The sequence below is a fragment of the Levilactobacillus humaensis genome (genome assembly GCF_024345185.1).
Classification (GTDB): Bacteria; Bacillota; Bacilli; order Lactobacillales; family Lactobacillaceae; genus Levilactobacillus; species Levilactobacillus humaensis.
On the sequence record NZ_BROB01000006.1, the window covers coordinates 1 to 57,525 of the forward strand.

Annotated in this window: 57 protein-coding genes and 8 tRNA genes (1 of these 65 only partly in view); 56 read left to right on the forward strand and 9 right to left on the reverse strand. The window is 48.8% G+C overall.

Annotated elements, in window-relative coordinates; genetic code table 11:
- The 6 genes from OCU14_RS11265 to OCU14_RS02910 form a co-directional block, all read left to right on the forward strand.
- Positions 1–83, forward strand: an 83-nt coding sequence (locus OCU14_RS11265) for an IS3 family transposase (protein ID WP_373875067.1), incomplete at its 5' end; no start/stop codon positions are given.
- Between the two features lie 197 nt (positions 84–280).
- Positions 281–610: a hypothetical protein gene (locus OCU14_RS02890; protein ID WP_261809728.1), complete on the forward strand. Its 330-nt coding sequence runs from the start codon at positions 281–283 to the stop codon at positions 608–610.
- 23 nt (positions 611–633) lie between these two features.
- Positions 634–1,539: a hypothetical protein gene (locus OCU14_RS02895; RefSeq protein WP_261809729.1), complete on the forward strand. Its 906-nt coding sequence runs from the start codon at positions 634–636 to the stop codon at positions 1,537–1,539.
- Between the two features lie 159 nt (positions 1,540–1,698).
- Positions 1,699–4,233 carry a M1 family metallopeptidase gene (locus OCU14_RS02900; protein WP_261809730.1) on the forward strand — a complete coding sequence of 845 codons (2,535 nt, stop codon included), beginning with the start codon at positions 1,699–1,701 and terminating at the stop codon, positions 4,231–4,233.
- A gap of 191 nt (positions 4,234–4,424) precedes the next feature.
- Positions 4,425–5,501: a hypothetical protein gene (locus OCU14_RS02905; protein ID WP_261809731.1), complete on the forward strand. Its 1,077-nt coding sequence runs from the start codon at positions 4,425–4,427 to the stop codon at positions 5,499–5,501.
- Between the two features lie 168 nt (positions 5,502–5,669).
- On the forward strand, positions 5,670–5,822 hold the full coding sequence (locus OCU14_RS02910) for a hypothetical protein (protein ID WP_261809732.1): 153 nt from the start codon (positions 5,670–5,672) through the stop codon (positions 5,820–5,822).
- A gap of 47 nt (positions 5,823–5,869) precedes the next feature.
- Here OCU14_RS02910 and OCU14_RS02915 read toward each other — a convergent pair whose 3' ends face one another.
- Both OCU14_RS02915 and OCU14_RS02920 read right to left on the reverse strand, forming a co-directional pair.
- A complete protein-coding gene (locus OCU14_RS02915; protein WP_261809733.1) occupies positions 5,870–7,276 on the reverse strand; it encodes a C69 family dipeptidase in 1,407 nt (468 codons plus the stop codon).
- A gap of 63 nt (positions 7,277–7,339) precedes the next feature.
- Positions 7,340–7,804 (reverse strand): MarR family winged helix-turn-helix transcriptional regulator, encoded by a 465-nt coding sequence (locus tag OCU14_RS02920; protein WP_261809734.1) that lies wholly within the window; start codon positions 7,802–7,804, stop codon positions 7,340–7,342.
- A 170-nt stretch (positions 7,805–7,974) separates the two neighbouring features.
- Here OCU14_RS02920 and recQ point away from each other — a divergent pair, with 170 nt between their 5' ends.
- Positions 7,975–9,756 carry a DNA helicase RecQ gene (recQ, locus tag OCU14_RS02925; protein WP_261809735.1) on the forward strand — a complete coding sequence of 594 codons (1,782 nt, stop codon included), beginning with the start codon at positions 7,975–7,977 and terminating at the stop codon, positions 9,754–9,756.
- 178 nt (positions 9,757–9,934) lie between these two features.
- A complete protein-coding gene (locus tag OCU14_RS02930; RefSeq protein ID WP_261809736.1) occupies positions 9,935–12,181 on the forward strand; it encodes an ATP-binding cassette domain-containing protein in 2,247 nt (748 codons plus the stop codon).
- 71 nt (positions 12,182–12,252) lie between these two features.
- Here the strand turns inward: OCU14_RS02930 and OCU14_RS02935 are convergent, their stop codons facing one another.
- Entirely contained in the window at positions 12,253–12,438 is a 186-nt protein-coding gene (locus tag OCU14_RS02935; protein ID WP_261809737.1) for a hypothetical protein, read from the reverse strand.
- Positions 12,439–12,572: 134 nt separating this feature from the next.
- Here OCU14_RS02935 and OCU14_RS02940 point away from each other — a divergent pair, with 134 nt between their 5' ends.
- The 5 genes from OCU14_RS02940 (at position 12,573) to OCU14_RS02960 (ending at position 16,652) form a co-directional block, all read left to right on the forward strand.
- On the forward strand, positions 12,573–12,890 hold the full coding sequence (locus OCU14_RS02940; RefSeq protein ID WP_261809738.1) for a biotin/lipoyl attachment domain-containing protein: 318 nt from the start codon (positions 12,573–12,575) through the stop codon (positions 12,888–12,890).
- An 18-nt stretch (positions 12,891–12,908) separates the two neighbouring features.
- The gene (locus OCU14_RS02945) at positions 12,909–13,802 is read left to right on the forward strand and encodes an RluA family pseudouridine synthase (protein ID WP_261809739.1); all 894 of its coding nucleotides are present in this window, start codon (positions 12,909–12,911) and stop codon (positions 13,800–13,802) included.
- Positions 13,799–14,575: a DUF1003 domain-containing protein gene (locus OCU14_RS02950; protein ID WP_261809740.1), complete on the forward strand. Its 777-nt coding sequence runs from the start codon at positions 13,799–13,801 to the stop codon at positions 14,573–14,575. The genes OCU14_RS02945 and OCU14_RS02950 overlap by 4 nt, the downstream gene beginning before the upstream one ends.
- Before the next feature lie 191 nt (positions 14,576–14,766).
- Positions 14,767–15,165, forward strand: coding sequence for a hypothetical protein (locus OCU14_RS02955; protein WP_261809741.1), 399 nt, complete (start codon positions 14,767–14,769; stop codon positions 15,163–15,165).
- Between the two features lie 218 nt (positions 15,166–15,383).
- Entirely contained in the window at positions 15,384–16,652 is a 1,269-nt protein-coding gene (locus OCU14_RS02960) for a uracil-xanthine permease family protein (protein ID WP_261809742.1), read from the forward strand.
- 49 nt (positions 16,653–16,701) lie between these two features.
- Here OCU14_RS02960 and OCU14_RS02965 read toward each other — a convergent pair whose 3' ends face one another.
- Entirely contained in the window at positions 16,702–17,025 is a 324-nt protein-coding gene (locus OCU14_RS02965; protein WP_261809743.1) for an AzlD domain-containing protein, read from the reverse strand.
- Entirely contained in the window at positions 17,016–17,720 is a 705-nt protein-coding gene (locus OCU14_RS02970) for an AzlC family ABC transporter permease (RefSeq protein WP_261809744.1), read from the reverse strand. Before OCU14_RS02970 ends, OCU14_RS02965 begins: the two co-directional genes overlap by 10 nt.
- Before the next feature lie 178 nt (positions 17,721–17,898).
- Here OCU14_RS02970 and OCU14_RS02975 point away from each other — a divergent pair, with 178 nt between their 5' ends.
- Positions 17,899–18,138, forward strand: a complete 240-nt coding sequence (locus OCU14_RS02975; RefSeq protein ID WP_261809745.1) for a MerR family transcriptional regulator — start codon at positions 17,899–17,901, stop codon at positions 18,136–18,138.
- Positions 18,139–18,669: 531 nt separating this feature from the next.
- Here the strand turns inward: OCU14_RS02975 and OCU14_RS02980 are convergent.
- Both OCU14_RS02980 and OCU14_RS02985 read right to left on the reverse strand, forming a co-directional pair.
- Entirely contained in the window at positions 18,670–19,395 is a 726-nt protein-coding gene (locus OCU14_RS02980; RefSeq protein WP_261809746.1) for a DUF4811 domain-containing protein, read from the reverse strand.
- Positions 19,395–20,879: an MDR family MFS transporter gene (locus OCU14_RS02985; protein ID WP_261809747.1), complete on the reverse strand. Its 1,485-nt coding sequence runs from the start codon at positions 20,877–20,879 to the stop codon at positions 19,395–19,397. Before OCU14_RS02985 ends, OCU14_RS02980 begins: the two co-directional genes overlap by 1 nt.
- Before the next feature lie 220 nt (positions 20,880–21,099).
- Between OCU14_RS02985 and OCU14_RS02990 the strand changes: the two genes are divergently transcribed.
- The 7 genes from OCU14_RS02990 (at position 21,100) to OCU14_RS03020 (ending at position 26,469) form a co-directional block, all read left to right on the forward strand.
- Positions 21,100–21,543: a MerR family transcriptional regulator gene (locus OCU14_RS02990; RefSeq protein ID WP_261809748.1), complete on the forward strand. Its 444-nt coding sequence runs from the start codon at positions 21,100–21,102 to the stop codon at positions 21,541–21,543.
- A 529-nt stretch (positions 21,544–22,072) separates the two neighbouring features.
- Positions 22,073–22,636 (forward strand): GNAT family N-acetyltransferase, encoded by a 564-nt coding sequence (locus OCU14_RS02995; RefSeq protein WP_057879288.1) that lies wholly within the window; start codon positions 22,073–22,075, stop codon positions 22,634–22,636.
- A gap of 145 nt (positions 22,637–22,781) precedes the next feature.
- Positions 22,782–23,681, forward strand: coding sequence for a cation diffusion facilitator family transporter (locus OCU14_RS03000; protein ID WP_261809749.1), 900 nt, complete (start codon positions 22,782–22,784; stop codon positions 23,679–23,681).
- 42 nt (positions 23,682–23,723) lie between these two features.
- Entirely contained in the window at positions 23,724–24,371 is a 648-nt protein-coding gene (locus OCU14_RS03005; protein ID WP_261809750.1) for a metal-dependent transcriptional regulator, read from the forward strand.
- Positions 24,372–24,462: 91 nt separating this feature from the next.
- Positions 24,463–25,242 (forward strand): threonine/serine exporter family protein, encoded by a 780-nt coding sequence (locus OCU14_RS03010; protein WP_261809797.1) that lies wholly within the window; start codon positions 24,463–24,465, stop codon positions 25,240–25,242.
- Positions 25,243–25,254: 12 nt separating this feature from the next.
- Positions 25,255–25,704: a threonine/serine exporter family protein gene (locus tag OCU14_RS03015; RefSeq protein ID WP_057879285.1), complete on the forward strand. Its 450-nt coding sequence runs from the start codon at positions 25,255–25,257 to the stop codon at positions 25,702–25,704.
- A gap of 96 nt (positions 25,705–25,800) precedes the next feature.
- Complete coding sequence (locus tag OCU14_RS03020) at positions 25,801–26,469, forward strand: phosphatase PAP2 family protein (protein WP_261809751.1); 669 nt, start codon at positions 25,801–25,803, stop codon at positions 26,467–26,469.
- A gap of 660 nt (positions 26,470–27,129) precedes the next feature.
- On the opposite strand, the gene OCU14_RS03025 is transcribed toward OCU14_RS03020, so the two are convergent.
- Positions 27,130–27,924: a lp_1002 family arylesterase gene (locus OCU14_RS03025; protein WP_261809752.1), complete on the reverse strand. Its 795-nt coding sequence runs from the start codon at positions 27,922–27,924 to the stop codon at positions 27,130–27,132.
- Between the two features lie 128 nt (positions 27,925–28,052).
- On the opposite strand from OCU14_RS03025, the gene OCU14_RS03030 reads away from it, so the two are divergent.
- From OCU14_RS03030 to rpoC, 17 genes are all read left to right on the forward strand, one after another.
- Positions 28,053–28,583, forward strand: coding sequence for a GNAT family N-acetyltransferase (locus tag OCU14_RS03030; RefSeq protein WP_261809753.1), 531 nt, complete (start codon positions 28,053–28,055; stop codon positions 28,581–28,583).
- Between the two features lie 329 nt (positions 28,584–28,912).
- Positions 28,913–30,403 (forward strand): amino acid permease, encoded by a 1,491-nt coding sequence (locus OCU14_RS03035; RefSeq protein WP_261809754.1) that lies wholly within the window; start codon positions 28,913–28,915, stop codon positions 30,401–30,403.
- A 229-nt stretch (positions 30,404–30,632) separates the two neighbouring features.
- A complete protein-coding gene (locus OCU14_RS03040; protein ID WP_261809755.1) occupies positions 30,633–31,265 on the forward strand; it encodes a deoxynucleoside kinase in 633 nt (210 codons plus the stop codon).
- Between the two features lie 277 nt (positions 31,266–31,542).
- Positions 31,543–32,814, forward strand: a complete 1,272-nt coding sequence (gene serS, locus OCU14_RS03045) for a serine--tRNA ligase (RefSeq protein ID WP_057879315.1) — start codon at positions 31,543–31,545, stop codon at positions 32,812–32,814.
- 296 nt (positions 32,815–33,110) lie between these two features.
- Positions 33,111–33,183, forward strand: a tRNA-Val gene (locus OCU14_RS03050).
- 37 nt (positions 33,184–33,220) lie between these two features.
- A tRNA-Leu gene (locus OCU14_RS03055) sits at positions 33,221–33,302 on the forward strand.
- Positions 33,303–33,339: 37 nt separating this feature from the next.
- Positions 33,340–33,412 (forward strand) — tRNA-Thr (locus OCU14_RS03060).
- A gap of 27 nt (positions 33,413–33,439) precedes the next feature.
- Positions 33,440–33,511, forward strand: a tRNA-Gly gene (locus tag OCU14_RS03065).
- Positions 33,512–33,523: 12 nt separating this feature from the next.
- Positions 33,524–33,609 (forward strand) — tRNA-Leu (locus OCU14_RS03070).
- Between the two features lie 20 nt (positions 33,610–33,629).
- Positions 33,630–33,703: transfer RNA gene (locus tag OCU14_RS03075), tRNA-Arg, on the forward strand.
- A 31-nt stretch (positions 33,704–33,734) separates the two neighbouring features.
- Positions 33,735–33,808, forward strand: a tRNA-Pro gene (locus OCU14_RS03080).
- Between the two features lie 37 nt (positions 33,809–33,845).
- Positions 33,846–33,919 (forward strand) — tRNA-Pro (locus tag OCU14_RS03085).
- Between the two features lie 199 nt (positions 33,920–34,118).
- A complete protein-coding gene (locus OCU14_RS03090) occupies positions 34,119–34,586 on the forward strand; it encodes a CtsR family transcriptional regulator (RefSeq protein ID WP_261809756.1) in 468 nt (155 codons plus the stop codon).
- Between the two features lie 17 nt (positions 34,587–34,603).
- Positions 34,604–37,099, forward strand: a complete 2,496-nt coding sequence (locus tag OCU14_RS03095; protein ID WP_261809757.1) for an ATP-dependent Clp protease ATP-binding subunit — start codon at positions 34,604–34,606, stop codon at positions 37,097–37,099.
- Between the two features lie 145 nt (positions 37,100–37,244).
- A complete protein-coding gene (locus OCU14_RS03100; protein WP_261809758.1) occupies positions 37,245–37,844 on the forward strand; it encodes a TetR/AcrR family transcriptional regulator in 600 nt (199 codons plus the stop codon).
- A gap of 237 nt (positions 37,845–38,081) precedes the next feature.
- A complete protein-coding gene (gene rpoB / locus OCU14_RS03105; RefSeq protein ID WP_125573710.1) occupies positions 38,082–41,696 on the forward strand; it encodes a DNA-directed RNA polymerase subunit beta in 3,615 nt (1,204 codons plus the stop codon).
- A 21-nt stretch (positions 41,697–41,717) separates the two neighbouring features.
- A complete protein-coding gene (rpoC, locus tag OCU14_RS03110; protein WP_261809759.1) occupies positions 41,718–45,365 on the forward strand; it encodes a DNA-directed RNA polymerase subunit beta' in 3,648 nt (1,215 codons plus the stop codon).
- Between the two features lie 58 nt (positions 45,366–45,423).
- Here the strand turns inward: rpoC and OCU14_RS03115 are convergent, their stop codons facing one another.
- Positions 45,424–46,077, reverse strand: a complete 654-nt coding sequence (locus OCU14_RS03115; protein WP_261809760.1) for a prepilin peptidase — start codon at positions 46,075–46,077, stop codon at positions 45,424–45,426.
- A gap of 275 nt (positions 46,078–46,352) precedes the next feature.
- On the opposite strand from OCU14_RS03115, the gene rpsL reads away from it, so the two are divergent.
- The 18 genes from rpsL to rplE form a co-directional block, all read left to right on the forward strand.
- Entirely contained in the window at positions 46,353–46,766 is a 414-nt protein-coding gene (gene rpsL / locus OCU14_RS03120; RefSeq protein WP_125573707.1) for a 30S ribosomal protein S12, read from the forward strand.
- 73 nt (positions 46,767–46,839) lie between these two features.
- Positions 46,840–47,310 (forward strand): 30S ribosomal protein S7, encoded by a 471-nt coding sequence (rpsG, locus tag OCU14_RS03125; RefSeq protein WP_057879271.1) that lies wholly within the window; start codon positions 46,840–46,842, stop codon positions 47,308–47,310.
- Positions 47,311–47,499: 189 nt separating this feature from the next.
- Positions 47,500–49,599: an elongation factor G gene (gene fusA / locus OCU14_RS03130; protein WP_261809761.1), complete on the forward strand. Its 2,100-nt coding sequence runs from the start codon at positions 47,500–47,502 to the stop codon at positions 49,597–49,599.
- Between the two features lie 112 nt (positions 49,600–49,711).
- Positions 49,712–51,049 (forward strand): MATE family efflux transporter, encoded by a 1,338-nt coding sequence (locus OCU14_RS03135; RefSeq protein WP_261809762.1) that lies wholly within the window; start codon positions 49,712–49,714, stop codon positions 51,047–51,049.
- 443 nt (positions 51,050–51,492) lie between these two features.
- On the forward strand, positions 51,493–51,801 hold the full coding sequence (gene rpsJ / locus OCU14_RS03140; protein WP_057879268.1) for a 30S ribosomal protein S10: 309 nt from the start codon (positions 51,493–51,495) through the stop codon (positions 51,799–51,801).
- 39 nt (positions 51,802–51,840) lie between these two features.
- Complete coding sequence (gene rplC / locus OCU14_RS03145) at positions 51,841–52,491, forward strand: 50S ribosomal protein L3 (RefSeq protein ID WP_261809763.1); 651 nt, start codon at positions 51,841–51,843, stop codon at positions 52,489–52,491.
- 21 nt (positions 52,492–52,512) lie between these two features.
- Complete coding sequence (gene rplD / locus OCU14_RS03150; protein ID WP_261809764.1) at positions 52,513–53,136, forward strand: 50S ribosomal protein L4; 624 nt, start codon at positions 52,513–52,515, stop codon at positions 53,134–53,136.
- Positions 53,136–53,423 carry a 50S ribosomal protein L23 gene (gene rplW / locus OCU14_RS03155; protein WP_057879265.1) on the forward strand — a complete coding sequence of 96 codons (288 nt, stop codon included), beginning with the start codon at positions 53,136–53,138 and terminating at the stop codon, positions 53,421–53,423. The genes rplD and rplW overlap by 1 nt, the downstream gene beginning before the upstream one ends.
- A 26-nt stretch (positions 53,424–53,449) precedes the next feature.
- Entirely contained in the window at positions 53,450–54,298 is an 849-nt protein-coding gene (rplB, locus tag OCU14_RS03160; protein ID WP_261809765.1) for a 50S ribosomal protein L2, read from the forward strand.
- A gap of 78 nt (positions 54,299–54,376) precedes the next feature.
- A complete protein-coding gene (gene rpsS, locus OCU14_RS03165) occupies positions 54,377–54,658 on the forward strand; it encodes a 30S ribosomal protein S19 (protein ID WP_261809766.1) in 282 nt (93 codons plus the stop codon).
- A gap of 17 nt (positions 54,659–54,675) precedes the next feature.
- Positions 54,676–55,032: a 50S ribosomal protein L22 gene (gene rplV / locus OCU14_RS03170; RefSeq protein ID WP_057879262.1), complete on the forward strand. Its 357-nt coding sequence runs from the start codon at positions 54,676–54,678 to the stop codon at positions 55,030–55,032.
- Between the two features lie 3 nt (positions 55,033–55,035).
- Positions 55,036–55,695 carry a 30S ribosomal protein S3 gene (rpsC, locus tag OCU14_RS03175; protein ID WP_057879261.1) on the forward strand — a complete coding sequence of 220 codons (660 nt, stop codon included), beginning with the start codon at positions 55,036–55,038 and terminating at the stop codon, positions 55,693–55,695.
- Position 55,696: 1 nt separating this feature from the next.
- Positions 55,697–56,131 carry a 50S ribosomal protein L16 gene (rplP, locus tag OCU14_RS03180; protein WP_057879260.1) on the forward strand — a complete coding sequence of 145 codons (435 nt, stop codon included), beginning with the start codon at positions 55,697–55,699 and terminating at the stop codon, positions 56,129–56,131.
- Positions 56,121–56,315, forward strand: a complete 195-nt coding sequence (gene rpmC, locus OCU14_RS03185; RefSeq protein ID WP_261809767.1) for a 50S ribosomal protein L29 — start codon at positions 56,121–56,123, stop codon at positions 56,313–56,315. The genes rplP and rpmC overlap by 11 nt, the downstream gene beginning before the upstream one ends.
- A gap of 25 nt (positions 56,316–56,340) precedes the next feature.
- Positions 56,341–56,607: a 30S ribosomal protein S17 gene (gene rpsQ, locus OCU14_RS03190; protein ID WP_261809768.1), complete on the forward strand. Its 267-nt coding sequence runs from the start codon at positions 56,341–56,343 to the stop codon at positions 56,605–56,607.
- A 49-nt stretch (positions 56,608–56,656) separates the two neighbouring features.
- On the forward strand, positions 56,657–57,025 hold the full coding sequence (rplN, locus tag OCU14_RS03195; RefSeq protein ID WP_057879257.1) for a 50S ribosomal protein L14: 369 nt from the start codon (positions 56,657–56,659) through the stop codon (positions 57,023–57,025).
- Between the two features lie 34 nt (positions 57,026–57,059).
- A complete protein-coding gene (gene rplX / locus OCU14_RS03200) occupies positions 57,060–57,371 on the forward strand; it encodes a 50S ribosomal protein L24 (protein WP_125544914.1) in 312 nt (103 codons plus the stop codon).
- A gap of 25 nt (positions 57,372–57,396) precedes the next feature.
- Positions 57,397–57,525, forward strand: the beginning of a protein-coding gene (gene rplE, locus OCU14_RS03205) for a 50S ribosomal protein L5 (protein WP_057879255.1). It continues 414 nt past the right edge of the window; 129 of the gene's 543 nt are visible here — the first part of the coding sequence; its start codon is at positions 57,397–57,399; the stop codon falls past the right edge of the window.

The following is a 57,525-nucleotide window of genomic DNA, read 5'->3' on the forward strand; positions in this document are numbered from 1 at the left end:
ATTGGTTCAATAAAGATCGAATTTCGATGAAGACAAAAGGCTTGAGCCCTATAAATTATAGGAATCAAGCCTCAGTAGCATAAATTAAATTACTATTTGTCTAACTTTTCTATTGCACTTCATCTCTGGGTTCCTTTTTTTATTCGCATCTTTGTCAATTAATATTCTCCTTTAAGTTGACAAAATTGAAAATCGGCGTATATTAGAGAGTGAAAGACGAGGTGAGTGGGTGTTTCTTTTCTTTGATGGTTGTTGTGGTCAACGAATCGGAGGTTAAATAATGGCAGTTAATATCATTACCCTTGGTGAGATGCAGAAAACAACGTATGCGATGAAACTCTATGACACTTTGGGAGAGTACACCGTGGATTATCTTTTAAATGATGACCATGCTGTGGACGAGAAAGTCGAGGACAAAACAGTGGCCTTACTTCAGGAGTGTAATGCCTATGCCAAGGCCAACGGGTTACCCGCACTTTGCGATATCTATGATGTGTTCGGCCTTGAGCAGGACGCCGCAATTATTTACCACATGGTGGCGGATCACTTGATTCAGGAAAAGCAGCAAATCGAAGAATGTGAAATCACCATTAAGCGGCGGCACAACTAGAACACGCAAAGGGAGGAATTTAAATGAGTAGTGAGGAATGGGTCACAACTTGGTTGCGGCTTTGCGAGAAACACGCGGTTAAACCGTGGGAGTTTGATTTTAAACAGTTCTATCTACTAGCGTTGATGACGCCGGAAACCTCTCACTTGGATCTTTGGTTGGATTATAAAAGAGAAGTGTTGGAAGAACCGCGACCGAACGTCTTTACGACACCTTTGGCAGTAGTCGACCATGATCCGGATAAGGTCGCCGGTCCAATCTATGACGAGTTGGGGTGGCCCAACGATGAGAACGTTAAAGGAGATACGATGAACTCCTTTAAAACGACCTTTACCCAGACGATTAGGGCGATGTCGGAAGCTGATAGAAATGAAATTTACCAGAAAATCGGCATTGACGCCGATGAAAAACTTGACCGGCAATATGGCAGACTCCTAAGCGACAAAAATTTTGGCGAGTTTCCCATTATTGCGGAAAACTTTGACCAAATTGAACGGTTTGCTCAGCTGACCCAAGCCATTGGCAATTTTTGGACGCTGGACGCTGAGACCAATCAATTTAGAGGAACCAACGCTGGTATTCGAGATTACTTCGACATTACACTGAGTCAACTTAAAGGCAAGCGGCGTTCCGAGGAATGGTCTAAGTTTATTAAACAGTATTTTCTCCAGCCGTATGTTTATCAGGGAAGTGGTCAGGTTGGGGAACTTTGGCAAGACCACTTCAAACATGGCGTCTATCCCAAGACCAGTCAAGACTTCAAACAGTTTTACACGAATGCCAACCTGATGATTGAAGAGCGGGGAAAGTGGCTGACGAAGAGACTCTGTGAGGACCTCGGGTTGACTAACTTAGCATTCTATCAAGAAGATTTAGCCAATATGACTAAAATTAAGTACTTCGACCAAATTAAAGGAATTATGAGATAAGTCAATTCAGCAGTCGACTCTAAAAGCTGTTGTCATCAACCAAGCAGAAGTGGTTGTTGCCAACAGCTTTTCACATCCAAAAAAGATCCACCGTCTCACGTGGCACTAGGGGGTCAAAAGTGTATAATGAGATTATTCTAATAATTCAAGGAGGAAATCATGACAAAATCCACACACTTTTATCAGATGTTCCAACCCAACCATTACGATATCGCATTAAATATTAACCGCGAAACCAAAGAAATCTCCGGGACGTCCACCATCACCGGTGACGCCTTGGAAAATAAAATTTCTGTTCACCAGAAGTTTATGACCATTCAGTCGGTAACTGCCGACGGTCAAGCCGTTCCCTTTACCTTTGATGACCAGAGCGAAGGCATCCACATCGACCTGGGCAAGACCGGGGAAACGACCGTGGCCATTGCCTTTACGGCACCCCTGACCGACAGCATGATGGGGATTTACCCATCCTACTACGAATTAAACGGGGAGAAAAAGCAGATCATCGGGACGCAGTTTGAAACGACGGCTGCTCGTCAAGCCTTCCCATGTGTCGACGAACCCGAAGCCAAGGCCACTTTTGACCTGGCCATCAGTTTTGACGAACATGAAGGCGAAACGATTATCAGCAACATGCCGGAAGTGAAGACTGAAAATGGCGTCCACACCTTTGACACCACAGTTCGGATGTCGACCTACCTGATTGCGTTTGCCTTTGGGGATCTCCAAAGCAAATTGACTACTACCAAGAGTGGGGTTCAGGTTGGGGTCTTCGCTACGAAGGCGCACCAAGCCAACGAACTCGACTTCGCCTTAGACATTGCTAAGCGCTCAATCGAATTCTACGAAGATTTCTACCAGACACCATACCCACTACCACATTCATGGCAATTGGCCTTACCTGACTTCTCAGCCGGGGCCATGGAGAACTGGGGGCTGGTCACTTACCGGGAAGCTTACCTGGTCTTAGACCCTGACAACACGACGCCTGACATGAAGATGTTAGTTGCCACGGTGATCTCTCACGAACTGGCGCACCAATGGTTCGGGGACCTCGTCACCATGAAATGGTGGGACAACCTCTGGCTTAACGAGAGTTTTGCCAACATGATGGAATACGTGGCGATCGACGCCATCGAACCCGACTGGCATGTCTGGGAGATGTTCCAGACTTCTGACGTTCCGATGGCTCTGCAACGGGACGCAACGGATGGGGTTCAACCCGTCCACGTTCAGGTTGAAGACCCCGCCGAAATTGACGCCATCTTCGACAGTGCCATCGTTTACGCCAAGGGTGCTCGGATGTTAGTCATGGTCCGGACGCTGATTGGGGACGATGCCTTACGCAAGGGCTTGAAGGCCTACTTTGCCGCTCACCACTACGGCAATGCCACGGGGGATGACCTCTGGGCGGCCTTGGGTGACGCCTCCGGGATGGACGTTGGGGCCGTCATGAACTCTTGGTTGGAACAACCGGGTTATCCAGTCGTTTCCGCTAAGGTTGTCGACGGGCAATTGACGTTGTCCCAGAAGCAATTCTTCATTGGTGAAGGCCAAGAGGTTGGCCGTCAATGGCAAGTGCCATTGAACAGCAACTACGATGCCGCTCCCGTCCTCTTAAAGGATCACGAGGTTGTCGTTGGGGATTACGCCCAGCTACGTCAAGCCAGTGGCAAGCCGTTCCGCTTAAATGTTGGGAACAACTCCCACTTTATCGTGGCTTACGACGACACGTTGCTGCAAGACATTCTGGATCACGTGGATGACTTCGACAGCATTACCCAGCATCAAATTCTGCAAGACCTTCAGCTCTTAGCCGAAGGCCGTCAGATTTCTTACGGGACCTTAGTTCCACTGTTGACGCGTTTTGCCGATAACCAATCGACATTGGTTGCCACGTCACTGTACGCCATCGCTGGCGAGTTGAAGAAATTCGTCACGCCAGGTTCAGCTGAAGAGACCCAAGTGAAGGCTTACTTTGATCAACTGAGTGCCGGTCAAGTTGCCCGTTTGGGTTGGGATGATCGCGACTCTGACAGTCTCGATGACCAGTTAATCCGGCCAACAGTGCTGAGTGCCGCCTTATATGCTGAGAACCCGGCAGCGGTTGCGGCCGCCCATGACTTGTTCACGGCTAACAGGGATCACTTGGAGAGCTTACCAGCCTCGACGCGTTTCCTGATTATTCGTAATGAAGTTAAGCATTTCGGCAGTGCTGCCTTGATTAGCGACTTACTGGCAGCCTACCGGGCAACCAGCAATGCCAGCTACAAGTCTGACCTGACCTACGCGGTAACGGCCACGACTGACCCCGAACAAATCACGCGCTTGGTTGGTATTTTTGAAGATACCGACACCGTTAAGCCCCAAGACTTGCGGTCATGGTTCTACGGCGTTCTGCGTAACGACCGTGGCGAACAAGCGGCCTGGGATTGGATTCGGACTGACTGGCAATGGCTGGAAGACACGGTTGGTGGGGATATGGAATTCAGTACCTTCATCACCTTCATCTCTCGTATCTTCGGGACACCAGAACGATTGGCAGAATTCAAGGCCTTCTTCGAACCTAAGATCAACACCCCAGGTTTGACCCGTGAAATTCAGATGGACATCAAGGTCATCGAGAGTCGCGTAGACTTGATTGAAGCCGAAAAGTCGGCGGTCACTGCAGCTGTTGCAGAGGCTGTTAAATAATTAAAGTTTAAAACGAAACGGGAGCCCATGAGGGGTTCCCGTTTTTGAGTCGACTGGAAAGTCGGTTTCGAAGATTAAAGTCTATGGTATACTGAGACTACCAATGTGAGCGGCTAACTTTGAAGCAAGTCAGGACCTCCGGCGGAACACCGCGGGGGTCCTTTCGTATTTGATAAGGTGAGGAGACCAGCATGACTGAACTGCTAAACTACTTTCAATCGATTCAAATTAAGGGGATGGGGTGGATTCTCCTGGTGAGCCTGTTCCTCTTGGGCAATCTCCCCATCCTGATTATCGTCTATACCTATCTAGCGGCAGTGATGATCATGCGGACAATCTTGGCCCATTTTCCTAAAGGTGCCAAGCTGGGGCTTATCGGGATTTATGGCCTACTACTGGCCTTGCAGATTGTCTTTGTTTCTGTCGGCGTCTTCCCGCTACGGGGCCAGACGGTGATGTACTTTCCAGCCAAGGCACTGGGTGTGGTGATGCTCCTCTTTCCCCTATGGGTAGAGCGATTTGTGACGACAAATAACCAGACGGCATTTTATCTGCCGACCGTGGAGGAGTTCGCTACGGTTAGTTTTGATGAAATGCGGCACGATACCGATAAATTACGGTCGGTCTTGGCCGCAACCACCGATGCCAAGGACAAGGTTTCTGTGGCTCATCTCAAGACGATTCTGGCGGATTTACCACGGCACAGTGCCACCCGTTATATCAATCATGGCACCTTGACCGAGGATTATTTCGAGGCCGCGACGGCCACTTTAGATGACCAACGGCTGTATTTAGCGGTTTCCAACACGGGGAGTGCGGCCAGCGAAATGATCTCTGTGGTAACGCGCAAGCAGTTCAATCACGTGTCCCTGGCATTTGACCGGGATCTGGCGACCATCATCAGTTACAACGGGGGTGACAACGTCTATCCACCGGGGATGAATGCTGAAACGCTGGAATTCTTCCATCAGAAGGCTGGCGCGTCTATTCTGGTGTATAGTCTGCCGGTGACCGTGGCGCAGAAGCAATTCGTGATTGATAAGATTGCCGAGATTAACCGCGAGGGGAGCGCCTACAACATGGTAGGCCTCGTCTCCAAGCATTCGGCCAAGCCTAACATTATGTTTTGTTCTCAGTTTGTCTATAAGATGTTGAAGCAAGCTGGGGTCGCTTACTTCGATAAACCCGGTGGCGATGTGCGTCCGACCGATTTTATTGAACAGGACTATTACAAGAAATTAAAATTTGAATATGAGCTGACCTTCTAGGTTGGCTGGTGGCTCGGAACTTTTCCGGGCCTTTTTGATCCGGTAAACTAGCATTGGTGTCGGTTCCATTGGGAGACTTGTAAGGAGTTTACGTTTCGGTCTATACGGCCATAGGTTAAGGTAGTTATACTGACAAGAAAGATTAAATTAGCCATTAGGAGGCATTCCATGACGACGACTCAACCGCCTGTCTCACCCATCTCAAGGAACCAGGATCTGCCGACACCACCGCTCGCTTTAACCAATGAAGCACGGGTGACCTGGGCCATGGAGGCCTTCCGCACCCGTTTACGAGATAATAATTGGTGTCGCGAAAACTAAAAAAGCCCGTTTCCGAAGATGGGAAACGAGCCGTGAGACAGTTTAAATTAGTCGTTCAAGTTGTAACGAAGCTTCATGTGTTCGGAACCAAAGGTGACCATGTCGCCCAATAACTTCGTGGTCCGAGTGAAGGATTCTTGGGACAACTTTTCGTTGGCATCCAGCAACGTGGACTTAACGTCGGCACCATCTTGGATGGCGGCATCAGTGGCATGTTGTATTTCACGATAAGCTGACATTGCTTGCAGAGCATACGTGTTCCGGAAGTCGACGTACAGGTCGTAGTCGGTGTCTCCCAGCAGAGCAACGGTACAACTGAGCCAGTACATGTGGTTCATGTTGAAGGTGCCATCGGCATCCTTGTAAACGGCTGGTGTATCATCAACGTTAGCGTAGAATGGGACAACCGTGTTGAACGTGTTGGCACCGAAGGCTAACCAGTGAATTCCGCCGATACTTTCTGGCACGTTGTTCCGGATTTGCAAGATGTGAACGTCGTGGTTCCGGTTGATCCCGATTGGACGGAAGAGCTTCTTGTCGTCTTCAGAGCCGTGACCATAAACGTCATACTTCGTGTTTTCGTAGTGAGAACTCAGCACGAATTTCACGTCTTCAATCGAAATCTTACGGTTAGCATGGCAGATAAATGGTAAGTCTTGGCCTTGTGGATCTTGTTCGATTTCTGGGTTGAAGTACTTTTGACCGAACCAGGCACGGGGGTTGTTGTAAACCGTATCCTTGGTGGAAGCACTCCCGAAAATGTGACGCAGGTTAACACCCTTGAAGTCAGGGTTCAATTGGTATTTGGCGATCAGGTCTTCCAAATCGTCAGAAGCCAGCGTGTCATCGGCAGCAAAGTCAAAGTCGTCGATGTTCATCCGGTTAGGGGCAACCACGTAGGCGTCATCGGGGATGCGCTTAGCAGCCCAGTGATGACCACCGATGGTTTCTAACCACCAAATTTCGTCATGGTCAGAGAAGGCAATACCGTTTGGTTCGTAGGTCCCGTATTCTTTAAGTAGGCTACCTAAACGTTCAACACCTTCACGGGCGCTGTGAATGTAAGGCAGAACCAAGGTAACGAGGTCTTCTTCACCAATACCACCGGCAACGTAAGGGTCAATACCTAAGATGCGGGAGTTCGTGGTAATGGTTTCGGTTGCGGACATGGCCACATTCTCACTGTTGATACCGGCGGCTGGCCAGATACCATTAGTCAGAATTGAGTTAGGAATAGAGGTGTAACGCATTGGGTTATCGGGTAATTTAACTTCAACACCACTGATAACCGCCTTGTAATTGGTAGGTTGGTCGCTAGGATTAACGACAACAAAGCGTTCTGGATCAAGCGCCTCGTGACCGTCATCGTTCCGTGAGATAATTGTGGAACCATCTAGTGACGCTTTTTTACCGACTAAAATCGTTGTACATGAGCCTTTTATTCTTTTTTCCATGAATGCAGCACTCCTTTTGATCAATATTATAGCATTGATAACTAGGGGAATTGAAGTGGTTCCTCATTTTTCTTTAATGATTGATTGGTGAGCCAGCAGGCGTTGGAGATCAGCGATAATAGCTTGATTTTCCAGTAACGCCAGTTGACCCTCGGTGGGTGAAAGTTGTTGTTGTGCGGTCAGTTGTTGAATGGCCTGGCCGACCGGCACTTGCGCCTGACGTCCCTGATCGGTGAGGTGAATGATCAGTTGTCGGCGATCGGTAGCTACCGGACGACGCTGAATCCAGCCACGTTGCTCCATGCGGCGTAGGAGGGGCGTTAAGGTATTACTGCCGAAGTCGAGTTGGGTGCCCAAAGTATGGAGCGGTTGATGGTCAGCCTCCCACAACATGCGAAGAACCAGGTATTGTGGATAGGTCAGTGCAAATGGCTGGAGGGCTTGCTGATAAAGTTTGATATAGAGACGACTGGCGCGATAAAGCGCAAAGCAAAGCTGGTTGGCCAACGACTGATCCGACACGTTCATACCTGATTCCTCCTAATATTTCGCCGTTTAATTGCACACAATTTAGTTCACTATAGGCGAATTGATCTTAGCTGTCAACCATTTTTGCCGTTTACCGAATAAATTCATTAGTTGTCAGGGCGACTAATTGCCAGTAAAATGGGACCAGTGACTAAAAGGAGTAAGCATTAATGGACTTAACGGCTGCACAAAAAATTTTAAAAACGACCTTCGGGTATGACACCTTCCGGCCGGGACAACGGGCCGTGATTGAGCATGTCCTTTCAGGCGAGAGTAGTCTGGCAATCATGCCCACGGGTGGGGGAAAGTCGCTCTGTTATCAGATCCCGGCTTTGCTCTTCAATGGCATTACCGTTGTTGTGTCGCCGCTAATCTCTCTGATGAAGGATCAAGTTGATGCTTTAAATGATAGCGGCGTGCCAGCAACCTTTATTAACAGCTCGCTGGAATGGCCGGAGATTCAGGATCGACTGGCCGCGCTCCATCGAGGAGATTACAAGTTACTCTACGTGGCGCCTGAACGACTCGATTCTGCCGCCTTTTTGGCAGCATTGGGGCAATTACCCGTCGATCTGTTGGCCGTGGATGAAGCGCACTGTATTTCACAGTGGGGCCATGACTTCCGGCCTAGTTATTTAGCATTGAGCACGGCCATTGAGCAACTGCCAACACGGCCGCAGGTGCTCGCCCTCACGGCGACGGCGACGACTCAGGTAGCGGCAGATATCTGTCAGCAACTCAAGATTGATCCCCAAAATGAGGTCAATACCGGCTTTGCTCGGGACAACCTGGATTTAACCGTGGTCAAGGACCAAGATACAGATCGCTATATTTTAGATTATTTAAAAGTAAATGAAGGGGAAACTGGCATTATTTACGCCAGCACCCGTAAAGAAGTTACCCGATTAACGGCGATGTTAGGCCGGCACCACGTCAAGGCGGCTGCCTATCACGCGGGTCTTGATGATGACGTTCGTCGTCAAAACCAAGAGGACTTTCTCTACGATCGGATTCAAGTAATGGTGGCCACCAATGCCTTCGGGATGGGGATCGACAAGAGCAATGTACGCTTCGTGATTCATGCCCAGGTGCCTGGTACCCTTGAAGCTTACTATCAAGAGGCTGGGCGAGCCGGACGAGATGGTCTACCCAGTGAAGCCATCTTGCTCTTCCGGGCCCAAGACCTCCAGATTCAACACTTCTTCATTGACCAGTCCGAACGAGACGATGATCACAAGCAACGGGAGTATCAGAAGCTGCAGGTGATGAGTCAGTATGCCAATACTGAAGATTGCCTGCAACAGTTTATTCTGGCTTATTTTGGCGAAAAATCCGAGCCGTGTGGCCGTTGTAGTAATTGTCGTGACGATCGGGAACAACAGGATATCACACTGGACGCTCAGAAGGTGTTGTCCTGCGTGATGCGACTGCGCTCACGTTATGGCAGGAGTATCGCGGCTCAGGTCCTGACGGGGTCCAACAACCAACGGATTCGCGAGAATCACCTGGAAGACGTGAAGACCTATGGCATCATGGCTTCCGAACGCCAGAAAACAGTTAGTGAGCTGATTGATTTTCTAACGGCAACGGGCTACCTGAATGCTGTGGGTGGACAATACCCAATTCTTCAAGTGACCGAACAAGGTGGTGAGGTCTTGCGGGGAGGGACCCAGGTTTACCGCAAGATGGCCCGTCAGGCTAAACGGCTGGCTCCGGTGGATGACGAACTCTTCCAACGGTTACGTGGCTTACGACATACGTTAGCCGAACAACAACACGTGCCACCGTTTGTGATCTTTTCGGATAAGGCGTTACGTGCAATGTGCGCGGACCAACCCCAAACGGACGAGGCCTTCCTCGCAGTCAAGGGTGTGGGCCAAAGCAAGTTAGCTAAGTATGGGGAACAATTTATGAATGAAATTCGGGGATTCTTGGCGGTCAAGGATGACTAATTGTCGTTGCCAAGAATGATTCTCATAGGCGGCTGGAACCAAGTTTCGGCCGCCTTTTGGCTACTATCGGCGATATGACCACTTAGTGATGATTCATAAGCCAACTTACTTTGATGATGAACTAGATTGTGATACGCTATTTTAGCTGTGTTGCTCAGGTTTTGCGAGGAGGTCCAGGATGGCTAATTCAGATTTTATCGAGATTATTAATGACCGGGAAAACAACTTACAGAATGTGAGTTTGAAGATTCCCAAGAACCAACTGACGGTCTTTACCGGCGTGTCGGGTTCAGGGAAGTCCTCGATTATCTTCGAGACGATTGCCCAGGAGGCGGGACGTCAGCTTAACAGTACATATGACAGCTTTACACGGTTGTACCTGCCTCATTATCAGCGACCGGATGTAGATGCGGTTCACAATCTATCACCGGCCATTGTGATTGATCAGAAGCCCCTTGGTGGCAATGCGCGTTCAACTTTGGGAACGGTCAGTGATATCAGTGCCCTATTTCGTATTCTGTTCTCACGCTTTGGCCGTCCCCAGTATGGCTCGGGAAGCAATGCCTTTTCTTTTAACGATCCAGCGGGGATGTGTCCCGACTGTGAGGGAATTGGCAAGACTTATCGGATTGATGAATCGGCCATCTTAGACGATCACTTATCGATTGCCGAAGGGGCTATCCAGTTACCTGGCTATGGACCGAAAGGGTTTCAATACCAGGCATTAAAGGCTACCGGCTGGTTTGATCTAGATCTTCCAATAGCGGACTATTCGGCGGAGACGAGAGAACGCCTCTTAAATGGCGAATGTCCAGTAACAGTGGCGTTTAAGGAGACCATCTTCAACGTGAACTTCGAAGGCCTGATTCGGCAATTCACGCGGCAGAACTTGAAGAACGGCAAGGGTAACACCGAGGGTGCCCGCAAGAAAATTGAAAAGTTTGCGACCATGCAACCTTGCCCAACCTGTGAGGGCAAACGTTTCAACCCGTCAGTGTTGGCGGCTAAGATTAAGGGCTATAACATCTACGACTTCACGGCACTGCAACTCGATGAGCTGTTAGAAGTACTGACCACCTTTGATGAGGCCCCAATGGCGGGACTGATCGCGGGCATCCGCGAGCGCGTCCAAGGTCTAGTCGATGTGGGCTTGGATTATTTGAGCCTGACCAGAGAGACCACGACCTTGTCCGGCGGTGAGTCGCAGCGGGTGAAGACCGTGAAGTATTTGGCCAATAGTCTGACGGGGATGCTCTACATCTTGGATGAACCCAGTACGGGACTTCATCCGCGTGATGTTCATCGCCTCAATGATCTCCTCTGTCGATTGCGGGACAAAGGAAATACCGTGCTGGTGGTTGAACACGATCCCGATGTGATACAGGTGGCGGACTATGTCGTTGACATGGGGCCGGGTGCCGGGATTCATGGGGGTCAGGTGATGTTTACGGGGACCTACGACGCCTTACGTGACTCAGATACCTTGACGGCCCGGTATCTCAATCGCCATTTGCCGATCAATCCCACACCTCGACAGGCCCAGGACTTTTTAACGAGTCAGCCAAGTTCACGGCATAACTTGAAGAACGTTGCCCTGGCGATTCCGAAGGGCCTGTTTACCGTCATCACCGGGGTGGCAGGTTCCGGCAAGAGTACCTTGGTCGAACAAGTCTTTGCGCAGGAACATCCTGAGGCCATTCAGATTACGCAGCGGCCACTCCATGCCAATAGTCGGTCGAATCCAGCCACTTATATGGGGGTGCTCAACGATATCCGGGAACAGTTGGCAACGGCCAATAACGTCAGTGACAGCCTGTTCAGTGCCAACTCTGCGGGGGCTTGTCCTAAATGTCAGGGGAAGGGAACGCTTGAATTAAATCTTTCCTTTATGGAAAACGCAACGATCGAATGTCCCGTTTGCCATGGTGGTCGTTTCGATCCTCAGGTACTGCAATATCAACTTCGCGGTCAAAACATTCAAGAAATTATGGCAATGACGGTGGAAGAAGCCAGCACCTTCTTTGCCGATACCAAGGTGGCAAAGAAACTTGCCCATTTACAAGAGGTCGGATTAGATTATCTCGCTTTAGGCCAACCCCTCAGCACTTTGTCTGGTGGGGAAGGGCAACGGCTGAAAATTGCCAAGGAACTCAACAAGAAGGGTAATCTCTATATCTTAGACGAGCCCACGACGGGACTCCATGCGGCCGACATTAAAGTGATTATCGGGATTATTAATCGACTGGTAGACCGTGGCAACACGGTCATTGTAATCGAACACAACCTGGATGTGATGCGTAGTGCGGACTGGCTGATTGATATCGGTCCAGACGGCGGGTCTAAGGGTGGCGAAATCTTATACAGCGGGCCAGTAGCGGGCGTTACGGCCGTTGAACGCTCCGTCACCGGACAGTATTTGAAATAAATGACGACATGAAAAAGGTCTCATCGCAACGACAGAAAGTCATTGTGATGAAACCTTTCTTAGACCAAAGTCTAGATGCAGAGCCAACCGCCCATGCCAACTAGTGCCACGCCAATCACTGAGAAAATGGCGAGTAGCACCGTCGCATCGTGGTCTTTCTTCATGGCCGGATAGAGCTTGACCGCGATAAAAATCAAAAGTAATACGCCGGTAATTAAAATCAGCGTCCCCGTGAGACTATTGTGTGACATCATCATGGTGTCCACACCCCCTTATTGCTCCTATTATACCCATTTTAGGTTAAGAGGTGGTAAATAATTCCCGCGGATTATGGGCCTATGTTAAAATGAAACTTAATGAGAAGTCAGACGAAAGGTGAGGGGTGACAGGAATGATTGACAAAGCAGAATTAAGCGCCAGTGCCTTGTGGTTAGCGCCGCAAGAAGCGGGCGTTATTCGGATTGGTTTTGCCGACGACGGTCGGGAGCTCTTGGGTCCGGTCACGCAAATTGCGTGGTTGGTTAAGTCGGGGAACTTAGAACTTGGGACACCATTCATGACGGTCAAGGGTGCCAAAGATGGACTTGTACTCCGAACACCTTTTGCCGGGCGAATTGTTCGGATTAATACCGGATTGGTGGACCATCCGGAATGGTTGGATCACCGCAATGATGAGCTCGATTGGCTGTTTGACGTCGTCGATGACTAGGTAGGGGGCAAACAAACGATGGAACTTTCTTGGCGGGTGCAGGCACCCGTATCCAGTATGAAAAAATTTTTGAATCAGCAAGGCCTCAGTCACCGGGTTTATAGTGATTTAAAGGCACAGGGAATCATTCGCGTTAATGGGAAGCAGGCCAGTCCAGCCGTCGATCTCCTAGTTGGGGACACGGTTCAGGTGGACTTACCCCCCGAGGTTGCTGACGATAGTGTGGCCACCAGTGACGTGCCGATTGACGTGCTCTTCGAGAATCGTGATTGGCTCTTGGTCGACAAGCCTGCCGGCCTCAACGTCGTTCCCGGTCCCGCTAATCGAACAGATACCTTGGTGAACCGCATCAAGGGGCATTGGCAGGCTACCAACGCTGAGAATCAAGTGCCCCACATTTTGACCCGGCTGGACCGCTTCACGAGTGGCGTGGTCTGGGTGGCTCGGCACCGGTTAGCCAACAGTCTTGCCAGTCAAATGCAGGCGGACAAGCGGCTTCAGAAGCGATACTTTGCCATTGTGAGTGGCCAGGTTAAGGATGACCATGGGACGATTGACGCCCCGCTAGCCAGTGATCCCGGTGGCTTTAACCAGATGGTATCACCAGAAGGAAAGCCGGCCTTAACGGAGTATTGGGTGCGTGAGCGTTTTGCTGCCGCAACACTGGTTGAGGTGCAATTACATACGGGCCGGACGCATCAGATTCGGGCACATTTTGCCTCGATTGGTCACCCCTTGATTGGGGATGACCTGTACGCGGGTCCAGCCAATCCGGGCATCGATCGACAGGCTTTGCATGCACGCCTGCTGGCCTTTACGGATCCCTTTAGCGGAGAACCTCGCAAATTTATCAGTCCCTTTCCAGCAGATTGGGAAGCTTTAGTGACGGCACTAAGGAGTGAGTCCAAATGACAACTGAAAATCAACTAACCTGTCTGGTGGATGGGGAACCGGTCTCGCTCGAAACGAGCCTGCAATTGGCAGAACTCGATGCCGGTCTGAGAAATCGGATCAAGCGGGAGTTTCCTCAGTCTCAGCCAGGGGACTATATTTGTGGCCATCACCTGTTAAAGTATCGGTTGGAACATGTCGACGCCATGATTAACGCCGATCTCAAGCAAACGAAAAAGATTAATAACAAGTTAACCAAGGCTTTACAGAGCGACGACTACGATATTGTCGATGTTAACGAAACCTTGACGGAGAGCTTAACCTTTGGGCAAAAGGTTTCCGATGACGTGGCGCACTTTGGGGGGTCTTGGGGGTTCATCTTGGCCTTTATGATTGTGTTATTGGCCTGGATGTTTGTCAATGGGCTCCACTTATTTGGCATCAACTTTGACAACTACCCCTTCATTCTGTTAAATTTAGTGCTTAGTTGTGTGGCGGCCATTCAAGCCCCCATCATCATGATGAGTCAAAACCGGTCGGCTGATCGGGACCGCATGATGGCTGAAAACGACTATCACGTAAATTTGAAGTCAGAACACGAACTCCGGTTACTCCATGCAAAGGTGGATCACTTGGCGCAAAACCAAGTGCCTCACACCATGGAGATTGCCCGGTTCCAATTAGAAATTCTCGGTGAAATTCGCCAAGAATTAGGTGAGCTTCGAACCCAAGAACATGTGGGTTCGACCACCACACGAAGGGAGTCGCCCCATGAAGACGTGGATCACAGCTAGTGCATTATTTGTTGTTGGCTTGTTCTTTGGTCAACGCGTGGCCGTTAAATTGGCCCACTAATGCGGCTTTATTAAGTCTAAAATAAAGGTCCGCCGTTCCACCGGTTATTCATCCGGGGATGGGGGACCTTTATGACTGATTGTCACTTTTTGTTAACGATCCTCATAGATTATGTAAGGAGTTGTAACGGATGAAGGATAATATTCAACTCGGCGATGCCGAATTTGGTCAAATGATGCTGGTTCTTAAGGAACCGGTCACGCAGGCCAATCACAAGGAATTCAAGTTTCTCGACGGTGAAATGCAGGAGATTGCCCCAGATATCTGGGCTATGCCAGCCTACATGACGGATGATGACGACTTCACCATGTTTTTCCTAACGACGCAGATCGAGTCTGGAGAAACGGTGGTAGCCTTCGCTACCGGGGATGCCAGTCATGGCGACTTCCGGTTAAGTGACCCACTGATTACGGGAGAGGGCTTGAATCTGCTGCACCAGCAAAAGCCGGATCGGGCCAAACGCGTCCTTAAGTTTTTGAACGACATTTCTAAGGCCAGTGAAGGTAACTGGCGGATGGTTACTGACTAACCGACTTGTTGGCTTAGAGGATTAACGGGCAAAACGATAACGCTTGACACACCGGCATTTCGGCCGGTATACTAATAAAAATTTAGTTCCTTTAACAACGTCCCGTGAGGCGGTGAAGGGTTCGATTCCTGGCGATAGTTGCCTGGCTAATTGGCGAACGCGCTTCCTTACGGAATGTGTTCGCTATTTTTTTATAATGAGACTGGAGGGTCAGGAACATGTCAACACAGCGTTATCGCAACCCGGACGCCCTGATTGATATTTGGGAGCGCCCCAGCTGGGGTCAGTGGTTCGGCTTATCGTTACAGCACTTATTTTCGATGTTTGGATCTACCGTTCTTGTCCCCATTCTAGTGGGGTTGAATCCGGGGATTGCGCTCTTTAGCTCCGGGGTCGGGACTCTAATGTACATTCTGATTACGCGGGGAAAGATTCCAGCATATATGGGATCGAGTTTTTCGTTTATCGTGCCCATGATTGCCCTAATGAAGACCACCGGTTATCCCGGTATCGCTCAGGGGACCATGGCGGTGGGACTGGTTTATCTGATTGTGGCGCTACTCGTGGCACTCATCGGGTCGGACTGGATTAATCGGGCACTGCCACCGATCGTGGTGGGACCGATGGTGATGGTCATCGGTCTTTCTCTGGCCGGCAGTGCCGCCCAAAAGGCGACGGTCGACAGCCAGGGAACGTATCACTGGCAGTTCTTCGCGGTGGCCATGGCAACGTTACTCCTGACGGTCGGGTTCAACCTTTACTTGAGGGGGGTTCTAGCGTTAGTCCCGATTCTACTGGGCATCGTGGTGGGGTACCTCATCGCGGTGATGGCCGGTTTGGTTAACTTTCAACCAGTCTTGGATGCGGCGTGGTTCCAGTTACCGAAGTTTGAGATTCCGGGTGTCAGTTACCCACTACACTTCTATTGGGGAGCCGTCCTGAGTTTGGCACCGATTGCCTTCGTGACCATGACAGAACACATTGGACACATCACGGTCTTAAATGAACTGACGCACCGCGACTTCTTCAAAGATCCCGGGTTGCATCACACGCTGGCTGGGGACGGTTTAGCCTCGATTGTGGCCAGTCTGGTCGGTGGACCGCCGGTGACATCTTACGGGGAAAACGTGGGCGTGCTCGCCATCACCCGGGTACACAGTGTCTACGTGCTGATTGGTGCAGCGACGTTTGCCATCATTTTCAGTTTTGTCGGCAAGTTGAGTGCGCTGATTGAAAGTATTCCGAACCCGGTCATTGGGGGCATCAGTTTTCTCCTGTTTGGGGTGATTGCCTCGAGTGGTCTACGGATTTTGATTGAAAAACATGTCGATTTTAATAAAAAGCGTAATCTGATGATTGCTTCGGCCATTCTGGTGATTGGGATTGGCAATGCCTACCTGAAGGTCGGTCAGTATGAATTCTCTGGCCTGGCCGTGGCTGCAGTCTTAGGAATTGTGCTCAATCTGGTATTACCTAAGGACGTTTAGACGAAAAAAGGATTCAGAGTAATTTCCGAATCCTTTCGTTTTTTAAGCGTTAAATGCCAAAGTAACGCAGGCAGGCCATTGCGGCAATGCCGACAATCACCACGGCCAAGAGACTCTTGGTGAGGATGCCGGCAATCGTGGCGGGGATGGCAGCCCAGAGATTTTCCCAGTTAACCGTCGCCAGGTGCCCAGGATGGGCAATGAAGAGGCCCTGACAGGTGAGGGCGGTCATGATGGTAATCGGGACGAAGGTGAGAAAACTCAGTAGCCAATCGGGCATCTGGAGCTGTTTAACGAAGACGAACGGCAGGACCCGGGACAAGAGCGTCACCGCGGCACAACCAAGAATGATCCAGAGTTCCGTTAACGACATTTCTTCATCTCCATTCCAAAGAGGCAACCGGCCGCGGTGGCGACGAGTAGGGCCATATTTTCACTGATCAGACCAATCGCGAAGTAGTAAATGAGGGCGACGAAGGCCATTACCAAGAGTTGCAGGCGAACCCCAAGCTTACGATCACTGATCAGTTGGAGATAGACCAACCCAATGAACATGGCCGTGAGGGCAAAGTCGAACCCGAACTGGTCAGGGTTCTTAATCAAGCCACCTAGGTAGGCCCCTACGAGAGTTGCGACACCCCAGACCAAGTAAGCGATGAGGTTGGCGGCGGACTGCCAGGCAAAGCTGAGTTTGCCCGCGGTGTGGTTCTGCTTGTTCATAGCCAGGGCAAAGGTTTCGTCGGTCACCAGTGACCCTAAGAGAATATTGCGGGTCAGTGACTCGTGTCGAAAATACTGTGCCAGGCTGGTACTCATGAGAATCATCCGGGAGTTGACCAGGAAGGTGGAGAGGATGATTGAGGTAATAGGATCCTGGGCCAACAGCATACTTGTAATAATGAACTGGGCGGACCCGGCATACACGATAAAGGAAAGTCCGGCGACCATCCAGAGTCCCAGGTGGCTGGTGTGGGCCACGATCCCGAAGGCGAGACCCACACCGATATACCCAAAGACAGTCGGGAGGACGTCCTTGATTCCAGTCCTAAAAGTTAACGAAGAATCCATCCAAACACTTTCCTTTCGTCATTAAAAATAAGTTGATTTCTCTATTTTAGCGCTGTGACGCGGGCCCGTAAACCACTAATCCCGGGCAAATGATCAGTGGCGGAAACAAAAGGTTGCTTTTTAGGATTGGCGGTTGTATGATACTCTCATCAACCACGAGGAAAGCGGGGGAAAGATGATGGAGATGAACTTAACTGAACTGGCTCAGACCACGAATGTGGACGCCAGTCGAATTCAAGAATACGTTGCCATGGGCCTCTTAGGCGCTGACCATTCCGCAACGGCATTCGATGATTCGGACATGTATTGGATCGACATGATTCAATGTTTTCAGGATAACGGGACGTCTTTAGAAGACCTATCCGGATTAATGCCACGGTGTCGCAAGGCACAGACGCGGTTAACGCAAGTGAACTAAATTTAAGCTTGGTATTCGGCATAGGAGTACCCCTGAAATTGCAGCCCTCGTGGACTGCAATTTTTTTGTGGGTTGGAAACGGTGGTGTCGTAGGTCAGAAGGCCGCCTGCGGCTGCCAGAGATTCCGCCTGCTGTGGGGACGCTTCAGCCTGAGGCCCGGGCTTCTCGCTCGCTTTGAAGCCCCGCCAGAGGCGCGGGTCTTCAAAGTCGCCCGTGGTGTAGGGCCGAGAAACTCGCTCGGTCCAACACCACCTCCACGGCTGGCTCCATCTCTGGCCTCCTCCGGCTAGGTGGTGACATGGCAACACCGGTGGCAGTCAGTAATTGCTAATGACGAGTTATTGGCAGGATTTCAGCATTTTGAGTTCTCCGGGTTAGCTAAGGTGTTCCGGCATGAGTGCTTCTGGGGGAGGGCAGTGGTCGTGCATGCCTTGTACATAATTATTCTGTTGGGGGATCTTGTTTTGAACGCCAATTTAGGCCATAAAAAAATCGCCATCCTCTCTGGAATGGCGACTCTTTGCGGTTAACCTAGTTAGCCTTAACTTGCTTGATCAGCTGCTTCATTGCTTGTGCTTGGTATTCAGCTGCGGCGGCTTGGGTAACCTTCTTCTGTTCTGCTGTGGACATCGTTGGGTTCTTGGTCATAGCGGCCATCACCTTAGTCTTCACATAGTTGGTTGCTGCGGTCTTTTGCTTGGCTTGGAAACTCTTGGAACTAGTCATCTTCTGAAGTTGCTTAGCCTGAGTGGCACTGAGGACCGTCCAGGACTTGTTCAGGTAGATCGTGTTCGTTTCCTTCACGTACTTGTGACCATTACCGGTCAGACCGAACCAGAAGCGGCTAGAACCGTTCTTGAATTCTCGGTAGACCTTCTTCGTCACGATCCGGTTGGCCCCGGAAGTCCGCTTGACGATGTTGGTCGTCGTCACTTTAGCGGCGGTGTGAGTGGCCTTCTTGGCGTTAGCGCTGGTCTTGTAAACGTAGACCCGGTGCTTGTCAGCCGTTCCGACAGATTGGTAAATCATCATGGGCATCTGCTTAGAAGGCGAGGCCGAGTAAATCTTTTGCGTCCGTGTTGTCGACTCGTTATGCAGGCCGAAGTGGTAATGATCATTGCGAATCATGAAGAAGATACTCGTCAGTAACGATAAGATGGCGAGGCCAGTTAAGATGTTGCTGACGGTTCGGTTGTCAATATAGATAAAGAAGATAAACGCGAGAACCGCGGATAATGCGAGCGTTACTAAAATCATTAGGCGGCACCTCCTTGTTGGCTGTCCTCGTCCGCTAAGTGAACGGAATGGTTGCTCCCCTTTAAGAAGAAGGCAACAAAGAGCGCGACAAGACTAAAGCCAATAGCGATCCCGAAGGCGGCATGGTAACCGGATAACGTGGCATCGATGGCACCCTTGGCATAGCTCAAGGGATTCGTCGTTAAGACGTGCTTAGCAGGCATACTGTTCTTGGTGACGTTGGTCAAGACACTGACCAGGATAGCCGTCCCCACGGAACTAGCCACTTGCCGTTGCGTGTTGTTCACGGCAGTCCCATGACTAATCATGTTGGCAGGTAAGGCGTTCATCCCGGCAGTTGTAGATGGCATCATAACCATGGCGATCCCAAACATCCGGATAGCGTAGAGGACCACGATGTAAATCGTCGAAGTATCTTTAGTAATCCAAATGAATGGTAAGGTCCCGATAGTCAGGAGGAACATCCCCAATGTTGCCAGGTGCTTGGCCCCGAAGCGGTCAAAGGCACGGCCGGTAATTGGACTCATGATCCCCATCATTAAGGCCCCAGCTAACAGCGTCAGACCAGAGTGGAAGGCAGACATTCCCTTAACCATTTGAAGGTAAAGCGGAATAACCATTTCGACTCCGACCATGGCCATGTTAACCACGGAACTCAGGATAGCGGCAATCGTAAATTCCTTGGACTTGTAAACGCGGAAGTTTAAGAATGGATCGTCCATGACGAGTTGACGCCAGACGAATAACCCCACGAAAACAAATCCGATAATTAAGGTTGAGAGCACGGTGAGACTTCCCCAACCGTCGTCCCCAACGGATGAGAAACCATAGAGCATGCTCCCAAATCCAATCGTTGAGAGGATAGCGGACAATACGTCGAGTGGGGACTTGTGCGTTTCCAGCACGCTCCGCATAATCCAGAAGCTGGCAAGAATGACGATAGCAACAATAGGAATGATCATCCCAAAGAGGTCACGCCAAGTCCAGTTGTCGATAACCCAACCGGAAAGGGTAGGTCCAATAGCTGGTGCCAGTCCGATAACGATTCCGGCCAGACCCATGGCAGTCCCACGCTTGTTAGCGGGGAAGATGGTCAGCATCATGGTTTGTAACAGTGGCATTGACACCCCAACCCCGACGGCTTGAATTAAACGACCTGTCAGAAGCATAGGGAAGTTAACGGCCGACCAACACGTGATCGTACCGATTAAGAATGTTGACATGGCTGAGATGTACAACCATTTGGAACTGAAAGTTGTCAGTAACCATGCGCTAATTGGAATCATAATCCCATTGACCAGTAAGAAGCCGGTCGTCAACCATTGAACCGTTGATGTGGTAACATCAAACGTCTTCATCAAGGTTGGAAAGGCGGTGGTTAAAATCGTTTGGTTTAAAACGGTACAAAACGTCCCCACTAATAGGAGGATAACCAGCAGTGAGCGGTTATAAGGTTTGCCGTTAGTATCAAGTGCATTACCCAAGTGAATTCCCTCTTTTTTCTAAAATTAAGTCTGAGAACTACTATACTCACGAAAGTATTCTTTGTCAACTAGCTTGACATGTATTTTAGAATATATATACTGTTTGGAGAAAAGAGAACATTCGAATGAAATTACCTAACAAAATTCACAAGCGCTTTCATCGTGATCAGCAGGCGATTTTCACGAAAACGAATTTAATAGAAGAAAGTGGGCAATAAGCATGATTCACGAAGATGCGGCAAAATTATTTAAAAAAATTCCGATGGAGCAAATTGTTTTAGGAATCGGCGATGTGGCCAAGGCAACGGGGGTCTCACAGAGTCAGATCCGTTACTGGGAACGGAAGGGCTATATCGAAAGTCAGGTCGTGGAAGATGGTAAGAATCGCAAGTTTTCCTATAAGACGCTACTCAGGGTGCAGCAGATTAAGATGTACATGGATGATGGCTACACCTTAGTGACAGCGGTTAAGCAGGCTAAACAACGCGGGACATTCCTCGACGCCTTACGTTCCTTCTTCGAAGAACGCTTTGTTCATATTGAGTTAGTTGACGATGACATCCAGATTAATATGGGGGTCTTCGATCCAGAACCCACGAAAGACTTAGTAGCGGAACGCATCGCTGGCAAGTGGAACTTTAAGCTGATTGCGCACGAGAAGTAGGGGCAAACCGTTGTGTCTCACCGTTAACAATGGTAATCTGAAGGCACGGGAGGAACTTAAGGCCCCGGGCAGAAAAAACTTTCGATACCAATCGATCTTCTGGCTGGATTGGTGGTCAATCATGTTGTTGACGTGTTGTGAAACCAGGCGAATAACCATGAGTAATAGCGCGTTTATCTCGCGCCTAGACTACGTTAATGAATGTTAACGTAAGCGATCGTGAAACTAAAACGACGTGTTTTTGGAAAATTGATGTATTTTGATTTTTCGCTCGCCCGGCGCGGCTCCCGTGACGGCTAGTCAAGTTTAGAAAGTTCTTGACTAGCCGTTTTTGTGTGGTGAAGAATCCCTGAGAATATGGCGAAATTATTAAAATGGTAAAGTCAGTCGCCACAAGGGATTTCTTGCGACGGTCTCGAGCAGACAAAATAATTTTAAAAAAAGTGAATCAAGATTGTTGTAATTTATTGCTGGCATGTTAATATAACAAAATCGCTTTAAACCAAAACTATGAAGGATGGTGTTATACATGCTGTTACGACAAGCTACTATGGCTGACTTACCACAAATTGAATCGATTATCCGTGATGGCCGTGAGTTATTGGCGGCGCAATCCATTGATCAGTGGCAAGGAACTTATCCCAACACGGCCGTTATGGTCGACGACATTCACCAAGGGTGGACGGTCGTCTTGGAGGAGAATGACGAAATTTTAGGAACTGCTGCCGTCATTCCTGGAATCGACGTGAGCTACGAACAGATTGAAGGGGCTTGGTTGACCCAAGATTCGCCATATTTGGCTATTCATCGTGTCGCAGTATCCAGCCATCATCATGGTCGCGGTCTCGCTGGGGAACTTTTCCAACGGCTCTTCGCTCAGGCTGACCAGTCAGCGGACATCGAAAGCATTCGGATTGACACGCATCCCGATAACCGAGGCATGCAACACGTTATCAAGAAGAATGGCTTCACTGAAACCGGTAAGGTGGAACTGAAGGGGATGGACTTACAAGGGGTGAAGGACTTTGCTTACGAACGTCTGACCGCCAATGTAAAGCCAGCGCACTTGAACCAAGCAGTCTTTACTAAATAAATCATCTTATATATAGAAGGATTGTTGCCAAGCTAATCTTGGGGCAATCCTTTTTACATAGTCGGGTCGAGCCAAAAGGACCTTTTCATTCTCCCTAAACTCTGCGATAATAAGACTTAGCAGAGGCAAATTGAGGTGACGAGAAATGACACAAAATGGATTGACGGGTGGCCGTTTTCTACTGGTCACGGTACTCAACGTGGTCATTACGGCTTTTGAACTCATCGGCGGACTATTCTCCGGCAGTCTTTCTCTATTGTCTGACGCCTTTCATAACCTGGGAGATGCGCTGTCCGTGGTGCTTAGCTACGTGGCACATCGGATCGGGGGGCGACAACAGAGTCGGACCAACACCTTCGGTTATCGTCGGGCAGAAATTTTAGCGGCCCTGTTGAACTCGGGGATTTTGATTATCGTCTCGCTGGTTTTGGCAATCGAGGCCGTTCGGCGGCTCTTGCATCCGGAACCCGTCAAAGGGGATATCATGTTATTGGTGGCGGTGATTAGCTTTGCGGCTAACCTGCTGTCAACACTGCTCCTGAACAAGGGTGCTAAGCACAACCTCAATATTCGCGCAACGTACTTGCACCTGTTGAGTGATGCCTTGGCTTCAGTCGGGGTGATCGTCGGGGCTATTCTGATTACCATTTGGCAAATCAGTTGGGTGGACCCGGTGATTACGATTATCGTAGCTGGGTACATCACATGTGAATCATGGCCGATTATCAAACAGACCTTTAGGATTTTGATGGAGGCTGCACCAAACTTGGACTATGAAGCCATTGCCCATGATATTCTTCAGTTACCGGAGGTTGAAGGGGTCCACCATATTCACGCGTGGTTGATTGACGAAAACAATATCGTTTTCTCCGTCCACGTGAACATGGATAACCTCCCCTTAGCCAAGATCGAACCTACGTACCGGCAGATTGAGAAGCTTCTCTGTCATCGATACGGGATTAATCACGTCACCGTGCAGGCTGAATGCCGCCGGGGGATGGGAACGGACCTGATTCATAAAACAAATGATTGGCGTCATGAGTAGGGCAGTTGTTGTTCGGAACGTAAATTAGATGAGGTGAACAGTATGACTCCGATGAAGGAGGATTATTTAAAAATTATTTTCGAACTAGGTGGTCGGCAGAAGAAGGTTTCCAACAAGCAGATCGCAATTAGTTTGAACATTGCGGCCGGTTCCGTGACCGAAATGGTGAATAAGATGGCAGCCGAAGGATTGGCTGAACATACACCTTATGCCGGGATTTCATTGACTAGCCGCGGCATTCGCTTGGCCGAGGACTTGGTCAGAAAGCACCGGATTTGGGAAGACTTTCTGGTTGAAAAATTAGGCTATGCCCTGCCTGATGTACACGATGAGGCTGAGGTCTTGGAACACGTGACGAGTCCTAAACTTATCAATGCCCTGGACGACATGTTGGGTAACCCAACACATTGTCCTCACGGTGGGGTTATTCCCGATCGCCTGGGTCATTATCACGAGGACAGCCATACCGTGCTCAATGATGCCGAAGATGGTACCGTGGTGACGGTGGACCGGTTCATCGACAATCATGATCTCCTGACCTACCTAGGCGATCTGAAGTTAGATATCGGTGATCAACTGAAGGTACTCAAGCACGATCCATTTGAAGGCCCCGTGACGGTGCAGAACCTCACGGACAATGCCGAACTCATCGTGAGCTACAAGGCGGCCCACTATATTTTTGTGAAATAAACATTTGGGAGCGAAGAGGCCATCTTCGACTCCTTTTTTTATCACTCGGATATTCTCGCGGGGCGCGGAGTGTCGTATAATGAATGAGATAATGTCATCGATAGGAGGGTCTGCGTTGAGTGGCCAGAAGAAAAGGGATCAATTAATCTTACATACGGCGCTAACGGCAGGCCGCATCATGATCGAAAACGGGTCTGAAATCGAACGGGTCGAGGATACCATGACTCGGATTGCCCACAATGCTGGGGCTGAGACAAGCCAACTCTTCGTGATGATTACCGGGATTCTCATGGCCATCAACGGGGAGGTCGGTGCTCAGATTCAACCGGTCAAGCGGCGCACGTTTGATTTGGAAAAGATTGCCGTCGTCAACCAGCTCTCCAGAGAGTTTGCGGCCCACGACATCACGTTGCGGCAGTTTGCCGACAAGTTGGATCACCTCGACAGTGAAACCAAGTACTTCCCAATGTGGGCGCAGTTACTAGCTGCCGCAATGGTCAGTGGCCCCCTGGAAGTAGTCTTTCGTCACAACCTACATGACTTTTGGATCTCGTGTTTCGTGGGGATGATTGGCTGGCTGGTCTTTTACCTGCTGAATAAGTTCATTCAGATTCGGTTTTTGTCAGAATTTGCTGGTGCCGCAACGATTGGGATCTTAGCGGTATTTGCTGTCCATCTTGGTCTGGGAATCAGTGTCGATGACATCATCATCGGTGGGGTCATGCCGCTGGTTCCCGGGGTACCCATCACCAACTCGGTACGAGACGTTCTAGCCGGTAACCTGGTAAGTGGGCCGGCCCGAGCGGTGGAAGCCTTGGTGAGTGCCGCTGCCATTGGATTTGGGATCGCCATGGTCCTGCAGTTCTTATAAGGAGCGATCGACATGACACTATTAGAGTTTTTTATCGAGGTCGCCGGGACTTATGTGTCGACACTGGCCTTCGGGGTCTTAATCAACATTCCCAGACGCGCGTTAAACTTTGGCGGTTGGATTGGGGTTCTCGGCTTTCTACTTTACCGGTTCACCGTGTTGAGTGGCGGCGGCTACGTGGTCGGCAACCTGTTAGGGGCCTTCGCCATTGGGGTGGCTTCCTTGCAAGCGGCGCGGATTAAGAAAATGCCAATGATTCTCTTCAATATTCCGGCATTGGTACCGCTGGTTCCTGGGGGCCAAGCTTATCAAATGATTAAGAATTTCGCTCTAGGTCAGAACGCCACCGCCTTTGTCTTCATGATGCAAGTGGTGATGATCTCCGGTTCTATTGCGTTTGGGTTCCTCTTATCGGAACTGGTGAACCGGGTCCAACAACGTGCTTGGCGGCATCGGCGCTAGGCAAATCCCCAGCCCCCTCTAGAAATCTAGGCGGGAGGTGGTATACTCATTGCTAGGGGTTTCCCAGAATCGGGTAAGACGAAAGGAATTACAATCATGATGCTATTTGATCGAGACCGGGATCGGCCGTGGAAGTTCACACTTGCCACCGTCCTCTTCCTGGTCGTTGCGTTTTTCGTAAAGGCACAGAATGCCTATGTGAGCTTCTTGGATTCATCGATTGTCGATGTTATCCAGAAGAATCAACCAGGTTGGAAAACGCTATTTTATCGGGGAGTGACCAGCCTAGCTGAACCCAAGTTAGCTATTATTTGGGTCTTAGTGCTGGCGTTCTTCCTTTGGGGCTTTAAATTTAAGATTCCAGCACTCTGGTGCTTGGCAACCTTGGCTAGTGGGGATGTTATCGCGTCACTTGTCAAAAAGATTGTGGCACGACCAAGACCCGCTGCACATTTGGCCATTGATGATGGCTTTAGTTTTCCTAGTGGACACGTGTTTGGCACATTCCTAGTCATCGCAATGATTTGGGTGATTCTAATTCCCATGATTGGCAGAGCCTGGAAGGCTTGGTTGCTCCGAATCGTCTTGATTCTTTGGATGGCTGTCGTGATGATCTCACGGGTCTATCTCAATGCCCATTACCCAACGGATACGATTGGGGCGGTTCTGTTGGCTTACCTGTGGTTACAGGTGGCTGAGGGACTCTACATTCGGTTTGCACCGATGATGCAGGGATGGCCGTTACTGAAGCGTTCCGAGATCTAACTCTTCTACCAGATGGTCAGGTGGGTTAATGACTGAATAAACTAAAAATAGAGCACATCAACAACTAACTGTTTTGGTTGTTGGTGTGCTCTTTAATTTTGTTTGAACTTGTCATGAGGGTAGTGCTGGATAGCCACCTGCGGCTGCCAGGGATTCCGCCTGCTGTGGGGACGCTTCAGCCCGGTGGGCTTCTCGCTCGATTTGAAGCCACGAAGATCACGTGTCTTCAAAGTCGCCCGTGCTGTAAACTAGCCTAAAACGCTAGTTAACACCACCTCCACGGCCGGCTCCATCCCTGGCCTCCTCCGGCTATGGTGGTTCACTGCAATTAAAGAGCATGAGTCATACAGACTTATATAAAATGGTCAACATCATCTGGTACACGCCAGGTGGTGTTGACCATTTTGGGTTATCTCTGGTTCAGTTACGTATTGGTATTTGGCAAGTTGACTAGGAACGACAGTCGAAGCCGTGAGGCTGGTAGATATGGGCTCAGGCGCGTCGTTCACCTTAGTCAGTGAGTGTTGTTCTCACTGGCTTAGGTGAAAGCCAAGCTTGTAGACTCGTGTCGTGTTCTTCGAGGCTTCAAGTTGTGCTCGCACCGTTCCAGCCCATATCTACCAGCCGGTAAGGCGGCCACTGTCGCAGCAACAGACATCGTTAGTCGAGTTCATTCAGCCATTCTTGAGCCAGATCCATCCAGTGGGCCACGTGAGGCAAGGCCGTTCCCGGCTTCCATGCCGTCACTGGATTGGCCAGTGCGAGGCCGTGTGGGCCGTGGTGGAAAAGATGGAGCTCGGTGTCCACACCTTGGGCAATGGAGGCCTGTGCGTAGGCTAGGGCGTTCTGAACGGGCACTAAGGGGTCAGCCGCAGTGGCCCAGACAAAGGTCGGCGCATTCTGTGCGGTGACTTGGTGGTCAGCCGCAATCTTTTCCGGGTCGTCGGTCCAAGCATCTAACATGGCGGGATCGGTTGGAAAGCCAGCCTTAGGCGTGATAACTGGGTAGCCTAAGATGACTGCCTGAGGCTTTAAGGCCGCGGTTGAAACGCCGACCCGTTTTGCAAAGTCGTCACTGTGCCAGAGATCATTGTAGAGGGCGACAATGTGGCCCCCAACCGAGAAGCCAGCAATCGCGATGCGGTTGGTGTCGATCTGCCAGTCCGTCGCGTATTCCTTTAAGCTAGCCACCGTCTGACCCAATTCGATCACGGGGGCTGGCAAGAGAGGGTGTTTTTCGGCGACGAAACTATAGCGGAGGAAGAAGGTCTGATAGCCGCGTGCCGACCAGGCCAATGCTAAGTCTTCGGCCTGTTGTTCGGGGATATGGGTGTAGGACCCACCGGGAACGATAATCATGGCCGGATAATGTTGGGGTGTCCCCGCGTCCTGGCGTAAATAACCCTGTAGGTAGGCGTTGGCGTCAGATGACAGGGCTTGTTTGATAATTTTCATTGCGAAACCTCCTGTTTTCAGTCATGATAGGGACAACAAACCGAACCTATCTTAGGCCAGGTTTGCGAAGCTAATTGCGTTTATTGTAACGCAATTCAACGAGTGACGGAAATGAAGAGGGTGCAAGCATGATTGTAGAAACGAAACGTTTAATCGTTAGACCGGTAACCGACAGTGACCGTCAGGCCTATGGTGAACTTCTTTCAACACCTGAGGTTGCGTCACCGGCTGGGCAGAGCATGGCCCCAACCTCCAAACAGTTAGATAGCTGGTTTCAAAGTGAGAAGGCCACTGGTATGGCGTTTGCCATGGTGGATAAGACCACGAACCGCTATATTGGGTCAATCGTCTGGTATCCGGTCGTTAATGAAAATGGTGAACCAGATGAGACGCGGCGTGAATTGGGCTACCTGATGTTACCAGAGTACTGGGGGCAAGGTCTGATGACGGAAGCTTTGCAAGGCAGTATACAGGGTGTTCGTGAACATTATGCAGGAATACGGGAAATTCAGGCCGCCGTTCTGAAAAGTAATACGCGATCTTTACATGTTTTGGAAAAACTAAATTTCCGAGTGGTGGATCCGGAGGTTCGCTTGCCCGTTGGGGAGAGCTTGACCCCAAAACCACAAGTTTTATTGGCATTTAGCCTCGATTTGTAAGAAGAAAAACAATTTGCGCTCACACCAAATTAACCTTGCAAAATCAGATAGCGGTAGCTATACTACAATGTGTTGATGAAAAGGGTACCGCTAATAATATTTATTCATCCGTAAAAAGGCGGTTTTTTACGGTGGCGAATGTTGGGAGCAAAACCAATCGCAGTCTGTGATTCGGTGGGGTGACCGCATTCAAAGTTCTGAGACCGCCATAGCAACGTAAAGCGTTATGAAGTGCTTTCAATGGTTTAGTCATGTGCATTTCTTCACCATGGTGAAAAGTTATGGGGCTATGTTGAGAAGGTCCTTCGAGCAAGAAGGAGGAAAAGAACATGAAGCAGGATATTACAAAGTCATCCACACCAGAAGTCACGGAATCCGTTAAGCGTGGTCTTAAGACCCGTCACGTTTCCATGATTGCCTTAGGTGGGTGCATTGGTACCGGGCTTTTCGTAGCAAATGGTTCTGCCATTTCTACAGCTGGACCCGGTGGGGCGTTAGTAGCATACATTGGGATGGGCCTGATGGTCTACTTCCTAATGACAAGTTTGGGAGAAATGGCAACGAACATGCCAATTTCAGGGTCGTTCGCGGCTTATTCTTCCAAGTATGTGGATCCAGCACTTGGATTCGCAATGGGTTGGAACTACTGGTTTAACTGGGCTATCACGGTTGCCGTGGATATTTCGACGGCAGCATTGGTGATGAAGTTCTGGTTACCAGGCGTTCCTGGCTGGATCTGGAGTCTGATTGCACTGGTCTTGATTGTCTTTATCAATGCCATGTCGGTTCAGGCCTTCGGTGAAACCGAATTTTGGATGTCCTTAATCAAGGTCATCACGATCTTCGTCTTCCTGGCCGTTGGGTTCATGACTATCGTGGGTATCATGGGTGGTCACGCAACTGGCTTGGACAACTTTACTTACAAAAAGGCACCGTTCGTGGGTGGCTTCCCAGCCATTCTGAGTGTGTTCGTGGTTGCCGGATTCTCCTTCCAAGGGACCGAATTAGTCGGGATCACGGCTGGTGAATCAGAAGACCCTGAACATGATGTGCCAAAGGCAATTAACCAGGTATTTTGGCGGATTATTTTATTCTATATCTTAGCTATTTTCGTTATTGCCGCCGTCTTACCTTACACGAGTCCTGATTTACTTGGGTCTTCTGCTAGTGACGTTGCCATCAGTCCCTTCACGCTGGTCTTCCGGCGTGCCGGTTTGGCTGCGGCAGCGAGTGTGATGAACGCGGTTATCTTAACCTCCGTCATCTCATCTGCTAACTCTGGGATGTACGCGTCAACTCGGATGCTCTACTCCCTGTCCAAGGAAGGCTATGCACCAAAGCTCTTCGAACGGACTTGGAAGAACGGGATTCCTTATCCAGCATTGATTGCAACGACTGTCGTTGCCGCCGTAACCTTCTTCACGAGTATTGCCGGTCCACAGATTTACCTGTGGTTGGTGGCTGCTAGTGGGTTAACCGGGTTCATTGCTTGGTTCGGGATTGCCTTATCACACTTCCGTTTCCGGCGGGCATTCGTTCGTCAAGGCCACAAGCTCAGCGAGTTGAAGTACCATGCTAAGTGGTTCCCAGTGGGCCCAATCCTGGCTTTGGTTCTCTGTGTCGCCGTGATTGTTGGTCAAGACCCACAATCGTTCTTTACTGGTAACTGGGAACAAGTCCTGATCACCTACATCAGTGTGCCATTAGTTTTGGTACTCTACACGGTGTACAAGATCCGGCACCACACGAAGTTAATTCCTTTGGATGAGGTTGACGTTTCGCCAATCCACGAAGAGGGAACACTGAAAAACAAAGATTAATAGTCTGACTTGATCATCAACAATTAAAATTAAATTTTCTGCGGCGCCCAGTCGAGTAAATCTTGACTAGGCGCCGTTTTGTATCCCACAAGGGGACAAATAGCGTCACCTGCTGAGACAAAATTCCCACGACATATTGTCTTTTTACGGTGAGGTTGGTACAATATGTAGTGTTGAAAAATTTCCGGGGGCAAGTCCCCGGTGCGTCAGTAAATAAAGGAGAGATTGCATGCTCGTACTATCAGGAACCATTGGCGCCGGCAAGACTAGTCTGACTAGTCTGCTTGCCGACCACCTTCACAAACCAGCTTTTTATGAATCAGTGGATGACAACAAGATCTTACCGTTGTTCTACAAAAATCCACAGAAGTATGCCTTTCTGTTACAGATCTATTTCCTAAACAAGCGGCTGGACAGCATCAAGGCAGCCAACGCTGATGACGAGAGCGTGCTCGATCGGTCCATCTTCGAAGATTCCTTACTCTTTCATTTGAACGCCGACTTAGGCCGGGCTACGGCTACTGAAGTTGACATCTATGACTCCTTGCTGGCTAACATGATGGAAGAACTTCCTGACGCAACGCACAAGAAGAACCCTGACTTGTTGATTCACATCAACATCTCCTTTGAAACGATGTTGGCTCGGATTCAAAAACGTGGCCGTTCGTTCGAACAAATTGACCACGATCCAAGCCTGTACGAGTACTACAAGGAACTCGATCAACGCTACGTCGACTGGTACAACAACTACGACAAGTCACCTAAGATGCAAATCGATGGGGACAAGTTGGACTTCGTTGAAGATGCCGACGCCCGCCGTCAGGTTCTCCAATTAATTGATGAAAAGATTGCCACGCTCTAAGCGTTGTCTAATCCGTTAAAATGCGGTATGATTATGGCAATTAGTAAACACGACGTGCCTATTAAGTAGATGGCCAGAGAAGCGGGGTAAGCTGAAAACCGCCACATCGAAACTTCCAGCACGACTAAATAGTGGGCGGGTAATGCCGCACGGTGCAGACCGTTATCATGTTCAAGTGTATGGCTATGCCATGAACTTGGGTGGTACCGCGAAGGTCTTCGTCCCATGTGACGGAGGCTTTTTTTGTACCATCCAGCAAATCGAAGGGAGTTTAACCATGTTAGATTTAAAGTTAATTCGCCAAGAACCAGACTTCATTAAAGAGAAGTTAGCCACGAGAAACGTTGATCCAGCCGACATCGATGCCTTACTGGCCTTAGATGCCAAACGGCGGGAGTTGATCGTTAAGAGTGAAACCATGAAGGCCCAACGCAACACGGTCTCCGATGAGATTTCCCAGTTGAAGCGTAACAAGGAAGACGCCGATGACAAGATTAAGGAAATGCGCCAAGTTAGTGCCGACATCAAGGCCTTAGACGCTGAACTAGATACCTTGAAGGACCAAGTTCACGATGCCGCTGCCCACTTGCCTAATATTCCGAATGACAACGTGCCAGTTGGTTTGGATGAAGATGGCAGTGTTGAATTGCGGCAATGGGGGGAGAAGCCTAACTTAGACTTCGAACCTAAGGCACACTGGGAGATTGGGGAAGACCTTGGTATCCTCGACTTTGAACGCGGAGCTAAGGTCTCAGGTAGCCGTTACCTGTATTACATGGGTCTCGGGGCACGTTTGGAACGGGCCGTTTACAACTTCTTCTTAGACCAAAATACAGAAGCTGGCTTCACCGAAGTCTTGCCACCATACATCGTCAACGATGACTCCATGTACGGGACGGGCCAATTCCCTAAGTTTAAGGAAGATGTCTACCAGTTACGTGATGAAGACATGACGTTGATTCCAACGGCCGAAGTGCCTTTGGTGAACTACTACCGTAACGAAGTCATTCCTGAAGAAAAGTTGCCAGTCTGGTTCACAGCCCTGACCCCAGCCTTTCGTTCCGAAGCGGGGAGTGCCGGTCGCGATACCCGGGGTTTGATCCGGCTTCACCAATTTAACAAGGTTGAAATGGTGAAGTTCTGTAAGCCAGAAAACTCTTGGGATGAACTGGAGGCTCTGACTAAGCACGCTGAGATGCTCTTACAGAAGCTTGGACTGGCCTACCACGTTATTACGCTGACAACCAGCGACATGAGCTTTACAGCCGCTATGACGCACGATTTAGAGGTCTGGTTCCCGAACCAGAACACCTACCGTGAAATCTCTAGCTGTTCCAACACCACCGATTTCCAAGCACGGCGCGCTCACATTCAGTACCGTGATGACAAGGGTAAGTTACAATACGTCCATGCCCTGAACGGATCTGGCTTGGCCGTTGGTCGAGCGGTTGCTGCAATTTTGGAAAACTACCAAAATGCCGATGGTTCCGTGACCGTTCCAGATGTTTTGGTTCCTTACATGGGTGGCGTCACCCGGATCACCAAGTAACGCATTTTTGGATAATTAAACGACAGGTTTCAGCGAAGAGTTCGACCCATTGGTCGGGCTCTTTTTGCGTTTTCGAAAGGGAAGTGAGCGTCCAGCACAGTTTCTTGTAAAAAAATTCAAAAAAAGGCTAGCTTTTTTATTTGGGATACGCTACAATATTAAATGTTGTTACGGGAGTAGTTATTCAGTCAGCGAATATTTATTCAAAATAATTTGAAATTGTTGTTGACATCATCTTCCCGGCATGGTAAATTATAATAGTTGTTTCGAACGAGATAGTTTGTTTGAAAGCACATGGAGGATTAGCTCAGTTGGGAGAGCGTCTGCCTTACAAGCAGAGGGTCACAGGTTCGAGCCCTGTATCCTCCATTGGGAATAAAATCCCTGGCGTTAGTTCGCCAACGTTGCAGGTGTGGCGGAACTGGCAGACGCGCTAGATTTAGGTTCTAGTGTCTTATGACGTGGGGGTTCGAGTCCCTTCACCTGCATAATTAAATATTGCAAAATATTTGTTTAAAATATTTTGCCGACTTAGCTCAGTTGGCAGAGCATCTCACTAGTAATGAGGAGGTCGGAGGTTCGAATCCTCTAGTCGGCATGGTTCCATTAATTTTATAGCCAATTTGCGGAAGTAGTTCAGTGGTAGAACATCACCTTGCCATGGTGGGGGTCGCGGGTTCGAATCCCGTCTTCCGCTTTTTAACCCTTTGCCGGGGTGGCGGAATTGGCAGACGCACAGGACTTAAAATCCTGCGGTCAGTGATGACCATACCGGTTCGATCCCGGTCCTCGGCATTTAACTTAATAATAATTATGCACCCATAGCGCAATTGGATAGAGTGTCTGACTACGAATCAGAAGGTTGTAGGTTCGACTCCTACTGGGTGCATTTTTGTTGCTTATGTCTCATAAGCAATTTTCGGGAAGTAGCTCAGCTTGGTAGAGCACCTGGTTTGGGACCAGGGGGTCGCAGGTTCGAATCCTGTCTTCCCGATTTTTACTAGCTTAATATTTCGCTGGTGAGCTTTCTTCGGGAAGTAGCTCAGCTTGGTAGAGCACCACGTTCGGGACGTGGGGGTCGCAAGTTCAAATCTTGTCTTCCCGATTTTTTTATCTCTCGAATACATATTATGATAATAACGACCGGATTCCTTACTAATTGTTTGGAAGCTGGTCGTTTTTTTGTTATGATAGTTTACCAGAACTTCTCCAGGAGGGACGGGCTAATCCGTTGCTTTTTCGGTGGAATTTCGTATAATATTAGTCAACATTAGTCAGATAACTGTGGCGAAGGGGGGACGATAATGGAGAATCAGAATATTTCGGATATTATTGAATCTTACCTGAAGCAGATTCTGGCGGAATCCCAACAGGTTGAGATCCGCAGAGCGGAGATTGCCGATCAGTTTAATGTGGTGCCTTCACAGATTAATTACGTGATTAAGACCCGTTTCACCATTCAGGACGGCTATGTCGTTCGCAGTAAGCGGGGTGGCGGTGGCTACATTCGGATCGAGAAGGTTAAGTTACTAGATAACTTAGACTTCATTGATTCGTTGGTGAGCGCTGTTGGGGACCAAATTTCACGGCATGATAGCCTGGCAGTGGTGCGTAACCTCTTTGAGGCAGGGACCATTAACCGGCGTGAGGCCAATATTATGCTAGCAGCCATTAATAAGGATGCGATTAATACGGGTAGCCGTGAAATGGATGAACGCGTACGCGCGGCGGTCTTGAATTCAATTCTGGACCATTTACGTTATGAGAGTTAGGAAAGCGAGGAGCTGCAATGGATAACCTATTTACACCGAGTGCTAAGAGTGTTTTGGTCTTGGCACAGGAACAAGCAAAGTATTTTAAGCACCAAGCGGTGGGAACGGAACACCTGCTACTCGCCCTTACAATTGAAAAGAATGGCATTGCCAACAAGGTTTTGCAGCAGTTTTCGATTACTGAAGACGATGTTCGCGAGGAAATCGAACGGTTCACGGGCTACGGCACGTTAGCCAACACGGACAAGGACAGTTACCTGCCATATTCGCCAAAGGCCAAAACGATGTTAACGTTGGCTGGCGACGAAGCCAAACGGCTGGGAGCCACGAAGATTGGAACGGAACACATTTTGTTAGCGTTGCTTAGCGACGAAACGATTCTGTCTTCCCGGATCCTAAAGAACCTGAGTGTCGAATTAACGGACGCCCGTAAGGTTGTTTTACGGAAGCTTGGGATTACTGATACGCCAAAACGTCGCAATGACAATCGGTCACAACGTCGGGCTGCCCAAGGAGGCACGCCAACGCTGGATTCTCTGGCTCGTAACTTAACCGAAGCGGCTAAGGAAGGCCGAATGGATCCAACGGTCGGTCGTGAGAAGGAAGTTAAACGGGTCATTCAAATTCTGAGTCGGCGGACCAAGAATAACCCGGTTCTTATCGGCGAACCCGGTGTTGGGAAGACGGCGATTGCCGAGGGTTTGGCCCAACGGATTGTCGCCGGCGATGTGCCAGAAGATATGCAAAACAAACGGTTAATGATGCTCGACATGGGGTCACTTGTGGCGGGAACTAAATACCGTGGTGAGTTTGAAGATCGTTTGAAGAAAGTTATTGAAGAAATCTACAATGATGGACAGGTTATCCTGTTTATCGATGAACTTCACACTCTGATCGGGGCTGGTGGGGCTGAAGGGGCCATTGATGCCTCTAACATCTTGAAGCCAGCCTTGGCTCGTGGTGAACTCCAAACCATTGGGGCCACAACGTTGGACGAATACCAGAAGTACATCGAATCCGATGCTGCTCTGGAACGTCGATTTGCCACGGTTCAGGTTAATGAACCAACGCCAGACGAAGCCTTGGAAATCTTGAAGGGTTTACGTTCACGTTATGAGGACCACCATCACGTGAACATCACGGATGATGCGTTGGATCAAGCTGTTAAGTTGTCAACACGCTACATCAGTGACCGGTTCTTACCTGATAAGGCCATTGACCTGATGGATGAAGCGTCGGCTAAAGTCCGCATTGACCAGATGGTTAAACCAACGCCAGCCTCTAAGCAGGCCCAGGAGTTGGCTAAGCTCGCTGATGAGAAGGAAGCCGCTATCGAACAACAAGACTTCGAACGGGCCGCTAAGTTACGGACCCAAGAGATGGCTTTACGGGAGAAGCTGGACGCACGCAAGGCCAAGGCAGCCGCAGCAGCGGCTGCTAGTGACCAACAGTATACGACGGATGTCACGGGTGAAGATGTGGCTGAAGTTGTTGCTGAATGGACCGGTGTGCCAATTACGCAGTTGAAGCAAACCGATGCTGATCGTTTGGTTAACCTCGAGAAGATTCTGCACCAACGGGTCGTTGGCCAAGAAGAAGCCGTTTCCGCGGTTTCTCGAGCCATTCGGCGGGCACGTTCCGGATTGAAAGATCCCAACCGGCCAATCGGGTCCTTTATGTTCTTAGGACCAACCGGTGTGGGGAAGACCGAATTAGCTAAGGCCTTGGCCGAGGCAATGTTTGGGTCCGAAAACAACATGATTCGTGTCGACATGAGTGAATACATGGAGAAGTACTCCACAAGTCGTTTGATTGGGTCTGCTCCGGGTTACGTCGGCTATGATGAAGGTGGCCAATTAACCGAAAAAGTTCGCCAAAAACCATACTCTGTCGTTCTATTTGATGAAGTGGAAAAAGCCCATCCCGATGTCTTCAATATCCTTTTACAGGTATTGGACGACGGGTACTTGACGGATTCCAAGGGTCGTAAGGTGGACTTCAGAAATACCATCTTAATCATGACCTCTAACTTAGGTGCCACAAAGTTGCGGGATGAAAAGACCGTCGGCTTTGGTGCTGAGGACCAGGCTAATAGCTACAAGGCGATGGCTCAGACCATTCGGGAGACGCTTAAGCAGTCATTCCGGCCAGAATTCTTGAACCGGATCGATGAAACGGTCATCTTCCACTCCTTGAAGAAGGATGAACTTCATGAGATTGTGAAGTTGATGGCTAAGCAAATCATCTTGCGAGTTGCTGACCAGTCCATCAAGTTGAAGATTACGCCAGCCGCAATCGACGTGATTGCTAAGGCTGGGTTCGATCCCGAGTACGGGGCACGACCAATTCGTCGGGCTTTACAGACTCAGGTTGAGGACCGGTTGAGTGAGGCTTTGCTAAGCGGTGAAGTCAAGACCCATGATCAAGTGACCATGGGGGCTTCTCACGGCAAGATGACTATGGCCATCAAGTCTAGCAAGAGCCAGGAACCAACGGCAGTCGTTAGTCACTAAAAGTAAAATAAACGCTGAGGTAGTCATTCCGAATTAAGGATGGCTACCTTTTTTGACAGGGCGTCGAGTCGATGTAACTGGTGATAAATGAAATGTGGTACACTAGTTTAGGAAATTTAATTTGAGAAAGGACGACGGCCTGTAAATGAAGAGAGAAGAGCAATTGACTCGGACGCACGCGGCCATTTTGACTGCGGCTCGGGAACAATTTTTGTCACAGGGTTATCAAGCAACGTCGACGCGTGAGATTGCGCGTCAGGTAGGTATTACGCAACCTGCCTTGTATCATCACTTTAGTGATAAGGAAGTTATCTTCTTAGAGGTGATTCGGACAGTCGGCGAGGAGATTCGTGAGGGCATCACACAGGTCGTTGCCCAGTTGACACCCGATGTTGACTCAGTCGACTCCCTAACGGCGGTAACTGAAGTTCTAACCTCGGCCCATCCTAGAGATATTTTCACGGTAATTCACGGGAGTTTTCGCTTCCTGAAGCCAGAGAACCAGCGGCAGCTGGGGATGATCTTTCAACAAGATTACCTGGTCCCACTGACGACCTTCTTCGCCACGGATGCGGTTCAGTTACAGGGTGAGGTTCAACCACAAGACGCTGCTTCCTTCTATCTGACTAGTCTGAGCCCGCTCTTTAATACGTTCCATCACGTGGGTCCTAAGGATGCGACGCAGCACGAGCAAACGGTCGCGTTGGTCCGGCTAATCTTGTTTGGCGTTGCCACTAGAAAGTAAAGTCAATGTATTGACATTTGGTGCTAGATTTAGTACTATATTATTCGTATGCAACTGTGAACTGAAATTGGTAGCGCCGATATATTGTCCGGAGCTATCACTATAAGAAGCCAAAAGCAAACTTTGGGTTTGTTTTTGGATTTTTTTTGCCAAAAATCCGGGTCTAAATGCAATTGTAATCAAAATGTAACATTCCGGATTGGCCAGTTGACAGAATAAATAGGAGAGGTGAACAACTTGGCAGGACACTTAGTGAAATACGGGAAACACCGTACTCGCCGTAGCTATTCGCGGATCAAGGAAGTCCTTGATCTCCCTAACTTAATCGAGATTCAGACCAATTCGTATAACTGGTTCCTTGACGAAGGTTTACGCGATATGTTCGACGACATCATGCCAATCGAAGATTTTCAAGGAAACCTTTCGTTAGAGTTTGTTGATTATCAATTACTAGAACCCAAATATACGGTCGATGAAGCACGGGAGCATGATGCGAACTATTCTGCACCATTGCATGTAACCCTTCGCTTGACGAACCATGAAACGGGCGAAATTAAGTCACAAGACGTCTTCTTCGGTGATTTCCCATTAATGACGGCCCAAGGGACCTTCATTATTAACGGGGCAGAACGGGTAATTGTTTCCCAATTAGTCCGGTCACCAGGCGTTTACTTCAATGACGATACTGATAAGAACGGTCGGACCATCTTCGGTGCCACTGTTATCCCTAACCGGGGTGCTTGGCTTGAATTTGAAACCGACGCTAAGAACGTTTCTTACGTTCGGATCGACCGGACTCGTAAGATCCCAATGACTGAATTAGTTCGGGCATTAGGTTTCGGTTCTGACGATGAAATCTTGGATATCTTGGGTGACAACGAAAGTCTTTCACAGACGTTGGAAAAGGATATTCACAAGAACAGTGACGATTCACGTGTCGAAGAGTCCTTAAAGGACATCTACGAACGTCTACGTCCAGGTGAACCTAAGACGGCTGACTCTTCACGGAGTTTACTGACTGCACGGTTCTTCGATCCAAAACGTTACGACATGGCACCTGTTGGTCGTTACAAGACCAACAAGAAACTTAGCCTGAAGACCCGTTTACTTGGCTTAACCTTAGCCGAAACGTTAGCTGACCCAGATACTGGTGAAGTTATCGCACAAAAGGGCACGGTTGTTGATAAAGACGTCATGAAGACCTTGGCTCCTTACTTGGACCAAGAAGACTTCAAGATGGTTACTTTCCAACCTTCAGACGAAGCCGTTGTCACTGAACCACTTAAATTACAAATTATTAAGGTACAATCACCAGACGATCCAGAACAAGAAGTTCCTGTTATTGGGAATGGCAACATTGATATCAAGCTGAAGCACATTCGTCCAGCCGACATCATTGCTTCCATGAACTACTTCTTCGATCTCCAAGTTGGCATTGGGAACGTCGATGACATTGACCACTTGGGTAACCGGCGGATTCGTTCCGTGGGTGAACTCTTGCAAAACCAATTCCGGATCGGGTTATCTCGGATGGAACGGGTTGTGCGTGAACGGATGTCCATTCAGGATGCTGCGACGGTAACGCCACAACAACTGATTAACATTCGTCCAGTGGTTGCCTCAATCAAGGAATTCTTTGGGTCATCTCAATTGTCACAATTCATGGACCAGACCAACCCACTTGGCGAATTAACGCATAAGCGTCGGTTGTCTGCCCTTGGACCTGGTGGTTTGACGCGTGACCGTGCCGGATATGAAGTCCGAGACGTTCACTACACCCACTATGGCCGTATGTGTCCAATTGAAACCCCTGAAGGTCCTAACATTGGGTTGATTAACAGTCTTTCCAGTTATGCTCGGGTTAACAAGTACGGGTTTATCGAAACGCCATACCGTCGTGTCTCATGGGACACACACAAGGTTACCGACAAGATCGATTACCTGACGGCTGACGAAGAAGATAACTACGTCGTTGCCCAAGCCAATACGCCATTGAACGATGACGGTTCATTCGATACGGATACCATCATGGCCCGTTCCGAAGCCGATAACATCGAAACGACGGCTGACCGGATTGACTACATGGACGTTTCGCCTAAGCAAGTAGTTGCTGTGGCCACGGCATGTATTCCTTTCTTGGAAAACGATGACTCCAACCGTGCCTTGATGGGTGCCAACATGCAACGGCAAGCTGTGCCATTGCTTGACCCTCATGCACCATTGGTTGGGACTGGTATCGAATACAAAGCAGCGCATGACTCCGGGGTTGCTTTAATTAGCCAACACGAAGGTACTGTTGAATACGTCGATGCACGTGAAATCCGTGTACGTCGTGCCGACGATGCGCTGGACACTTACAAGCTGATGAAGTTCCGCCGTTCTAACGGTGGGAAAAACTACAACCAACGTCCAATCGTTAAGGTTGGCGATCACGTCGACAACGACGAAATCTTGGCTGATGGTCCTTCAATGGAAAATGGGGAACTGGCCTTAGGTCAAAACCCATTAGTTGCCTTCATGACTTGGCAAGGGTACAACTTCGAAGATGCCATCGGGATCAACGAGCGGTTGGTTCGCGATGACGTTTACACGTCGATTCATATTGAAGAATACGAATCAGAAGCACGTGATACGAAGCTTGGACCTGAAGAAATGACTCGCGAAATTCCTAACGTGGGTGAAGACGCCTTGAAGAATTTGGACGAAGACGGAATTATCCGGATTGGTGCCGAAGTTCAAGACGGTGACATCCTGGTTGGTAAGGTAACGCCTAAGGGTGTGACTGAATTATCAGCCGAAGAACGTTTACTCCATGCCATCTTTGGTGAAAAGGCCCGTGAAGTTCGGGATACTTCCCTGAAGGTTCCTCATGGTGGTGGCGGGATTATCCAGGACGTGAAGATCTTTACTCGTGAGAACGGGGATGAACTTTCACCTGGTGTTAACATGATGGTTCGGGTCTACATCGCGCAAAAGCGGAAGATCCAAGTTGGGGACAAGATGTCTGGTCGTCACGGTAACAAGGGGACGGTTTCCGTCGTTATCCCTGAAGAAGATATGCCGTACATGCCAGATGGAACCCCAATCGACATCATGTTGAGCCCAATGGGTGTGCCTTCTCGTATGAATATCGGGCAAGTGCTCGAATTGCATTTAGGGATGGCTGCTCGTAAGTTGGGTATCCACGTGGCAACGCCTGTCTTTGATGGTGCCCAAGATACTGATATTGCGGACGCTGTTAAGGAAGCCGGTATGGCTGCCGATGCTAAGACTGTCTTATACGATGGTCGGACCGGTGAACCATTCGACAAACGAGTTGCCGTTGGTGTTATGAACTACTTGAAGCTGGCCCACATGGTCGACGACAAGATGCACGCCCGTTCCATCGGACCTTACTCACTGGTTACGCAACAACCACTTGGTGGTAAAGCGCAATTTGGTGGCCAACGTTTCGGTGAAATGGAAGTTTGGGCCTTGGAAGCTTATGGTGCCGCTTATACGTTACAAGAAATTTTAACGTACAAGTCTGATGACGTGGTTGGACGGGTTAAGACCTACGAAGCCATCGTTAAGGGCGATCCAATTCCAAAGCCTGGTGTGCCTGAATCCTTCCGTGTTCTGGTCAAGGAATTACAATCCTTGGGTCTGGATATGAAGGTCTTAAACGGGAACAACGAAGAAATCGAACTCCGGGATATGGACGATGATGATGATGATGTTGTGAACGTTGATGCGTTGAGTAAGCTTGCCCAACAGCAAGAAGAACAACGTAAGGCGCAAGCTCAGGCTGAAAGTGCCAAAGCAGCACCAGAAACCACTAAAAATGAGAGTCAACCGAACACACAAGACTAATTAATAAGGGAGGTCGCTTCTTTGGTCGATGTCAATAAGTTCGAAAGCATGCAGATCGGGCTGGCTTCACCTGATAAGATCCGTAGCTGGTCTTACGGGGAAGTTAAAAAGCCTGAAACCATCAACTACCGGACATTAAAGCCTGAAAAAGATGGACTTTTCGACGAGCGTATTTTCGGTCCTACCAAGGACTGGGAATGTGCCTGTGGGAAGTACAAGCGGATCCGTTACAAGGGTGTCGTTTGTGACCGTTGTGGGGTCGAAGTTACGCGTTCTAAGGTTCGTCGTGAACGGATGGGCCATATTGAATTAGCAGCTCCTGTAACCCACATCTGGTACTTCAAGGGTATTCCAAGTCGGATGGGTCTTGTCTTAGACATGAGCCCCCGCGCCCTGGAAGAAATCATCTACTTCGCATCCTACGTTGTGCTTGATCCCGGTGATACGCCTCTGGAAAAGAAACAACTCCTTTCAGAACGCGATTACCGTGACAAGCTCGTAGAATACGGTAGCCAAGCCTTCAAGGCTGAAATGGGTGCCGAAGCCATCAAGAAGTTATTGATGGCCGTGGATTTAGATAAAGAAGTCACGGAATTAAAGGAACAATTGAAGGATGCTACTGGCCAAAAGCGGACGCGTGCCGTTCGTCGTTTGGACATCTTGGAAGCCTTCGTGACATCTGGTAACCGTCCTGAATGGATGGTAATGGATGCTATTCCGGTAATCCCACCTGACTTACGGCCAATGGTACAACTCGAAGGGGGACGTTTCGCAACGTCTGACCTTAATGACTTGTACCGGCGGGTTATCAACCGGAATAGCCGGTTGAAGCGTTTGTTAGACTTAAACGCACCTGGTATCATCGTTCAAAACGAAAAGCGGATGCTTCAAGAAGCCGTTGACGCCTTGATCGATAACGGTCGTCGTGGCCGTCCAGTTGCTGGTCCTGGTAACCGTCCATTGAAGTCTCTTTCACACATGTTGAAAGGGAAGCAAGGACGTTTCCGTCAAAACTTGTTAGGGAAGCGGGTTGACTACTCTGGTCGTTCCGTTATTGACGTTGGTCCTTCCCTCAAGTTCAACCAAATGGGTCTCCCAGTGCCAATGGCTTTGGAATTATTCCGGCCATTCATCATGAAGGAACTCGTTGCGCGTGGCTTGGCTTCTAACATTAAGAATGCCAAGCGCCAGATTGACCGTGAAGATGACGATGTCTTTAATGTTCTTGAAGATGTTATCAAGGAACACCCAGTTCTGTTGAACCGGGCCCCTACGCTTCACCGTTTAGGGATTCAAGCGTTTGAACCAGTCTTGGTTAGTGGTAAAGCTATGCGTCTTCACCCATTGGCTTGTGAAGCTTACAATGCCGATTTCGATGGGGACCAAATGGCCATCCACGTGCCTTTATCCGACGAAGCACAAGCTGAAGCACGTTTGCTGATGTTGGCTGCTCACCATATCTTGGCACCTGCCAGTGGTAAGCCAGTCGTTGCGCCTTCACAAGATATGGTTATCGGGAACTACTACCTGACGATGGAAGAAGACAACCGTGAAGGGGAAGGTATGATCTTTACCGACCTCAACGAAGCTGTCTTAGCTTATCGTAATGGGTTAGTTCACTGGCACAGTCGGGTCGGAGTCCAAGTCTCTGGCATGACTGACAAGCCATTTACCGATGAACAACGTTCTAAGATTATGGTAACGACTGTTGGGAAGTTGATCTTTAACAACATCCTGCCAAAGTCATTCCCATACTTGAATGAACCTACAAATACAAACTTGAATGGTTACGTTCCTGACAAGTACTTCTTGGCACCGGGCGAAGACATTCATGATTACTTGCAAAATGCTGAATTAGTTGGACCGTTCAAGAAGGGCTTCCTGTCTGACATTATCGCGGCCGTTTACCAACAATACAAGGTTACTGAAACCTCTAAGTTGTTGGACCGGATCAAGGATTTGGGTTACGACGAATCCACAAAGTCTGGGTTAACGGTTGGGATGGTCGACGTTACCGACTTGAAGGAAAAGCCAGAAATTACCGAAGCCGCCCACAAACAGGTTGCGACGGTAACGAAGCAATTCCGACGCGGTTTGATTACGGACCACGAACGTTACGAACGGGTCATTGGGATCTGGAACGATGCCAAGGATGACATTCAAAACGCTCTGATCCACAGTTTCGACCAACAGAACCCTATCTTTATGATGAGTGATTCTGGTGCTCGTGGTAACATTTCTAACTTTACGCAATTAGCTGGTATGCGTGGATTGATGGCCGCACCTAGTGGGGACATCATGGAACTGCCTATCACGTCTAACTTCCGTGAAGGCTTGACGGTTATGGAAATGTTCATTTCGACCCATGGTGCTCGTAAAGGGATGACCGATACGGCCCTCAAGACTGCCAACTCAGGTTACCTGACTCGGCGTCTGGTCGATGTGGCGCAAGATGTTATCATTCGGGAAAAGGACTGTGGGACTGACCGTGGTTTGACGATTCGGGCCATCACTGATGGTAACGAAATGATCGAGCCTCTGTACGACCGGATCCTCGGCCGTTACACTCAGAAGTCAGTTGTCGATCCTAAGACCGGTGACGTTATCGTGCCAAAGAACCAAATGATCGTTGAAGACACGGCTCAAAAGATTGTTGATGCCGGTGTTGAAGAGGTCACGATTCGCTCCGCCTTCACTTGTAACACTGAACACGGTGTTTGTGAACACTGTTATGGCCGTAACATGGCTACCGGTGACGAAGTTGAAGTTGGTGAAGCAGTCGGAACTGTTGCCGCACAATCTATCGGTGAACCAGGGACGCAATTAACCATGCGTAACTTCCATACCGGTGGTGTTGCCGGGAACGAAGATATCACCCAAGGGCTTCCTCGTGTTCAAGAATTATTTGAATCTCGGAACCCTAAAGGTAAAGCTGAGATTACTGAAGTTACTGGGACGGTTGAATCAATCGAAGAAAACCCAGCTGACCGTGTCAAAGAAGTTACCATTAAGGGTGAGGCTGACACTCGGAGTTACAAGTTACCAATCACTGCCCGCATGCGGGTTTCTGAAGGCGACTTTATCCACCGTGGTGCTGCCTTGAACTATGGGTCTGTTGATCCTAAGGAACTTCTGCGTGTTCGTGATGTGTTGTCTACTGAAACCTATATCTTAGGCGAAGTCCAACGTGTTTACCGGATGCAAGGTGTGGCCATCAGTGACAAGCACGTTGAAATCATGGTTCGTCAGATGCTTCGGAAGGTTCGGATCATGGATCCGGGCGATACCGATGTCTTACCTGGGACTTTGATGGACATTCAAGACTTCCGTCGCGCTAACTACCAGACGTTAATCTCTGGTGGGATCGCCGCTACGGCTCGTCCAGTTATCTTGGGGATCACCAAGGCTGCCCTGGAAACGAACAGTTTCTTATCAGCTGCTTCCTTCCAAGAAACGACGCGTGTCTTGACCGATGCTGCTATTCGAGGCAAGAACGACCCATTAGTTGGTTTGAAGGAAAACGTTATTATTGGGAAGATTATTCCTGCCGGTACTGGGATGCCAGATTACCGTCAGATCAAGCCCAAGGAAGTTGGCGGTTCGTCAACCGAAGGCGTCTACTCGATCAGCGATTTGGAAAAGCAAATGCAAGAAGACTCTCAAGCCTAACTTCGGTTAAGCGACTTAGTCGGGGACTCGTCAGAGATGGCGGGTCCTTTTTGTTTGTCTAGGACCAGAGCCACCACCCCAAGGCACTGATGGTTAGATAGGGGAGAAGGGCAATCCGTCCAGAAGACTGGCGATTGAGAACCAGGGCCAAGAGACAGGCGGTTAGTAGCCACCAAGCCGTTGCTTGCACGCCAAAGGCCAGGGCATAGAGACCTATAAACTCCAGGTCGCCGTCGCCGATAAGCGGTCGGGAAAGGTGTGGCCAAATGAGGTGGATGCCAAGAAGCCAGAGTGCTCCCAGTCCCCAGACAAATGGGCCAGCTGACCAGAACAGCACGGGGAGACTTAACCAGCTGATGATACCAGGGAAGGTTTGGGTGGCAGCATCACATAGCGCCGCATAGCTCCACAGGTAGAGCCAGATGACAGCAAGTAGGGTGGCTGGCCCAGTAATGGTAGTGGCTAACCAGCCGCCGGCGACTTCGAGGACGAGAACTTGCAATGGAATCGCTGTACCACAGGCGTGGCAGTGGCCCCGTTGGCAGAGGTAGCTTAGAATGGGGATGAGTTGCCAAGGGCGGAGTGGCGTCCGGCAGGTGTCACAGTGTGAGCGCGGAGAATACGGTGATTCGTGGCGGGCATAGCGACCGCTGGTGGCACAGATTAAAGAACCAAAGCAAGAGCCATAACAGAATAAGAAAAAAGTCGACATTTGTGATCACCTCTTAGATACCTCCGTGAAAAATGGCCGATTGTTTCCAGAGAATTGTGACAACCCTTATTGACATTGGTTTTCTGGCATGGTATTCTATTCAAGGTGCTTTTCGCAGACAGGTCTCGGGTAACATACCAGACATGCTGACTGACGGCGGGAGGGACACTTCAATTAGATCCCCCGTCTAGGTGGCTTTTTTCTTTCAAGAAAAATGAACCACCTGGATGTGTGGACTTAAACTCTATCAGAATACAGAAAGGAGGACTAGTTAGATGCCTACTATCAACCAATTGGTGCGTAAAGGTCGTAAATCTAATAGTTCTAAATCAGATGCCCCAGCTTTAAACTACGGGTATAACAGTTTCAAAAAAGCTCAAGTTAAGAATCCTGCTCCTCAAAAGCGTGGGGTTGCTACCCGTGTCGGTACCATGACACCTAAGAAACCTAACTCAGCTTTACGGAAATATGCACGTGTACGGTTGTCAAACTTAATTGAAGTGACTGCTTACATTCCTGGTATTGGTCATAACCTTCAAGAACATAGTGTTGTCTTAATTCGTGGTGGCCGGGTGAAGGATTTACCTGGGGTTCGTTACCACATCGTGCGTGGTGCGCTTGATACTGCCGGTGTTACCGACCGTCGTCAAAGCCGTTCTAAGTACGGTACCAAGAAGCCTAAGGATTAAGAATCACGACATTAACTGACTTGCACGGATGCCGTCAAGCAGTTACTAAACAATATTCAAGGAGGATAATATAATGCCTAGAAAAGGAATTGTACAAAAGCGTGAAGTCCTTCCTGATCCAATTTACAACTCAAAGTTGGTTACTCGTTTGATTAACCACACGATGATGGATGGGAAACGCGGAACTTCAACTAAAATCATTTATGGTGCCTTCGACATCATTAAGAACGAAACTGGTAACGATCCAGTGGAAGTCTTCGAAGAAGCAATGAAGAACGTTATGCCAGTCTTGGAAGTCAAGGCTCGCCGGGTTGGTGGATCAAACTACCAAGTCCCAATCGAAGTTCGTCCAGATCGTCGGACGACTCTTGGTCTTCGTTGGATGGTACAGTACTCTCGTTTACGTGGTGAACACACCATGGTTGAACGCTTAGCGCGTGAAATCATGGATGCTGCCAACAACACGGGTGCTGCTGTTAAGAAGCGTGAAGACACTCACCGGATGGCAGATGCCAACCGTGCCTTCGCCCACTACCGTTGGTAGAAGCAGCCATCGCACTGCTTTAATCGCGGTGTGATAAAATGTTAGAGCGGAGTGTCTCATGACTCTCTCGCCTCTAACTTAAGGGAGCAATCCTTTAATCCAGAGGTGGCTACTAAAATCATTTGCGATGTTAGTAGTCACTTTTTGGCACAATCTACGATCAATTTTGAGAGGAGTTACACATTAATCATGGCTAATACTCGTGAATTCCCGCTTGATAAGACTCGTAATATCGGTATCATGGCCCACATCGATGCCGGTAAGACGACGACCACTGAGCGTATCCTGTATTACACTGGTAAGATCCACAAGATTGGTGAAACCCACGATGGGGCTTCACAAATGGACTGGATGGAACAAGAACAAGAACGTGGTATCACGATCACTTCTGCCGCTACGACTGCGGAATGGAAGGGTCACCGGATCAACATCATCGATACTCCAGGGCACGTGGACTTCACTGTTGAAGTTGAACGTTCTCTGCGTGTGCTTGATGGTGCCGTAACCGTCTTAGATGGTCAAGCCGGTGTTGAACCACAAACCGAAACTGTTTGGCGTCAAGCCTCAGATTTCGATGTTCCTCGTATCGTGTTCGTGAACAAGATGGATAAGCTGGGTGCCGACTTCGACTTCTCAGTTAACTCCATTCACGACCGTTTACAAGCCAACGCGGTTGCCTTACAAATGGCAATCGGTGCCGAAGATGATTTCGCCGGTGTTGTTGACTTAATCGAAATGAAAGCCTACGTGTACGACAAGGATGAACTGGGTTCCTCATGGGACACTGTTGAAATTCCTGCCGACATGAAGGAAGAAGCTGAAAAGCGTCATGAAGGCATCATCGAAAGCGTCGCTGACGTTGATGATGAAATCATGGAAAAGTACCTTGAAGGTGAAGAAATCACCAAGGCAGAATTAAAGGCCGCTATTCGGCGTGCTACGTTGAAGCTGGAAATGTTCCCAGTCTTCGCTGGTTCTGCTTTCAAGGATAAGGGTGTTCAAATGTTGATGGACGCCGTTGTGGACTACTTACCATCTCCATTGGATGTTAAGCCATACAACGCCACTGTTCCTGATACTGAAGAAGCCGTTACGTTGCGTGCCGATGACGATGCGCCATTCGCTGCTTTAGCATTCAAGGTTGCCACCGACCCATTCGTTGGTCGTTTGACTTACATCCGGGTTTACTCCGGTACCTTGGAAGGTGGTTCATATGTCTTGAACGCCACTAAGGACAAGCGTGAACGTGTTGGACGTCTGCTGCAAATGCACTCCAATCACCGTCAAGAAATTCCAGAAGTCTTCTCTGGTGATATTGCCGGGGCCATTGGTTTGAAGAACACCACTACTGGTGACTCTTTAACTGACCCTGATCACCCACTTCACTTGGAATCCATGAACTTCCCAGATCCAGTCATCCAGGTTGCCGTGGAACCTAAGACGAAGGCTGACCAAGACAAGATGAACAACGCCTTACAAAAGCTTTCTGAAGAAGACCCTACTTTCAAGGCTGAAACTAACCCTGAAACTGGTGAAACTCTGATCGCTGGGATGGGTGAACTTCACTTGGACATCATCATTGACCGTATGAAGCGTGAATTCAAGGTTGAAGCGGACATTGGTGCTCCTCAAGTTGCTTACCGTGAAGCCTTCACGAAGTCAACTAAGGTTCAAGGCAAGTTCGTTCGTCAATCTGGTGGTAAAGGTCAATATGGTGACGTTTGGATCGAATTCACCCCTAACGAACGTGGTAAGGGTTACGAATTCGAAGACGCTATCGTTGGTGGGGTTGTTCCTCGTGAATTTATCCCTTCAGTTGACCAAGGTCTGCAAGAAGCCATGGCAAACGGTGTGTTAGCCGGTTACCCATTGGTTGATGTTAAGGCCAAGTTATACGATGGTAGTTACCATGAAGTCGATTCTAGTGAAGCAGCCTTCAAGGTTGCCGCTTCATTGGCTTTACGTAAGGCCGTCCAAACTGCCGGTCCTGTTATCTTGGAACCAATCATGAAGGTTGATATCCTGGTACCAGAAGACTACATGGGTGATATCATGGGCCAAGTTACCGCACGTCGTGGTAAGGTCGATGGTATGGAAGCTCGTGGGAACGCACAAATGATTCACTCCTTCGTTCCGTTATCCGAAATGTTCGGTTACGCGACGACGTTACGTTCTGCTTCTCAAGGTCGTGGTACCTTTACCATGACGTTTGACCACTACGAACCAACGCCAAAGAGTGTTCAAGCTGATATTATCAAGAAGAACGGCGGTACTCCAGTCGAAGACTAGTCCGACTCTTCTTTAAAGAAACGTCCTACCTCTCGGTGGGGCGTTTTTTTGCGTCTTGGTAACGTGCTATAATTTGTGAGGCATAAGTTTAAAAGAGAGAAGTGACCATATAATGGAAGAATTGTTTGAAAAAGCACCGGTTCCACGGGCCTATTTTAAGCTGGCATTGCCTGTCGTACTCGGCATGGTGGCTAGTATGATTTACAATTTAGCGGATACATACTTTGTCTCACAGACGCAGAATACGGCATTGGTTGCGGGGGTGGCGCTCTGTACGCCATTATTTTCATTTCTGATTGCGGTCGGGGATATCTTCGGTTTAGGGGGAAGTTCTCTGATTTCGCGGTTGCTTGGAGAAAAGGACTATCAGACGGCCAGGCGGGTCAGTAGCTTTTGTCTCTACGGGGCGATTGTGGTGGGGTTACTGGTGACGGTTCTCCTGTTAGCCTTTACCCGTTCCATCCTAATGATGTTCGGGGCCACGCCGGCCACTTACCACTATGCTGAGCAGTTTTATCATATTATGGCCTTGGGTGCCATGCCAATCATGGTGTCAATTGTCCCAGGAAACCTGATTCGAACTGAGGGCTTTGCGACCCAGTCGATGATTGGCACGATGGTGGGAACGGTGGTTACCATTATTCTTGATCCCATTTTGATTTTTTCCGCAGACATGGGGGCTGCTGGGGCAGCCTTGGCAACAGTGATTGGTTATAGCGTGTCGGCAACCCTCTTAGTCTGGCTTGCTGGGCGCTATTGCCAGGTTGTAACGATTGATGTGCGACAGAGTCGGATTAACCGGCAACTTTTAGGACAAGTACTCTTTATTGGGATTCCGGGTTCAATTACCAATCTAATGCAGGCATTCGGAACGGCCGTCTTGAATCGTTATCTGGTGGATTTTGGCCCGACACGGGTGGCAGCGATGGGGATTGTCCTCAAGGTCTATATGATTATCATGCTGGTCATGATTGGATTTGCCTTCGGTGCCCAGCCGTTGATCGGCTATACCTACGGAGCGAGAAATCAGAAGCGGTTCAAACAGGTTCTCCGCTTTGATCTTCTGGTAGAGGTCGGGTACGCTTTAGTCTTTGCCGTTCTCCTAATGGTCTTCGCCCCACAAATCATCGGCCTCTTTCTCCATGACCAGGCTGTTATTACGGCAGGGACGTTTATGCTCCGTGCTTTCCTCTCGACGACGCCGTTCGTGGGCGCGGTATTAGTGTACACGACGGTCTTCCAGAGCACAGGGAAGGCACTAGCAGCTCTCTTGATGTCTATTTCACGGCAGGGAGTTGCCTTCTACTTGTTCATTGTTGTTGGAGCGGGGCTACTGGGCTATCACGGGATTATCTGGGCCCAACCGGCTGCCGATGTTGTGACCTGTCTGCTGGGTTGGATCTTGGCCCGGGTAACCTTTAAGCAACAATGGGGTGAGGAGAAGGACTAGTCACGACGACACAGGGCAGAGACTATTTAAGAGAATTACGGTAAATTCATTAGGAAATTTGTCAAAGATAAGGTATAATAACACGCGTTGGCCTTAATTAGGAAAAACTGGATGACCAGTCGTTCTTTTTCATTGAATTCAGTTAAATTGTATTTAATTAGAAGAAAGTTGATTAAAACTTCCAGGTTATGCTAGGAATAGCCAATAATTATTTAAGACAAATCGCAGGCAATTTCGCGAAAACCCTTGCCATATGGCACTTTATTTAGTATGATAGTTAAGTGCTGAATTTCTGAGGGGACATTTGCGCCCCCGGGGATCGCCAAAAAGTTTAAGCGATGATGTGGGAGATTGCGACACGCCCGGCCGCTTTGCCATGAGGGTGTGGCGGGAATTTCCACGGAGTTAGTCTTATTTTTAAAATAGACGAAGGAGGGAACACAATGGCAAAACAAAAAATTCGGATTCGGTTGAAGGCATACGAACATCGTATCCTCGACCAATCAGCAGAGAAGATCGTTGAAACTGCTAAGAGAACTGGTGCCGGTATCTCAGGTCCTATTCCATTACCAACAGAACGGACGATCTACACCGTATTACGTTCACCACATAAGTTTAAGGACTCACGTGAACAGTTCGAAATGCGGACTCACAAGCGTTTGATCGATATCGTTAACCCAACGCCAAAGACAGTTGACTCATTAATGAAGCTCGACTTGCCTAGTGGTGTTGACATCGAAATCAAGTTATAATTTCTTCAAAATAAATACAATATAATCGGAGGTGTACTCATGACCACAAAAGGAATCTTAGGGAAAAAGGTCGGGATGACGCAGGTCTTCACTGATGCTGGCGAATTAATCCCCGTTACTGTTGTCGAAGCAACCCCAAACGTAGTGTTGCAAGTTAAGACAATGGAAAACGACGGTTACGATGCCATTCAACTTGGTTACCAAGACAAGCGTGAAGTACTCAGCAACAAGCCCGAACAAGGTCATGTAGCAAAAGCAAACACGACTCCTAAGCGCTTCATTCGTGAATTCAGAGATGTTGAGCTGGGAGATTACAAGGTAGCAGACGAAGTTAAAGTTGATACCTTCCAAGCAGGAGACATCGTTGATGTCACTGGTGTGACTAAAGGTCATGGTTACCAAGGTAACGTTCACAAAGACGGTCAACGTCGTGGCCCTATGGCTCACGGTTCTCGTTTCCACCGTCGTCCAGGTTCTCTGGGTGCTATCATTAACCGGGTATTCCCTGGTATGAAGCTTCCAGGCCGGATGGGTAACAAGACAGTTACTATCTTAAACCTTGAAGTCGTTAAGGCAGATGTTGAAAACAACGTTCTGTTGATTAAGGGTAACGTGCCAGGCGCCAACAAGTCACTCGTTACTGTTAAGAGTGCTGTTCGCCCACCACGTGAAAAGCATTCAGATAACTAATTAGGAAGGGAGGATAATTAAATGACAAGCGTAGCATTATACAAACAAAATGGTAGCCAAAACGGCGACGTCACGTTGAATGCCGATATCTTCGGTATTGAACCTAACGAAAACGTTGTGTTCGACACGATTTTGATGCAACGAGCATCTTTACGCCAAGGAACTCACGCCGTTAAAAACCGGAGTGCCGTTCGTGGTGGTGGGAAGAAGCCATGGCGTCAAAAAGGTACTGGTCGTGCACGTCAAGGTTCCATCCGTTCACCACAATGGGTCGGTGGTGGTGTGGTCTTTGGACCAACCCCTCGCTCATACAGTTACCACCTTCCTAAGAAGGTTAGCCGTTTAGCATTGAAGTCCGTTCTTTCCCAGAAGGTTCTCGATGACAGTTTCGTCGTAGTTGACGGATTATCATTCGACACCCCTAAGACGAAAGAATTCGCTGATATGCTGGCTGGTTTGAACGTCACAACTAAGACGCTGGTTGTCCTTGAAGACGACAACGTTAAGGCCGCATTAGCAGCCCGGAACTTAGCAAATGTTAAGGTAATTCCTGCCAAGAGCTTGAACGTCCTTGATATTGCTAACGCCGACAAGTTAGTGATTACCCAACCAGCACTTTCTCAAGTAGAGGAGGTACTCGCATAATGGAATCACGCGATATTATTTTACGTCCAGTTGTCACTGAAGCATCAATGGCTACTATGGATGACAAGCGTTACACGTTCGACGTTGACGTACGAGCAACCAAGACTCAAGTCAAGCATGCCATTGAAGACATCTTTGACGTTAAGGTTGTTAAGGTCAACATCATGAACTTGAAGGGTAAGAAGAAGCGTCAAGGTCGCTACGAAGGCTTAACTAAGAAGCGTCGTAAGGCCATTGTCAGCTTATCTGCCGACTCTAAAGAAATCAAGTTATTCAACGAAGAATAAAATCTCAGATATAGGAGGGAAATAACGTGGCGATTAAGAAATACAAACCAACAAGCAATGGTCGTCGTAACATGACCAGCATGGTTTACAAAGACGTCATCACTAAGACGACTCCTGAAAAGTCATTGCTTGATTCACAAAGTCACTCAGCCGGCCGTAACAACGCTGGTAAGATGACTGTCCGCCATCGTGGTGGTGGTAACAAGCGTCAGTACCGGATCATCGATTTCAAGCGGATTAAGGATGATGTTCCTGCAACCGTTAAGGCTATCGAATATGACCCAAACCGGACTGCCAACATTGCCTTATTAGTATATGCTGATGGTGTAAAGTCTTACATCATTGCACCTAAGGGCTTAAAGGTTGGTGCTCAGGTTCAGTCAGGTCCAGATGCTGATATCAAAGTTGGTAATGCATTACCATTGAAGAACATTCCATTCGGAACTGTTATTCACAATATCGAATTGAAGACTGGTAAGGGTGGCCAATTGGTCCGTTCTGCTGGGACTTCAGCTCAATTGTTAGGTAAGGCCAACGATGACAAGTACGTATTGGTTCGTTTATCATCTGGTGAAGTTCGGATGATCTTGAACGTTAACCGTGCTACTATCGGTGCCGTAGGTAACGAAGAACACGAATTGATTGTTGTCGGTAAGGCCGGCCGTAATCGTTGGGCTGGTCAACGTCCACATGTTCGTGGTTCTGTAATGAACCCTAACGATCACCCACATGGTGGTGGTGAAGGTAAAGCACCTGTTGGTTTACCATCTCCTCTTTCTCCATGGGGTAAGAAGACCGTTGGTAAGAAGACGCGGAAGAAGAAGAACAAGACTAGCAAGTTCATCGTTCGTCGTCGTAAGGGTTCCAAGATGTAATCATCCGGTAATCCGGATGTTAAGAGACCTGGTGATCATCGTGTATAACGATGCGCCACAAGTAGAGGAGGTTTCATAATGGGTCGTAGTTTGAAAAAAGGACCTTTTGCCGATGCGCATTTGCTCAAGAAGATTGATGTGCAAAAGGATCAAGACAAGAAGACCGTCATCAAGACCTGGTCACGTCGGTCTACTATTTTCCCTAGCTTCGTAGGTTACACCATTGCAGTTTATGACGGACGGAAGCATGTCCCAGTTTACGTGCAAGAAGATATGGTTGGCCACAAGCTTGGTGAATTCGTACCGACTAGATTATTCCGTGGTCATGGTAGCAGTGAAGATAAGAAAACAACTCTTTGATAAGGAGGATTAACTAAATGGCTGAACAAGTTACATCAGCGCAAGCAACCGCCAAAACGGTTCGAGTTGCTGCTCGCAAACTCCGCCTTGTCATCGATCTTATCCGCGGCAAGAGCGTAGCTGAAGCGCTAGCTATTCTAAAGTTCACACCGCGTGGTGGTTCACCGGTTGTGGCAAAAGTTTTAAACTCTGCGATTGCTAATGCAGAAAACAATTTTGACTTAGATCGTCAAGATCTAGTTGTCAGCGAAGCCTTCGTTAACGAAGGACCAACCCTCAAGCGGTTCCGTCCTCGTGCCAAGGGTTCTGCTTCACCAATCAACAAGCGTACGAGTCACATTACGGTTGTTGTATCTGAAAAGAAGGAGGGATAACGCGTGGGACAAAAAGTAAATCCAACTGGATTACGGGTCGGTATCATTCGCGACTGGGAAGCAAAGTGGTATGCTGAAAAAGACTTTGCTGCTTACCTCAAGGAAGACCTTGCAATTCGTAAATTCATTGAAAAGCGTCTCGTTGACGCCTCTGTCTCAACTGTTGAGATCGAGCGTGCTGCAAACCGCGTCAACATCTCAATCCACACTGCCAAGCCAGGGATGGTTATTGGTAAGGGTGGTTCTGAAGTCGAAAATCTCCGTAAGGAATTGAACGACTTAACTGGCAAGCGGGTTCACATCAACATTGTTGAAATCAAGAAGCCAGATTTAGATGCAAAATTGGTCGGCGAAAACATCGCTCGTCAATTGGAGGGCCGTGTTGCCTTCCGTCGGGCTATGCGTGGAACGATGCAACGGACTATGCGCTCTGGTGCCAAGGGTATCAAGACGCAAGTCGCTGGTCGTTTGAACGGTGCTGATATGTCTCGTACTGAAAGCTACGCTGAAGGTACGGTTCCTCTGCACACGTTGCGTGCCGATATCGATTATGCTTGGGTAGAAGCTCACACTTCATACGGTTCTCTGGGTGTTAAGACCTGGATCTACCGTGGTGAGATCTTGCCTGAAAAGAAACAAACTAACGGACAAGGAGGGAAATAACATGCTGGTACCTAAGCGAGTAAAGTTCCGTCGTGTCCACCGTGGTAAGCTACGTGGCGAAGCCAAGGGTGGCAAGAGTGTTGCTTTCGGCGACTACGGTTTGCAGTCATTAGATTCCAAGTGGATCTCTAACCGTCAAATCGAAGCAGCCCGTGTTGCAATCACTCGTTACATGAAGCGTGGTGGGAGAGTTTGGATTAAGATTTTCCCTCACAAATCCTACACTGAAAAAGGTGTTGGGGTCCGGATGGGTAATGGTAAAGGTACACCTGCTGGCTGGGTAGCCCCAGTTAAGCGTGGTAAAGTAATGTTTGAAGTCGGTGGCGTCTCTGAAGAAGTCGCTCGCGAAGCATTACGCCTTGCTGCTATGAAACTTCCCGTTCGTACGAAAGTTATTACCCGAGAGGAAGTAGGTGGCGAATCTAATGAAGGCTAAGGAAATTAACGAATTGACCACTGCCGAAATGCTCGATAAAGAAAAGAGCTATAAGGACGAATTATTCAACTTGCGCTTCCAATTAGCCACTGGCCAACTGGAAAACACCGCTCGGTTGAAGCAAGTTCGTAAGAACATTGCACGGATTAAAACCGTTCTTCGCCAACAAGAACTGAACAAATAGAATACGATAAAGGAGGTCACAATACATGAGTGATGTACGTAATCACCGCAAGGTATACCGTGGTCGTGTCGTGTCTGACAAGATGGACAAGACGATCACTGTTGTCGTTGAAACGACAAAAACGGATGCACGATACGGTAAGCGTGTCAAGTACTCTAAGAAGTACAAGGCACATGATGAAAAGAATGAAGCCCAAACCGGCGACATTGTTGAAATCATGGAAACGCGGCCAATGTCTGCTACCAAGCGGTTCCGCTTAGTCGACATTGTTGAAAAAGCAGTAATCATTTAAGTGTCGTTTTATCGTATTCTGAACTAGAACTGAAGGGAGGACACTAGCCGTGATCCAACAAGAAAGTCGCTTAAAGGTAGCCGATAACTCTGGCGCCCGTGAAATTCTGACAATCAAGGTTCTGGGTGGCTCAAAGCGTCGCTACGCCGGAATCGGTGATGTCATCGTTGCTACTGTCAAACAAGCAACACCAGGTGGCGTTGTCAAAAAAGGTGATGTTGTTAAGGCGGTCGTTGTTCGTACGAAGTCTCGTGTACGTCGTAACGACGGTTCATACATCAGTTTTGATGAAAATGCTGCTGTGCTGATTAAAGATGACAAGAGCCCACAAGGGACTCGTATCTTTGGGCCAGTTGCTCGTGAATTACGAGACAACGACTACATGAAGATTATCTCATTAGCACCCGAAGTACTGTAATTAAGAATCGTGTAAACAAGGAGGTGCCCACAGAATGCTTATTAAAACTGGTGACAAGGTCCGCGTGATCGCTGGGAAAGACAAAGGCAAAGAAGGAACTGTATCTAAGGTTCTGAATGCCAAGAACCGCGTGATCGTTAAAGGCGTCAATATGATCAAGAAGCACCAAAAGGCTTCTCAAGCTAGCCCACAAGGCGGGATCATTGATATTGAAGCACCAATTCATGCATCCAACGTAATGCTCATTGATCCTTCGAACAACGAACCAACCCGGCTTGGCGTTCGAGTTGAAGATGGTCACAAAGTCCGGTTCGCTAAAAAGTCCGGCGAAACCATCGACAAATAATCACTGAAAGGAGGAACATAATTTCATGTCAGCTCGTTTAAAAGAAAAGTACGTTAATGAAATTACCCCATCATTGGTGGAAAAGTTCAGCTACAGTTCTGTTATGCAAACACCAAAGATCGACAAGATCGTTTTGAACATGGGTGTTGGTGAC

Coding starts and splice junctions, on each gene's coding strand:
- rpsQ (WP_261809768.1), top strand. CDS start 56,341: ATGAGTGATGTACGTAATCACCGCAAGGTATACCGTGGTCGTGTCGTG.
- OCU14_RS02950 (WP_261809740.1), top strand. CDS start 13,799: ATGACAACTGAAAATCAACTAACCTGTCTGGTGGATGGGGAACCGGTC.
- OCU14_RS02980 (WP_261809746.1), bottom strand. CDS start 19,395: ATGATTTTAGTAACGCTCGCATTATCCGCGGTTCTCGCGTTTATCTTC.
- OCU14_RS02890 (WP_261809728.1), top strand. CDS start 281: ATGGCAGTTAATATCATTACCCTTGGTGAGATGCAGAAAACAACGTAT.
- OCU14_RS02920 (WP_261809734.1), bottom strand. CDS start 7,804: ATGAACGTGTCGGATCAGTCGTTGGCCAACCAGCTTTGCTTTGCGCTT.
- OCU14_RS02975 (WP_261809745.1), top strand. CDS start 17,899: ATGGAGATGAACTTAACTGAACTGGCTCAGACCACGAATGTGGACGCC.
- rpsJ (WP_057879268.1), top strand. CDS start 51,493: ATGGCAAAACAAAAAATTCGGATTCGGTTGAAGGCATACGAACATCGT.
- OCU14_RS03135 (WP_261809762.1), top strand. CDS start 49,712: ATGGAAGAATTGTTTGAAAAAGCACCGGTTCCACGGGCCTATTTTAAG.
- OCU14_RS02990 (WP_261809748.1), top strand. CDS start 21,100: ATGATTCACGAAGATGCGGCAAAATTATTTAAAAAAATTCCGATGGAG.
- rplW (WP_057879265.1), top strand. CDS start 53,136: ATGGAATCACGCGATATTATTTTACGTCCAGTTGTCACTGAAGCATCA.
- OCU14_RS02955 (WP_261809741.1), top strand. CDS start 14,767: ATGAAGGATAATATTCAACTCGGCGATGCCGAATTTGGTCAAATGATG.
- OCU14_RS02935 (WP_261809737.1), bottom strand. CDS start 12,438: ATGATGATGTCACACAATAGTCTCACGGGGACGCTGATTTTAATTACC.
- rpmC (WP_261809767.1), top strand. CDS start 56,121: ATGAAGGCTAAGGAAATTAACGAATTGACCACTGCCGAAATGCTCGAT.
- OCU14_RS02905 (WP_261809731.1), top strand. CDS start 4,425: ATGACTGAACTGCTAAACTACTTTCAATCGATTCAAATTAAGGGGATG.
- OCU14_RS03005 (WP_261809750.1), top strand. CDS start 23,724: ATGACTCCGATGAAGGAGGATTATTTAAAAATTATTTTCGAACTAGGT.
- rplV (WP_057879262.1), top strand. CDS start 54,676: ATGGCTGAACAAGTTACATCAGCGCAAGCAACCGCCAAAACGGTTCGA.
- OCU14_RS02965 (WP_261809743.1), bottom strand. CDS start 17,025: ATGTCGTTAACGGAACTCTGGATCATTCTTGGTTGTGCCGCGGTGACG.
- rplX (WP_125544914.1), top strand. CDS start 57,060: ATGCTTATTAAAACTGGTGACAAGGTCCGCGTGATCGCTGGGAAAGAC.
- rplC (WP_261809763.1), top strand. CDS start 51,841: ATGACCACAAAAGGAATCTTAGGGAAAAAGGTCGGGATGACGCAGGTC.
- rpsS (WP_261809766.1), top strand. CDS start 54,377: ATGGGTCGTAGTTTGAAAAAAGGACCTTTTGCCGATGCGCATTTGCTC.
- OCU14_RS02895 (WP_261809729.1), top strand. CDS start 634: ATGAGTAGTGAGGAATGGGTCACAACTTGGTTGCGGCTTTGCGAGAAA.
- OCU14_RS03030 (WP_261809753.1), top strand. CDS start 28,053: ATGATTGTAGAAACGAAACGTTTAATCGTTAGACCGGTAACCGACAGT.
- OCU14_RS03025 (WP_261809752.1), bottom strand. CDS start 27,924: ATGAAAATTATCAAACAAGCCCTGTCATCTGACGCCAACGCCTACCTA.
- OCU14_RS03095 (WP_261809757.1), top strand. CDS start 34,604: ATGGATAACCTATTTACACCGAGTGCTAAGAGTGTTTTGGTCTTGGCA.
- OCU14_RS03040 (WP_261809755.1), top strand. CDS start 30,633: ATGCTCGTACTATCAGGAACCATTGGCGCCGGCAAGACTAGTCTGACT.
- rplD (WP_261809764.1), top strand. CDS start 52,513: ATGACAAGCGTAGCATTATACAAACAAAATGGTAGCCAAAACGGCGAC.
- OCU14_RS02945 (WP_261809739.1), top strand. CDS start 12,909: ATGGAACTTTCTTGGCGGGTGCAGGCACCCGTATCCAGTATGAAAAAA.
- recQ (WP_261809735.1), top strand. CDS start 7,975: ATGGACTTAACGGCTGCACAAAAAATTTTAAAAACGACCTTCGGGTAT.
- rpsL (WP_125573707.1), top strand. CDS start 46,353: ATGCCTACTATCAACCAATTGGTGCGTAAAGGTCGTAAATCTAATAGT.
- OCU14_RS02915 (WP_261809733.1), bottom strand. CDS start 7,276: ATGGAAAAAAGAATAAAAGGCTCATGTACAACGATTTTAGTCGGTAAA.
- OCU14_RS02970 (WP_261809744.1), bottom strand. CDS start 17,720: ATGGATTCTTCGTTAACTTTTAGGACTGGAATCAAGGACGTCCTCCCG.
- OCU14_RS03100 (WP_261809758.1), top strand. CDS start 37,245: ATGAAGAGAGAAGAGCAATTGACTCGGACGCACGCGGCCATTTTGACT.
- OCU14_RS03000 (WP_261809749.1), top strand. CDS start 22,782: ATGACACAAAATGGATTGACGGGTGGCCGTTTTCTACTGGTCACGGTA.
- OCU14_RS02940 (WP_261809738.1), top strand. CDS start 12,573: ATGATTGACAAAGCAGAATTAAGCGCCAGTGCCTTGTGGTTAGCGCCG.
- OCU14_RS03015 (WP_057879285.1), top strand. CDS start 25,255: ATGACACTATTAGAGTTTTTTATCGAGGTCGCCGGGACTTATGTGTCG.
- OCU14_RS02960 (WP_261809742.1), top strand. CDS start 15,384: ATGTCAACACAGCGTTATCGCAACCCGGACGCCCTGATTGATATTTGG.
- OCU14_RS02900 (WP_261809730.1), top strand. CDS start 1,699: ATGACAAAATCCACACACTTTTATCAGATGTTCCAACCCAACCATTAC.
- rpsG (WP_057879271.1), top strand. CDS start 46,840: ATGCCTAGAAAAGGAATTGTACAAAAGCGTGAAGTCCTTCCTGATCCA.
- OCU14_RS03010 (WP_261809797.1), top strand. CDS start 24,463: ATGTCATCGATAGGAGGGTCTGCGTTGAGTGGCCAGAAGAAAAGGGAT.
- OCU14_RS02995 (WP_057879288.1), top strand. CDS start 22,073: ATGCTGTTACGACAAGCTACTATGGCTGACTTACCACAAATTGAATCG.
- rplP (WP_057879260.1), top strand. CDS start 55,697: ATGCTGGTACCTAAGCGAGTAAAGTTCCGTCGTGTCCACCGTGGTAAG.
- OCU14_RS02930 (WP_261809736.1), top strand. CDS start 9,935: ATGGCTAATTCAGATTTTATCGAGATTATTAATGACCGGGAAAACAAC.
- OCU14_RS03115 (WP_261809760.1), bottom strand. CDS start 46,077: ATGTCGACTTTTTTCTTATTCTGTTATGGCTCTTGCTTTGGTTCTTTA.
- fusA (WP_261809761.1), top strand. CDS start 47,500: ATGGCTAATACTCGTGAATTCCCGCTTGATAAGACTCGTAATATCGGT.
- OCU14_RS03020 (WP_261809751.1), top strand. CDS start 25,801: ATGATGCTATTTGATCGAGACCGGGATCGGCCGTGGAAGTTCACACTT.
- serS (WP_057879315.1), top strand. CDS start 31,543: ATGTTAGATTTAAAGTTAATTCGCCAAGAACCAGACTTCATTAAAGAG.
- OCU14_RS02910 (WP_261809732.1), top strand. CDS start 5,670: ATGACGACGACTCAACCGCCTGTCTCACCCATCTCAAGGAACCAGGAT.
- OCU14_RS03090 (WP_261809756.1), top strand. CDS start 34,119: ATGGAGAATCAGAATATTTCGGATATTATTGAATCTTACCTGAAGCAG.
- OCU14_RS03035 (WP_261809754.1), top strand. CDS start 28,913: ATGAAGCAGGATATTACAAAGTCATCCACACCAGAAGTCACGGAATCC.